Source organism: Acidovorax sp. Root267, from assembly GCF_001429215.1.
In the GTDB taxonomy this organism is placed as follows: Bacteria; Pseudomonadota; Gammaproteobacteria; order Burkholderiales; family Burkholderiaceae_C; genus Acidovorax; species Acidovorax radicis.
This window is the reverse complement of the sequence record NZ_LMJC01000029.1, coordinates 170,589-227,820: the sequence shown is the minus strand read 5'-3', so window position 1 is coordinate 227,820 and position 57,232 is coordinate 170,589. Positions and strand designations below refer to the sequence as shown.

The window sequence follows — 57,232 nt, the reverse complement described above, 5'->3', positions numbered from 1 at the left end:
ATGTAGAGCGCGCCATCTAGCCCGCACGTGGCCTGGGGGCCTAGCATCGGCGCGGGTTTCTGCTGAATTGGGGCGCCCAAGCCTTGGGCAAGAATGAAGATATCTCACAGGAGTTTTCCATGCAGTATTTCGTGACGGGGGCAACGGGGTTCATTGGCAAGCGGCTGGTCAAGAAGCTGCTGGAGCGCAAGGGGGCAGTGGTGCATTTCCTGATCCGCAAGGAAAGTGCGGACAAGGTGGCCGATCTGCGCAGCTTCTGGGGCGTGGGTGCCACGCGTGCCATTCCCGTGTTTGGCGACCTCACCGCGAAGAAGCTGGGAGTGGCTGCGGAAGACGTCAAAAAGCTCAAAGGCCAGATTGACCATTTTTACCACCTGGCGGCGGTGTACGACCTGGGTGCGGACGAGGAAACCCAGGTGGCCGTGAACATCGAGGGCACGCGCAACACCGTGGACCTGGCCAAGGCCATCGATGCCGGGCACTTCCACCATGTCTCGTCCATCGCGGCGGCCGGCCTGTATGAAGGTGTGTTCCGCGAGGACATGTTCGAGGAGGCCGAGGGCCTGGACCACCCGTACTTCCAGACCAAGCATGAGAGCGAAAAGATCGTGCGCCAGGACTGCAAGGTGCCCTGGACGGTGTACCGCCCGGCCATGGTGGTGGGCGACAGCACGACCGGCGAGATGGACAAGATCGACGGGCCCTACTACTTCTTCAAGCTGATCCAGCGCCTGCGCCAGCTGCTGCCGCCCTGGATGCCCACGGTGGGCTTGGAAGGCGGGCGCGTGAACATCGTTCCGGTGGACTTCGTGGTCAACGCGCTCAATGTGATCAGCCACCAGAAGGACATCGTCAAGAAGTGTTACCACTTGGTGGACCCGGTGGGCTACCGCGTGGGCGACGTCCTGGACATCTTCAGCCGCGCCGCCCATGCGCCGCGCATGAACCTGTTCATCAACGCAGCCTTGTTGGGCTTCATCCCCAAGGGTATCAAGAAGAGCCTGATGGCCATGGCGCCCGTGCGCCGCGTGCGCAACGCCGTGCTGAAGGACCTGGGCCTGCCCGAGGACATGCTGACCTTCGTGAACTACCCCACGCGCTTCGATTGCCGCGAGACCTTGGCGGCGCTCAAGGGCTCGGGCGTGACTTGCCCCAACCTCAAGGACTACGCCTGGCGCCTGTGGGATTACTGGGAGCGCAATCTCGACCCCGAGCTGTTCATCGACCGCACGCTCAAGGGTACGGTGGCCGGCAAGGTGGTGCTGATCACGGGCGGGTCGTCGGGCATCGGCCTGGCGGCGGCGCACAAGTTTGCCGAGGCGGGCGCCACCACCATCATCTGCGGGCGCGACCAGGACAAGCTCGACGAGGCCTGTGCCGAAGCCAAGGCCAAGGGTTATGCGTTCATCGCGTATTCGGCCGACATTGCCGACATGGCCGACTGCGACCGCTTTGTGCAGCTGCTCATCGACAACCACGGCGGCGTGGACTTTCTGGTCAACAACGCAGGCCGCTCCATCCGCCGCGCCATTGAGTCGAGCTACGACCGCTTCCACGACTATGAGCGCACCATGCAGCTCAACTACTTCGGTTGCCTGCGCGTGACCATGGGCTTTTTGCCCGGCATGGTGGAAAAGCGCAAGGGCCATGTGGTCAACATCAGCTCCATCGGGGTGCTGACGAATGCACCGCGCTTTTCGGCCTATGTGGCCAGCAAGGCGGCCCTGGACGCCTGGACTCGTTGCGCATCGAGCGAGTTCGCCGACCAGGGCATCACTTTCACCACCATCAACATGCCGCTGGTGCGCACGCCCATGATCGCGCCCACCAAGATCTACAACAACGTGCCGACGCTGAGCCCCGAGGAGGCTGCCGACATGATCGCCCAGGCCTGCATCTTCAAGCCGGTGCGCATCGCCACGCGCCTGGGCATCACCGGGCAGTTGCTGCATGCGCTGGTGCCACGTGTGGCGCAGATCACCATGAACACCAGCTTTCGCATGTTCCCGGATTCCACCGCCGCCAAGGGCAGCAAGGACGCCAAGCCGCAGCTGTCGGCCGAGGCGGTGGCGCTGCAGCAGATGATGCGGGGCATCCACTTCTAATGACCATCCGGCCCGCGCAGAAACCCCCGCGTTGAACTCTGTTACCCGGGGGCCGGGCAGGGTGGGATAATCGTGGGTTCTGCCGAGCTGGCATTTCACACAGCCCTCCCTATGATTCTGGTTACTGGCGGCGCGGGTTTCATCGGCGCCAACTTCGTTCTTGACTGGCTTGCTGCCTCCAGCGAGCCTGTGGTCAACCTCGACAAGCTCACCTACGCGGGCAACCTGCACAACCTGGACAGCATCCAGGGGGATGCGCGGCACCTCTTCGTGCAGGGCGATATCGGCGATACCGCCTTGATCGCTCGCCTGCTCGCCGAGCACAAGCCCCGCGCGGTGGTCAACTTTGCGGCCGAATCGCATGTGGACCGTTCCATCCATGGCCCTGAGGATTTCATCCAGACCAACATCGTCGGTTCCTTCCGACTGCTGGAAGCCGTGCGCGCCTACTGGGGCGCACTGCCCGGGGGTGAGCGCGAGGCATTCCGGTTCCTGCACGTCTCTACCGACGAGGTGTACGGGTCGCTCGCACCCACGGACCCGGCCTTCGCCGAAACGCGCGGTTTCGAGCCCAACAGCCCCTATAGCGCCAGCAAGGCCGCCAGCGACCACCTGGTGCGCGCCTGGCACCACACCTACGGCCTGCCGGTGCTGACCACCAACTGCAGCAACAACTACGGGCCGTACCATTTCCCTGAGAAGTTGATCCCGCTGATGATCGTCAACGCACTGGCCGGCAAGCCGCTGCCGGTGTATGGCGACGGCATGCAGGTGCGCGACTGGCTGTACGTGAAGGACCACTGCAGCGCCATCCGCCGCGTGCTGGAGGCCGGGGCTCCGGGTGAGACCTACAACGTCGGCGGCTGGAACGAGAAGCCCAACATCGAGATCGTGAACATGGTCTGCAGCCTGCTCGACGAGCTGCGTCCCCGCGCCGACGGCCAGAGTTACCGCACCCAGATCACCTACGTGAAGGACCGCCCGGGCCACGACCGCCGCTATGCGATCGACGCGCGCAAGATTGAGCGCGAGCTGGGTTGGAAGCCCGCCGAGACATTCGATACGGGAATCCGCAAGACCGTGCAGTGGTACCTGGAGCATGCCGACTGGGTGGCCAGCGTGCAGACCGGCGCCTACCGCGACTGGGTGCAAGCCCAGTATGCGCAGGAGCCCGCAGCCGTGGTGGGCGCCAGCGCATGAACATCCTGCTCTTTGGCAAGGGTGGTCAGGTGGGATGGGAGTTGCAACGCAGCCTGTCGGTGCTGGGCACAGTCACGGCACTGGACTTCGACACTACGGAACACTGCGGTGACTTTTCTAATCCGGCCGGCGTGGCCGAGACGGTGCGTGCGCTCCGTCCCGACGTCATCGTCAATGCCTCAGCCCATACTGCCGTGGACAAGGCCGAGAGCGAAAGTGACTTCGCCCGTACGTTGAACGCCACCACCCCCGGCGCGATTGCGCAGGAGGCTGCGAAGCTGGGTGCCTGGCTGGTGCACTACAGCACCGACTATGTGTTCGACGGCAGCGGCAACCGCCCCTGGGTGGAAACCGATGCGCCCGCGCCCCTGAGTGTGTATGGCCGCACCAAGCTCGAAGGCGAGCAGCTCATTGTCCAGTCGGGCGTCAAGCACCTCATCCTGCGCACCAGTTGGGTCTATGCCGCGCGCGGCGGTAATTTCGCCAAGACCATGCTGCGGTTGGCGCAAGAGCGTGAGCGCCTGACGGTGATTGATGACCAATGGGGTGCACCCACCGGCGCCGACCTGCTGGCCGATGTGACCGCCCACGCGCTGCGCCACCTGCAGCAGCGCCCGCAGGATGCCGGGCTGTACCACTGCGTGGCCGGTGGTGAGACCAACTGGAATGAGTACGCAAAATACGTGTTGGCGCAGGCCCATAAAGCGCAGCATGCTATCGAAATAAAAGCAAAAGAGGTGGCGCCTGTTCCTACGAGCGCGTTCCCGACACCTGCCGTGCGCCCCCAAAATTCGCGCTTGAACACCCACAAGCTGCAGTCCACTTTTGGCTTGCAGATGCCCCATTGGCAGACCGGTGTGGCGCGCATGCTCACGGAAATTCTCTGAACGGACCCCAGACCATGACGCAACGCAAAGGCATCATCCTCGCAGGAGGCTCCGGCACTCGGCTGCACCCGGCTACGTTGGCCATCAGCAAGCAGCTGCTGCCGGTCTACGACAAGCCCATGATCTATTACCCACTGAGCACGCTGATGCTCGCCGGCATCCGGGACATCCTCGTCATCAGCACTCCGCAGGACACGCCGCGTTTTGCACAGCTGCTGGGTGACGGCAGCCAATGGGGCTTGAACCTGCAATACGCCGTGCAGCCCAGCCCGGACGGGTTGGCGCAGGCGTTTGTGATCGGAGAGTCTTTTCTGGATGGAGCACCCAGTGCCTTGGTGCTTGGAGACAACATTTTCTATGGGCACGATTTCCATGAATTGCTGGGCAGTGCCCAGCAGCGCACGGCGGGTGCCAGCGTGTTTGCCTACCATGTGCACGATCCGGAGCGCTACGGTGTCGCCGAATTCGATGCCCAGGGCAAAGTGTTGTCGCTGGAGGAAAAACCTGCACAACCCAAGAGCAGCTATGCCGTTACCGGGCTGTACTTCTACGACAACCAGGTCGCAAAGATGACCAGGAGCCTTAAGCCATCGCCACGCGGCGAGCTCGAAATCACCGACCTGAACCGGCTGTACCTGGAGCAGGGGCAACTGAACGTCGAGATCATGGGCCGTGGCTATGCCTGGCTGGATACCGGCACCCACGAAAGCCTGCTGGAGGCCAGCCAGTTCATTGCGACGCTGGAGCATCGCCAGGGCCTCAAGATCGCCTGCCCCGAGGAAATTGCGTGGCGTTCCGGCTGGATTGACAGCGCCCAGCTGGAGCGCCTGGCACAGCCTCTTGCCAAGAACGGTTACGGCCAGTACCTCCAGCGCCTGCTGAACGACAAAGTCTATTGATCACCCCATGCACTCCATCCGGCAATCCATTCCAGACGTTGTCCTCATCGAACCCAAGGTGTTCGGCGACAGCCGTGGCTTTTTCTACGAAAGCTTCAATCAGCAGGCCTTTCGTGAGGCCACGGGTGTCGAGTGCGAATTTGTGCAGGACAACCACAGCCGCAGCAGCCAGGGCGTGCTGCGCGGCCTGCACTACCAGTTGCCCCCCAGGGCGCAGGGCAAGCTCGTGCGGGTGGTGCGCGGCGCTGCGTTTGACGTGGCGGTCGATATCCGCAAGGGTTCGCCTACCTTTGGCCAGTGGGTAGGGGCGCTACTGACCGAAGACAACCACCGGCAGCTTTGGGTGCCGCCGGGGCTTGCCCACGGTTTTTTGGTGTTGTCCGAATCGGCAGACTTCCTCTACAAGACCACCGACTACTACAGCCCGGAGCACGAGCGCTGCATTCGCTGGGACGATCCACAGCTTGCCATCGCCTGGCCTGCGGTGCAGGCCTCCATTCAGCTTTCGGCGAAGGATCAGGCGGGGCGCTGGTTCGCTGAGGCTGACCTTTGACGACGGCGTTGGGGCCTGTGACCGGTCCTTCGGGCGGTCCTGCCAAGCTGCGGATCGCCTTGTTGGGCGCCAGGGGCATTCCCGCAAGTTATGGTGGTTTCGAGACATTCGCCGAACAGCTTTCGACACGCCTGGTGGCGCGTGGCCACGAGGTCACTGTGTATGCAGAATCCAGCGAGTCGTCCGTCGCAGACACCTTCTACCAAGGTGTTCGCGTGTGCCACAAGCGCCGACCCCAGTGGGGGGCTGCCTCGGTCCTGGCCTACGATTGTGCCTGCCTGTGGGACGCCCGCCGGGGATACGATCTGGTTTACATGCTGGGTTATGGCGCTGCGTGGGCCTGCTGGTGGCCCCGGGTTTTTGGGGTTCCGGTCTGGATCAACGTAGACGGACTGGAATGGGCCCGCAGCAAATGGGGGCGGGGCGCGCGCATTTACCTGCGTTGCATGGAGTGGGTGGCCAGCCGGGTTGCCACACGCCTCATCGCAGATGCCGAGGCCATTGCACAGAGGTTCCGCCAGACCTATCCCAAGGGGGCGCCGTCGAGTTTCATTGCCTACGGTGCTGAATTGGTGCAAGACCAGGATGCAGACCCTTCCTTGCTGTCTGTGTGGGGGCTTCAGGCCCATCGGTACATGCTGGTCGTGGCGCGGCCAGAGCCAGAAAACCATATCCTTGAAATCATCCAGGGTTATGGGATGCATGGCGGTGATTGGCCGCTGGTCATCGTGGGAGACGTGTCTGGTGCCACGGCCTATCAGCAACAATTGCGGCAGCAGGCCAGTGAGCGTGTGCGTTTTGTTGGCGGCATCTACGATGCAGGGCAACTCGCGAGCCTGCGTGTGCATGCGGCCTGCTACCTGCACGGCCACTCGGTGGGCGGGACGAACCCTTCGCTTCTGGAGGCGCTGGCCTGTGGAAACTGGGTCATTGCGCATGACAACCCGTTCAATCGCGAAGTGGCACGCGATGCGGCCGACTACTTCGAGACCCCCGAGCAACTCGCTCGCTGCTTGGACCTTGTGGTGGATCGGTCGGAAGCCGTGCGGCCGCAGCGAAGCCAGCGTGCCCGCGACATCGTGGCAGAGCACTACACATGGGATGGAATCACAGATGCGTATGAAGCACTGATGCATTCTGAATGCCAGCCTCATCGCACGGCGACAACAGGTACAGGCGTAGTGTGATTGCCCCGAGGGATGGATCAGCCTTGCACAGCGGGTTGGCCGGGGCTGTCCCGTCCGCACAGCCCCTGGTGGATGTGCTGCTGGCGACATACAACGGGTCGAAATATCTCCATGCCCAGCTCGATTCCCTACTGGTCCAGACGCACCAGAATTTTCGCGTCTTGGTCAGTGATGATGGATCTTCGGATGCGACGCTTGAGATTTTGGAGAACTATCGGGCGCGCTTCGAGGGGCGTTTGGTGGTAGTGCCCAATCCCCATTGCGGGCAAGGAGTGGTCCGGAACTTTGAGAACCTCATGGTGGCCAGCCTGCAAGACGGGCAGGCGGGATGGGTTGCTTTCTCGGACCAGGACGATGTCTGGCTTCCTCAAAAAATTGAGCGATGCTTGAACGAAATGGTGCGGATGGAGGAAGAGGGGGGTGAAGGGTTGCCCTGCCTGGTGCATTCCGACCTGACGGTCGTCGATGAGAGTCTGAATGTCATCTCGGACTCCTTCGCCAGATACCAGCGCATGGATCCACGGCAGTGTTCGCCGCTTTCACTTCTCAGTGTGAATCAGGTGACGGGATGCACGATGATGGTGAATCGCACCCTGTTGCAAATCGCCTTGCCCTTGCCGCGCGAGACCATCATGCATGACTGGTGGTGCGGCTTGGTGAGCGGGAGTGGCCGTCGCCGTTTCGTGCCAGCGCCACTGATCCTGTACCGTCAGCATGGTGCCAACCAGGTGGGCGCCAAAGACCGCAGCCTGAAGACACGCTTGCTGCGTCTATTGACGAATGGCGCAGGGATCGTTGGGCGCGTCAGGGTGCTCGGAGGCGCCACCTACTTGCAGGCGCAGGCGCTGCAACTGCGCTTGCGAGCCGTGGGGTTGGATGGGGGCTACGTGTCAGAATACCTTGCGTGGAGAGGCCGGCCCTTCTGGGTGAGGATGGTGGGATATCGACAATATTATGTGGGCCCCGAACTGGATCGAATAAGCCGCTGTTTGTTGTGGTTCAAGTGATTCGATTCTTTGGGTGATATGCATCGTCCCCGGCTATTTGGTGGTTGGAAGAATGTTCAAAGGCGTTAGTAATGAAGCTCTCGGCTGAAGTTGGTGAAGTGGAAAGCGTTGACCTCGCTGCGCCCAGGCTCGGGGAGATGCTCCTTGCGGACCAGAAATTGTCACGCAATGACCTGGAGAGGGCGCTGGAGGTTCAGCGTTCCATGGGCGGGCGTCTGGGGCGTCTGCTTATCAGCTTGGGGCTGGTGTCTGAGATTGACGTGTACTCTGCATTGTCCCGGCAGGCAGGGTTGCCCTTGGTGCGCCAGGACGCCTTTCCGAAGGAAAAACCGGATACATCGCGGTTGAACACCAGTTTTTTGCTGGCCAACAATCTGCTTCCCTTGGGAAACGCGGAGGATGCCGAGTCCACGCCTGATTTCGCGTCGGTAGATCCGAAAAGCGCCGCATTGCGCGATGCATTGCGCCTGGTCTTTGGGGCTGCTCCCAAGGTCTTTTTTGGTCTTGAGTCCGAAATATCCAATCAGCTCAACGCCTGGTACGTCCAGGAGTCGGAGCCAGACGGAGAGGTCGTTGCGGACCAGTTCGAGGCTTCGGAGTTCATTGAGCACCTGAGGGATATGGCCTCGGAGGCGCCCATTATCCAGCGCGTGAGCCATATTCTGTCCCAGGCCGTGGCGGCGCAGGCCTCTGACATTCACATCGAAACCTACGAAGAAAAATCGGTGGTGCGCATACGGGTGGATGGGGAGTTGTATCCCATAGACGAGATTGACAACAAGGATGCGCCAGCCGTCGTGTCCCGTATCAAGATACTTTCGCAGCTCGATATCGCGGAACGCCGCATGCCTCAGGACGGGCGTACCAAGCTGCGTGTGCATGGCAAGGAAATGGACTCTCGCGTGTCCACCATTCCCACCATGTTTGGCGAATCGGTCGTCATGCGCTTGCTGGAAAAGAACTTTGACCTGCTCTCGCTGGAAAGCCTGCACTTCACGCCGCCCACGCTCAAAACCATGCGCCAGTTGCTCAGTGTGCCCCACGGCATCTTTCTGGTGACAGGCCCCACGGGTTCCGGGAAATCCACCACGCTGTATGCCTCGATGCAGGAGCTGGAGGGTGAGAACCTCAAGATCCTGACGGTGGAAGATCCGGTCGAATACCGGCTGCAGTGGCTCAATCAGGTGCAGGTTCAGCCTCAGATCGGACTCACCTTTGCCAAGGTACTTCGCTCCTTTCTCCGCCAGGATCCTGATGTCATCATGATCGGCGAAATGCGCGATGGGGAAACCGCTGAGATTGCGGTCCAGGCGGCGTTGACGGGTCATTTGGTCATGTCCACGCTGCATACCAATAGCGCGCTCGGGGCCATTGTGCGGCTCATCAACATGGGCGTGGAGCCCTATCTGATCACGGCGTCTGTGATCGGCGTGTTGGCCCAGCGCCTGGTGCGCAAGCTGTGCGAGGAATGCAAGGCGCCTCTGTTGCCAGACCAGGCACAAGCCGCCGCAGCGTCCCTGGGTGTGGCCATGGAAGAGGGGCAGGCCATTTATCGGTCCGTCGGTTGTCCTGCCTGTCGGGGCACCGGCTACCGGGGGCGTTTGGCGGTTCATGAGTTGCTGGTCATGACGGAAGACGTGAAGAAGGTGGTTCTCGAAAGAGGTTCTTCCCTTGGGGGCGGAGACGGCGCCTATGCTGGGGGGAACTTGTTGCAGGATGGCGCCACCAAGGTCTTCAAGGGTCTGACAACCGCAGAAGAAGTCCTGCGCGTCGCGCGTCAAAATGATTGAATTTCAATACGATGGAATCACGTCCGATGGCAAGGCTTGCCAAGGGACGATTCGCGCGCTGAACGTGGAGACAGCGCGGCTGCGGCTCATCGGGCAGGGCGTAACGCCGGTTCGTATTGCGGACGAGTCAGCTGCCGTCGCCCAAGATGAACAGCAAAGCCGGGGCGGCAAGCTCAAGCGCGGCGAGATACTTTTGTTCAGCCGCGAGATGGCGCACCTCAAGCAGGCCAACATGCCGCTCGACAAGGCGCTGGTCATGCTTAAAGAGACCGCAAACACGGAGCGGCTCAAAGCCTTCATTGCCAAGGTGGAGGAAGGGGTACGGGGCGGCAAGTCCTTGTACCAGTCGCTGCTACCGTTTGAGCGGGATCTAGGGCGCCAATACCTCGTCTTGATCCGGGCGGGGGAAACCTCAGGTTCGTTGGCGGTGGTCCTCAAAGAACTCACGGTGCAGCTGGAGGCGGAAGACAAGTTGCGCAACTACGTCATTTCTTCCATGACGTACCCAGTGATCCTGTTGGTGGTTGCTGTGATGTCTGTCGTGCTTCTGCTGGCGTTTGTGGTTCCCCAGTTTCGAGAGATTTTTGACTCCATGGGTGACAAGCTGCCTTACTCCACCCGGTTGGTGGTCGATCTCAGTGATCTGATCCGCTCGCATTGGATGGCAATCCTGTTAGGCTTAACGGTTGTCCTGTTCCTGGGCTCGCGTTGGAGTGCCACGCCCGCAGGGCGTTTGCGTGTGGATAGCGTGCTGTTGGACCTTCCGCTGTTCGGAAAGGTGTTGCGAAATCTGCAGTTCGCTATCTATTTCCGGACGTTCGGTATCCTGCTGCAGCGGGGTGTACCGATGGTGGATGCCTTGCGAATTGCGGTGGACACGTTGACCAATACCGCATTGCGCAAGGATATTGAACCCCTGGTCGGTATTGTGAAAACCGGCAAGCGGCTTTCCACGGGGTTTGTGTCTCCATACTTCGCTAAATCCAGCACTCCGCAGCTTATTCGTGTTGCGGAGGAAACCGGTCAACTCGATATCACCCTGCTGGGGCTGGCTGATCGTTACGAGGATGAAGGTCGGCGCACCATGGGGCGTGTTTTGGCGGCCATGGAACCCTTGATCATTATTGTTTTGGGGGCCTTGGTTGCATTCATCATTATTGCAATTTTGGGCGGTGTCTTGTCTATTAACGACACGATTTGATTGTGAATTGTTTGAGAGATTTTGATATGAATGTAGAGAATTCTGGCCGCAAAGTAATGGCACGAGCGCAACGCTCTTCGGGCTTCACGCTGATTGAACTGCTGGTGGTTCTGGTGATCTTGACGCTGCTTGCAGGGCTGGTGGGGCCCAAAGTGCTCGATCAGCTCGGCGGCGCCAAGTCCAAGACAGCCCGTATTCAAATCTCGGAAATTGAGCAGAGCCTGGACCTTTTTAAATTGGATGTGGGCCGTTATCCCAATGACGCCGAAGGGTTGCGCGCTCTGGCGGACCGGCCCGCAACGGCCCAGGGATGGAATGGCCCATATCTGAAGAAGGGCCTGCCTTCCGATCCTTGGGGCGCTGCCTACCTGTACAAGAACCCGGGGCGCAATGGTGGGCCGGACGTGTTCTCTTTGGGGGCAGATGCCAAGCCGGGTGGTGACGGTGAGAGCGCGGACGTTTTCAACTGACCGTCCTCTCGCGTTTTTCACCTTGCAGTGCTGTCCAGTAACTTGCCTCGCATGAGACGCTGTTTGTCGGCGCCAGCCTTCCGCTCCCGTGGTTTCACCCTGCTGGAGCTGCTGGTTGTACTGGTGCTGGCTGCTATTACCGTTTCGGTGGTGGGAGCTGGAGGACAGGCATTCATGGAGCGGTCGCGCTACAACCAGACGGTACGGGATGTGTCTAGTCAACTCAACAAGGCGCGCGCACTCAGCGTCCAGGAGGGGCGGTCGGTGACCGTGACCTACCAGCCAGGAATTCGCAAGTTGGTGGTGGATGGTCGGGAGTCTCTGGGGGTGCCGGAATCACTGGTGGTCCAGTGGGAGGCCATCGAGCGCAACCCTCGGTCTGGCAAGGGTGCGGCGGCAGCCGGGGAGCCAATTTTTGTGTTCAATTCTGACGGTGGAGCTCGCGGTGGGCGGCTTGCAGTGCTGCGAGGTGGGCAGGGTGTCACCTTTCGTGTGAACTGGCTGCTTGGAACCGTGGAGCAAGGCATGGCCGTGCCTCAGTCATGACCGTGACGTGCCGTTTGACGCCTCTGTTTGATCTGCCTCTCCCGTCATTTAGGCGAGTGCCTCGGAAGCAGTGGGGTTTTAGTTTGTTGGAGGCCCTGGTGGCCATGGCAATCGCTTCCATCGCGCTGGCAAGCCTTTATCGAAGCGTGGGGCAAGGCTCCAAGAATGTGGTGGACGTAGAGGCTCGCGTGGAGGCATCCCTGGTGGCCCGGTCGGCGTTGGCCGCTGGAACCTTTGCCGAAGATTTGATGCGGCAGGACTCCGGTCAGTCGGGCGTTTGGCATTGGCGCATTCAGGTGACGCCTGAACAGGTTCCGCTGATGGAAGAGAGTGGCCGTCCGGCGCAGGCGGCGCCTTTGCGTGCCGCGAGGGTCACCGTGGAGGTCAGCAAAGACGGAGTGACAGCGGTCACGTGGACCACGTGGAAGCCCTACAGGTCCGCACCATGATCCACGGCTCTCGAAAATCCTCCCGGGGTTTTACCTTGCTGGAGTTGCTGATTGCATTGGCCGTCACGTCTGCCGTGGTTGCATTGATGTTCGCGGGCGTGGGGGTGATCGGGCGTTCTCAAGAGCGCAACCAACGTGTCATTGAGCGCTCTGAACGCATGCTGGTGGTCAGTCAGTGGCTCGGTCGCAAGTTCGATACCCTCCGCTTGTTGAGCCGGCGCGACGAAAACATCTTTGTGAATTTTTTCAGCGGCAATGCGGCAGGTGCGATCTGGGTGGCGCCTTTGCCGGAGCGTGGGGATGCGGGGGGGCTCTATGTATTCCGTACGACCCCCCTGCGCCATGGGGATGGGCGAGTCGATCTGTCGGTAGAGGCCGTTCCTTATGACGGCGCGCTGATGGCGTTAGATTGGAGTCGGGCCTTGCGCGAGACGCTTTTGACAGACGTGCGGACCCTTCAATGGCATTACCAAGACGGTCAAACGGGCCAGTGGACTCAGCAATGGGACTCCGCCAAAGCTTATTACCCAGCCCGGATTCGGGTTGAAATTGCCGATGCGCGGGGCGATTGGCCTTCACTGGTGTTCCCTCTGGTGAGGGCAAGATGATGGTCAGGTGGGCACGGGGCAGCCGGGGCGCTGCGCTGATTCTGGTGCTGTGGTTGGTGGCATCCCTGTCATTGGTGGTGATGGCGAGCGCGCGTGGGGTTCGCCAGCAGACGCAGCGCGCGGCCCTGGATCTGGAGCGTTTGCGCGTAGAGTCCGTGCTGGATGCGGCCATCCAGCTAACAGCGCAGCGAATGATGGCCGAGAAGACAGCAGACAGCTGGTACCGTATTCAGCGCTTACCCATGGGGTCGAATGACATCTGGGTGGAGATCACGCCATCTGGAGGGCTGGTGGATGTCAATGTCGCCAGCGAAGCCTTGATGCAGGCGTTGTTTCAGAGAGCCGGGCGTCTTTCGTCGGGGGAGGCAGCCATTCTGACGTCACGTGTGCGGGACTTTCTCGACCCTGACGACACGCCAGGCGGCGTGGGTGGGGCTGAGTCTGCTCAGTACCGCGCGGCTGGCTGGCCCTCCATGCCCCGAAACGGAGCCCTGGACGATCTTTCCGAGCTGAGGTCGGTTCTGGGAATGACGTCTGAGCTCTATGAGATAATCGCGCCCCACTTGGGTATCAACGGGCAGCAACGCATCGAAATCGATTCAGCCCCCCCTGCCCTGATCGATGTCCTGACGGGACAGCCAGGTTTAGGGGCGCGCATTCACAACTCCCCACCGGAAACGCGGGCTGGCGTGCTCTTGACCGGAGCCGCCGCAGATTTCTTCGCGCCTGCCAGGGCGGGAGGGGGACTAACGGTGCGCCTCAAGGCGTTGGTGCGAGCCGAAGGCGATCGCTGGTGGCAGCGTGAAGCATGGGTCGATCTCAGCGAGCGCCCGGGCGGATTGACCCCCTGGACAACGCTCTCGTTGGAGCCAACACGCCGCTTAAACAAGCCGGAACAGGAATTCAAGCCATGACAGGTTGGGGGCAGCTATCTCTTCGTGCGCAAACAGCGCTGGACCGAATGGCCTGGGGTTTCGGCGATCTCAAACGCGTTCTCATGGAGCATCGCGCCTGGCCCGCGGTTGCGAGTGCGGCGATGGCGTCCGATGGTGGGAGGTGGACTGTCACAGCAACCCACGTGCGCAAGCGATCCAACAACCGAAAGGCTTCCAGCTTGCTGGTGCCGGAGTCGGATTGCCTGTGGGGCACAGTGCAGTTGCCGAACATGCCGAGGAGCTCTTTGGCGGGGGGGGTTGAAGAAGCTCTTTGGCGGGTTTCTCCGATGCCTCCGGAGCAGATTGTGGCTGCCTGGCGGGCAGAGCCCCAAGCCCAAGGTGGATGGGTGGTGGAGTGGGGTATGTGCCGGCGCACCACCTTGACCCAACAAATGGCGAACCACGGTTTTGCAGAGAATGCGCCTGTCTATCTGATGCGCCAGGGGCGAGCCCTCCCTGTCCGCAGCGCTGCATGGCGCAAGCAGGACCGCCACCAGCGTTGGATGGATTGGGGGGGGGGCATATTGCTGCTGGTATTGCTCGCAGTGCTGTCGTTGCCCGCGCTCATGCCACTGGTCTTGAAGCGCCAGGCGGTGGTGCGTGCCGTTGAGCATGTCAGCATGCTGGAGCCCAAGGCGGCGCCTTTGCGCCAGAAGATGGATGAGTTGCGTCGCCAGGCCGAACTGGCGGACGAACTTCGCAAGAACATTAGTACGGATCTACCTCTCGCCAGTGTCATTGACGCGCTGTCGGCAGCCATTCCTGCCGACACGTGGCTGGACCGCATTGAGGTCAATGGCAGCGAGATCAAGATTACGGGTTTGACGGCGAACGCCACGGAACTCATTGGACACCTGGGGCGCCAGCCTGGTTTGGTCGATGTGCGTGCTACGGGGGCCAACGTGCGCGATGGCACCCTGAACAAGGAGCGCTTTACCTTTGAGATGCGCTGGCGAGGTGAGGGAGCAAAGCCATGAAAATGAATGTGTGGCGTCGCCGTTCGGTGGTTTTTCTGCTGCTGCTGTTTGTTGGTGCGCTGGCTTGCGCCGCATTGATCTATAGAACCCTCTGGGTTCGCTACGACAACGCTCTGCAGCAGTTGGAGCCTCGCAGCGAACGTCTCGAAGGGGTTGTGAATGCCGGTTCCGAAATCGAAACGCTGCTTGGTTCTGCGAGCAGCACTGTGGCGCCCTTGTTGCACCCCGCGGGTGAAACTTCGCAAAACGATATCCAGCAAAAGCTTCGCCAAATGATCATGGCTTCTGGCAGCACGCTGGTTTCATCCCAGGTTGCGCTGGAGCCTGGAGTGGATGGCAAGCTGGCGCGCATACGACTTACTGCGACCGTCAGCGGCGAATGGGTCAAACTGGTGAGTTTCATGGAAAGTCTCCAGACGCACCGCCCTCCTTTCTGGGTGCGCACTGCCAACATCACGCGTGAAGGGGCCAGTTCTGGCGCTGGTCCGCAAAATGCGCGCCTGTCTTTGCAACTGGAAGCCCCCTTGGCGCCAGAGAAGGCCAAGCCATGATCAAACCTTGGTACCTTGGCCCCGTTTTGGGTGCCGTAGCTTTGGCTGCGAGCGTCTACTGGTGGCATGCCGAAAAAGAACGCTGGGTCCCCCCAGCGGCACGTAGACCTGATCTGCCGAAGGTCGAGCCTATGCCGCAAGCGATAAAGGTCCGTGCGAAGCAGGCGGTCGAGCAGCCTTTGTTGTGGATGTCTCGGCGTCCGGTGGCGGTGGATGTGAAAAAGAGCAGTCTGGTCACAGAGTTGATGCAGTCACGCCTCACCGCCGTGCTGGAGTCTGGCAGCGACCGGGTCGCCATCTTGCAGCGCCCAGATGGCAGCACCCTCAAGATCACCGGGGAAACCAAACCCTGGCGAGTTGAATCCTTTGATGGCCGCAAGGCATTCTTTGTGTCTGCAGATGACCAACGCGTGGAACGCCCACTGGAAGCCGGAAGTGCTGCGACCGTGAAGGCCGGGCCGATCGGTGATCGCCTGCGCAGGCCTGCAACAAATCAGTAAGCCCCTGTGGCATACCCCAATATTGGAGCTATCTCTATGAACATTCGGCCTTCCATCCTCTTGCTCGCGTTGCTGGCGGCAGGCTGTGCCAGTACGCAGGGTGGTCCTGCGGCGTCCAGCGCGGCAGAGTCCAAGGTCACGGTTGCAGGGACCTCGGGTCCATCGCAAGCTGCCGCTACTGTGGCGCCTACGCCGGTGGCGCCAAACGCCGTACAGGCAGCATCGTCGGCCGGGGCGCAAGCGCAAAAGAGTGCATCTTCCAGTACGAAGCTTTATCCCGGCAACGACCAGTTCTTCAAGCGCGACAAGGCGCCTGTCGTTGATCCAGTCCTTGCCAAGGGCGACAAGGTAGCGCTCAATTTCGAAAATGTCACTGTCAGCAACTTGGCGGTGGCGTTGCTGGGCGATCTGCTCAAACTCAACTACACCATCGATGCAGGCGGAGACACGGTGGTGAGTCTGCATACGCGCCAACCGCTGGCGCGCAATCAGGTGCTGGATGTGTTGGATGCAGTGCTGTTGCCCCACGACCTTGCCATCGTTCGCGACAACGCGGGGGTCTACCACGTGACCAAACGCACAGTCACCCTGGGCGCGCGTCCGGTGGTCGGGGCGTCTAAATTCAAGGACCTCTCGGGTGCCGGGACGGTCATCGTTCCCTTGAATCACATTGCAGCGGCCGAAATGGCCAAGATTCTGGCGCCCATCGCACCGCGTGAGGCCATCGTCTACGTGGACTCCATTCGTAACTTGCTGGTGCTGCAGGGCAGCAAGGCCCAGTTGGGTGGCTGGCTGGAAATGGTAGAAGCGTTCGACGTGGACTTTCTCTCAGGCATGTCGCTCGGGGTGTTCGTACTGGAAAACGCCAACGTCAATGTGGTGCGTGATGCCCTGCAGGCGATGCTAGGCTCCGACAAATCCTCCGATCCCTACGGTGGTGGTAGTGCCGCTCCTGCAGGGGGTGCGCCCAACACCGCAGGTGGCGCGGCCGCAGGTGGCAGCGCCAGCGGTGCCGGCGCCCAGATGGCGACCCCACTGGGTGGCTTGATTCGCGTCTTTCCAGTTGAACGCCTGAATGCTCTGGTCGTGGTCACGCCGCGCAGCCACCTGTTGGCACAGGTGGAAACCTGGATTCGCCGCCTGGACCGCCCTACCGACACTCTGGAAGCCAGCCTGTTTGTGTATCCGGTGCAAAACGGTTCAGCTTTGCAGTTGGCGGAGATGCTCAATGGTTTGTTCGGTGGCCAGTCCGGGCAAGCCAAGTCGGGAGGCGTGGCAGCAGGGTCGGCGCCCACGCAGTTCTCCCAGGGGGCCGGGATGGGGGGCTCCGGCTTGGGTACAGGCAATACGGGTAGTTCCAGCAGTCTCTATGGCAATACCGGCAGTGCTGGGACGGGCGGCAGTCCCATGGGCGCTGCACTTGGGGCCGGTGGGAACAGGGCATCTTCCAACAACACGTCCCTCACATCGACGAGCCAATTGGACGGCAATGTTCGTGTGGTTGCGGATGAGAAGCGCAACGCCCTGCTGATTCGCGCGCCGCGCACCGAATACCGCCGCATCGAGCAGGCGCTGCGCGAATTGGACAGGGCTCCAATGCAGGTGTTGATCGAGGCCAGCATTGTGGAGGTGAGCCTCACGGGCAACCTCGAATACGGCGTGGAATGGTATCTGCAGAACGGTCTGAGCAGGGGCCGCCAAGGCGAGGCGTTGTTGGACCTCGGCACCAGCGGTATAGGCCCTAAAGTTCCTGGTTTTTCGTACTCCATCAGCAAGGCGGATGTGGTTCGCGCCACGCTGAACGCCGTTGCCACCAAATCACAAGTGCGGTTGTTGTCCAGTCCGTCGATCTTGGTTCTGAACAACCACACTGCCAACATTCAGGTCGGACAGCAACAGCCCATTCTGAGTTCAACTGCGGCCGCTACTGGCGGTAATTTCATCACTCAGTCCATTACATACAAAGACACTGGGGTGCTGCTCTCCGTCACGCCATCCGTCAATGCGGGGGGATTGATTTCCATGGATATTTCGCAGCAAGTCACCGATGTGGGCGAGGAGGACGATGTGACAAAACAGCGGTCCTTTCAGACCCGGCAAATACAAACGCGTGTCGCAGTGCGTTCCGGCGAGTCCATTGTTCTCGGGGGGTTGATCCGTGAAAATGACAGCAACACTCGTAGCGGTTTGCCGGGGCTTGCAGACGTCCCATTGTTGGGAGCCCTGTTCTCCAATACGTCAAACCTGCGTAACCGCACGGAGCTGCTGGTGCTGATGACGCCCCGCGCCCTGGAGGACGATGACCAATTGCGTTCGGCCAGTGCAGAGATGCGCGAACGTATGCGTTCCTTATCCTTGCAGGCCCAACCAATGAGTTTCCGCCCGCCAGATACCCCGTTGCAACCCTCGCGCTGACTGCGCCTGGCTGCTATGGGCCTAGCCAACGTTACACACCCCTAATATAGATAGTCAATCAGGAGATTCTTCACATGACAAAGCCCGTTACCCGTCGTCATCTCGTTGTGACCATGGCAGCGCCTGCGGTTCTGGCGGTGCTGGTGGGCTGTGCTGCCACTGGTGGCGCAGTGGTGCCGGCCGAAGATGATCAGGTAGCTTTGCTAAAGCGGGCCCAAGCTTATTGGGCACTCATTCGCAGCAATGACCGTGTGGGGGCATGGGCTTACGAAGAACTCTCCAAGGATTCAAGCGCTACGCTGGAAGCCTATTTAAAGCGAGGAGGGGTCACGTACGATGCGGTGGAAGTCCGTGGCGTGCGCAGCATTGACGGAGATCGCGCTATCGTCAACGTGTGGATGCGCTACTCCCTACCGTTGCTGCGTGTAAAAAAACAGGAATCTGTTCTGGAAGATGAATGGCGCCGGATTGATGGTGTGTGGCACCATGTGCAGCGCCGTAGTGTCATGTTCCCAACACCGTCGTGATGGTTCGTTGTTTGGGTGCAACAAACTGCTGTGCAGTGGTTTTCTGGCTGAAATAGGTTGAAAAAATCGAAGGTATCAGTATAAGATTGCATCAACCCAAACGGAGTACGGATGGGTTGCAGATCCCGCACAGGGTGGGAAAGCTTCCTTCAATTATCTAAGGACTGAGAAGATGAAAAAATTTGCAATGGCAGCCGTTGCAGCCGCTGCGCTGAGTGCAGGTGTGGCGCAGGCGTACACCGTGGGTACGTACAGCAATGGTTTCGTGGTTCCTAACGTGATCCACAACGGCGACGCCGATACCACCGCAGTGGGTATCGTCAACCAAACCGGCAACGTTGTGCCTGTGTTCTGGACGTTCTTCGATGCGAACTCCAACCACGTCACCGACGGTTGCTTCCCCATGACCAACAAGGACTTCGAGCCCTTCATCTGGTCGCAACAATCCGGTACCGGTCTGGCTGGCACGCGTGGTTACTTGGTGTTCGCCGTGGGCGCTAACACTGCCTCCACCACCGTTGCTGGCGCTTGCAATGTTGCAAACGCCGCTGCTGGCATGGGTGTTGGCCAAATCGGCGCTAGCGCTTTCCATGTGAGCACCGCTACGCAAGACGTGGCTTATGTTCCAGTGATCGATGGTCCTCTGACCTTGGCTACTGGTACTGACCTGACGACCATGGGCCCTCTGAGCCTGTTGGCCGTTGGTGGTGCACGCGCTGTGACGGGTAATACTCCTTCGGTTGTGCCTGCTTTCAGCATGCGCTACGCCGTGGACAGCACCCTGAACGCTGGCCTGGAAACCCGCATTGTGGTCTGGTCCACTGGTGACCACCGTGGTACCCACACGGTCAACATGTACGATGCGGCTCAAAACCGTAAGTCGGTGAACTTCGCTCTGGCCGAAGCTGAGCTGTCGTTCTTCAACCCAGAAACCATTCCTGGCCGTCCTGCAAACTTCACCGATGGCTTCATCGAGTGGTCGCCTATGGCTGCTGAGCCTTCGGACTACCCAGGTACTTCTGGTCAGTCGCTGTTCTCCTTGGGTGGTTCTGTGTTCACGTACAGCGTGATCAGCATTCCTGCCTTCGGCGCTGTGCAGTCCATCCTTGGCACGCACAACTAATTTTTCTTGAAACACACGGTGCTTGCACTGTGTGTAAAAAGAAAAATATGCGGCCCCATTGGGGCTGCTCTAAAAAATGGCGCCTTTCGGCGCCATTTTTTTTGCATGTCTGGGGTCTTTATGAAATTGTCTTGCTCTGTTCCTTTTCGACTTCTCGCGGTGCTGGGTGTTTGGGGTCTAGTGGGTTGCCAGATGCAGCCTGTATCTGTTGAAGGGGTGGGGGTTCCACCTCCTGCCAAGGCGCCGGTAACTCAAGGGGCTTCTGATCGAATTGTCATTGAAGCTCCCATGGTCTGGGGGGGGGAGGTACGTTGTTTCGCCAAGGGCGAGTGCCGCTTCGTGTTGGTCGAACATGAAGAGGGAAAGGTGGTGCTGCACCAACTCAATGGAAGAACTTCTCGACAGCTGGACCGCCAACCAGTGGCTTATCATCCGGATTCTGCGGTGTGGTTGTCGGACACTCTGGTGGCTGCCGCTGTTGAGGCTACGGGCAGTCTCGATATCTTCCGGGTGGAGGGGGGGCGCCTGGTGCGGGTTCATCAAGCGCCCGTAGGCTTTGCGCCACGTGATGTCATCTTGGTCAGTGCGTCGCAAGGCCAATACAAGATGTTGGCCACACCTTACAGCGGAAAGGAGGTGGCCTGGATCGATTGGCACGAAGACAACCGTCAGGCGGCTGCATCAAAAAAGGTACGATGGTGTGAGGCCCCGTGGCATCCTACGCGCGTAAATAAAATACCCGGCACTCAAAGCGGTGGGTTTGCTGTAGCGTGCCTTGACGACCGCAAGGTGGTTGCCGTTTCGGATTCAGACCTCTTGGCTACCCCCAGGGTGCTTGCTACTTTTGGTGCCATCGCTCGCCATGCCCGCCCTTCGCCTTCCGGTCAATGGTTGTATGTAGCTTTGGAAACGGGGGCGCGCAATGCCCGTATCAACATGCAAAGCGGGGAACTCCAATACATACAGTCACCTCTGACGGGCAGTGTTGCTGTTGCTCCACTGTCTGACGATTTGGTGGTGTGGGCTGAAGATGGAAAGATGTACCTTCAGCGCCTTGATGCTGATGCCAAAGTGCTGGAAACGCGCTGGATAAAGACCAGTGGGTTCTCTACGGGTTTGCAGCTCATCGATTTAGACGGAGATGGCGAGCGAGATCTGGTAGTGCTGAATTCCGTCGATGCCGTCGTGGATGTGATCTACGGCCCCATTTGGGATCGTGCTGCCGAACGCCTGTGAGTTATTTTTTGGATATTTCTATGACCCCTTCTTTGTGCAATCTGGGCTGGACTCGAGTCTTTGTAATGTGTGTTGCGGTCGCTACTGCCTCGCTGGCAAATGCGTCGGAGACGTTGGTTCGTTTATCCAATGGTGAAACGATTAGTCAAGATGACTTTTCGGCCTATGTGGAGAAGCGGGTAGATCTGCGTGCGTCCAGTCGCAATGTTTGGGGTGTACAAACCGTATTGCGGGAAATGGCCGCGGTACGAGTGCTATCCCTGGAGGGCGCGCGGATGGGGGAGCCGCGCCCAGAGGGAAAGGAGGGGCAGCGTTTTGATGATGTCTATGCACAAGCTGTCTATTCCAAATTGGTTCCTGCATGTGCACCTCCTGCCGACGAGAAGGCATCGCGTCAGTTTTTCAATGACCATCCTCAGGCATTCCGGGTGCCGCCGATGGCTCGGCTGAGTCGTGTGATTCTTCCTGCATCCGAGACCCTGGAGGGTGAGCCTGCTGCAGCTTGGCTTATGAAAGAGGCGGAAGCTGTTGCCTCTGGGAAGAAGTCGTTTGATGATCTGGTCAAGCAAGCAGAGGCTGTGTACAAGCTGGATACTCAAGGCGATTTGGGGTGGATTACCCTCTTTGACGAAGATGCCAGCGTGTTGCGTGTTTTGGCTACGACAAAACAAGGGGAGATGGTGGGGCCATTGCGTGAAGGGGATTTTGCCTATCTTTTCAAGGTGAATGAAAAACGTGAGGGACGTCAGTTGGCTTGGGCGGAGGTTGCGGTGTCTGTGCCCGCCCGTGCCATGTCCTTCTGTCGCCAGGAGGGGGTTAAGAAAGTTCGAAGCGACTTGTTTGCGAAATACGGTGTTGAACTGGATAACGTTGCGATCAGAGCGCTGTTCTTTAAGCAGCCTGCAGCCAAATAGTCGCTGTCAATGTCAGCAGCCGGGGTGTGGTGGTCGAGCTTGGTTTGGAGGGGCACAGTACAATGATCGGTTTTGCGAATTGCTGGGGCCTTGTTGCCGAAAATGTGCAATTTGACGATCAGGCGCGTGGCGCCACCTTCCTAGTGAGATCCCTGCAACTCTGCCAATGACTGAAATACGCGCCTCCGTGTTGATCCCCGTCAAGAACGGAGGGCCCTTGCTGGGTGAAGTGCTGGATGCTGTTCTCTCCCAGCAGGCCCCTTGGCCGTTCGAGGTCATCGTGGTCGATTCCGGGTCATCCGATGATTCTGTGGAATGTGCTCGTCAGCGTGGTATCCATGTAGAGAGCATTCCAGCTTCGGAGTTTGGCCATGGGCGTACCCGCAATTTGATGGCTTCCATGGCAAAGGGACAGTTTCTTGTGTTCATCACACAAGACGCGCGGCCGGCCAGCCCGCAATGGCTTGCCAACATGGTGCAAGGCTGCGATATTGATCCGAGTGTGGCGGGGGCTTTTGGCCCTCATCGGGCGCATCCCCAGGCTCGGCACGTCACCCATTGCGAACTGAACCAACATTTTGCAGGTTTCGGGGATAAGCTTTCAGTGGTCCGTCTCGAAGACCGCGCCCGATTTGCCAACGACCCTGGCTATCGCCAGTGGCTGCATTTTTTTTCCAGCAACAACTCCTGTATCCGCCGCTCCGTGTGGGAGCAACTGCCGTTGCCCGAGGTCGCGTTTGCTGAGGACCAGACATGGGCGCTGCGCGCCATTGAGGCTGGGCACGCGAAGGCCTTTGTGCCAGACGCGGTGGTCTATCACTCACATGATTTTGGTGTCTGGGAAACGCTGCAGCGCAATTTCGACGAAGCGCGTTCGTTTAATCTCTATTTTGGCTACCGCATCCAGGGCAGTCTCTTGCAGGCCTTGAGGTCTGGTGTGTACTTGGCGAAGCGAGACCTCGGCTGGTTGCGCAACGGTGGTTTGCGCGGCTGGCGCCTCTTCAAGAATGCCGTCTACATGGGTTTTATTGAAATGGCCCGGGTTGCAGGCCAATATCTGGGTACGCGGCACGACCGTCTGCCCACATGGCTATTGCGCTCTGTGTCGCGCGATGAGCAATTGCAGCGCGCAGGAGCCGTGTGACCATGGCGCTGAATCTGTCAAAAAAGATATGGCGTGTGAAAGAAATGGCGCGCAAAGAAGGCGTCTTTGCCGCTCTTCGCGCGGTGGTACGTCGCCTCCGCCAAGGGCCAGGGCGGTATGTGGATGTCTTTCGACACTACGACTTTGCCCTCCCCTATGTTCTGCCTGCCCAGCCCGGTGAGGCCAAGCGGGGAACTCTGCTGTGGTTCATTCCTGATTTCAACGTCGGGTCCGGTGGACATCTGAACATCTTTCGCACCATCTGGCATCTGGAGCAGATGGGCTACGCCTCAAGCATCGTGATTGGCAAGCCCGTCATGCACCACGATGCGCAGGAGGCTCGAGAGTCCATCCGAAAAAATTTTTTCCCGCTGCAGGCGCAGATTCTGTTGGGTCTGGACGATCTGCCGCCGTGCGAGTTTGCTCTTGCCACTGGCTGGGACACGGCATATGCAGTACGTGCCTTCACGGGCGCCATGCACAAGCTGTATTTTGTGCAGGATTACGAGCCACATTTCTATCCCGTGGGGTCCGAGTCGGTGCTGGCACAGAACACTTACCACTTCGGATTTTTCGGTATCACGGCGGGTGGCTGGCTGGCCAGCAAGCTGGCGAACGACTATGGCATGGCCACTCACTCTGTAGGTTTTGGCGTGGAGCTCGAGCGCTATCGACGCCTGCCGCGCAGGGAACCGGAGATTCGTCGGGTATTTTTCTACGCGCGCCCCCCCACGCCCCGCAGGGCGTTTGAAATAGGCCTCCTGGTGCTGAACGCGGTGTGGGAGCGCATGCCTGAGGTGCAGTTTGTGCTGGCAGGCTGGGACACTGCCGGCTATCACATTCCGTTTCCGCACCTGGGCTGTGGCACGGTGGCGCTGGATGACCTGCCGGATCTTTACAGCCAGTGTGACGTGGCGCTGGTTCTATCGCTCACGAACGCATCCCTGTTGCCCCTGGAACTGATGGCCTCCGGTTGCGCCGTGGTTTCCAACCGAGGCCCTAATGTGGAGTGGCTGCTCAATGAGGAGGTGGCCGTTTTGGCAGAGTCTTCCCCTGAGGGGCTCGCGGATGCTGTTTGTGAGCTGCTGCGGGATGACGAACGGCGCCACGCACTGAGCGAACGTGCCGAGAGGTTCGCGCGGGCGCAGACGTGGGAAATGGTTGCAAAGGACTTTGAAGCGGCCCTGCTGCACGCGCGCGCCCAGGATCAGCGGGAGATTTTTTGATGCGTTGCGCGATTCTGGGAGGTGCTGGGTTTCTAGGCCGCCATATTGGACGTGCCATGGCGTCGGAAGGCGCTGAGGTGTGGTCGGTAGACCGTTCATTGCCGGCCGCGGGTAGTGCGCCTTGGCTAGCCGGTGAAGTACAGGCCGACTGCTTTGACCTCTCGTCTTGGTGGGATGTGGTGGGTGGTGCGGATGTGATTGTTCATCTGGCATCCTCCACCGTGCCGGCCACGGCCAGTGAGGATCCCATCCAGGACGTGCAGACCAATTTGGTAGGTACGTTGCGCCTACTTCAAGCACTGCGCAAAAAGGCTGCGCGGCCCAAGCTGCTGTTCGCGTCATCCGGCGGGGCTGTGTACGGACGGCCGCAATCTGTGCCTTTGTGCGAGTCTCACCCTACGATGCCGATGGGCGCCTACGGGGCAACCAAATTGGCGATTGAGCACCACTTGCGCATAGAGGAGGCTCAGCATGGTCTGCCATGCAGGATTCTGCGTTTGAGCAATCCTTACGGCGAGTGGCAACAGCCCCATGGTGTCCAGGGTGTGATTGCTGTTTTTGCACACCGTGCGCTCCGTTCACAGCCGCTGGATGTATGGGGGGACGGGTCCGTGGTACGAGATTTCGTCTATGCCGCTGATGTGGGGCATGCATTTGCAGCTGCGGCGCGCCATGAGGGCGAGACCCGTATTTTCAACATTGGTGGCGGAGCCGGGCACAGTGTGAATGACATTGTCCGTACCCTGGAACAATTACTGGGGCGTACCGTAGAGCGGCGCGTGTTTTCGGCGCGACCCTTTGATCCACCGGTCAACGTGCTGGATATTCAGCGTGCCCAGAAAGAACTGCTCTGGAAACCAACGATGGCTTTCGAGGATGGGGTGGCCAAGTCGGTCGAATGGCTACGGACGGTAGCATGACGCGCCCAGCTTCCCACTCCACAGCGGTGTCATCGGCAGCGCCACGCAACCCGCGCCAGTTGTGGGTGCTTTGGCGATATTGGATGGTGCGCGAGTTCAAGACCCGCTACGCCGGTTCGGTGTTGGGTTTTGCTTGGGCTTTTGTCCAGCCTCTCGCCACGTTGGCAATTTTTTACGTTCTTTTCGGTCTGGTCTTGGCGGTGCGTGTGCCTGGGCTGGATGTCAGCAACGGCTATCTGCTGCACCTTTTGGCAGGGCTGGCCGTGTGGTTGCCCTTTACAGATGCCATCGGGCGAGGCGTGGGATCTTTGGCAGCATATGAGGACTTTTTGCGCAAACAGCCCATGCCTGCGGAGATTCTGCCCGCCGTGTCGGTAGGGGGCAGTCTATTGGTCCTGGGCATTGGGTATGGGTTGTTGCTCATTCTGTCCGTTTCGCAGGGCGTGGGGCCGTATGCGTCGCTGGCTTGGTTACCGGTGCTGGTGCTGGCCCAGATTGCCCTGACCTTTGGCCTCACGCTGTTGCTGAGCATGGCCCATTTCCTGTGGCGGGATGTGGGTTCCATGGTGGCCTTTGCGCTGCAGCTTTGGTTCTACCTGACGCCTGTTGTCTACCCGTTGTCCCAGGTGCCAGAGAAGTTCCACAATTGGTTTCTCCTCAATCCGGTGGCGTGCTTGGTGCTGATGGTGCAGAGCACTGTATTGCATATGCCGGTGCCATCGGGAACACCCCTCGCTCTGGTTGTGTGGGTGGTCTTGCTCGGTGGCGGCGGATGGTGGTTCTTTCGCTCGATGAAGTCTGCATTGGGCGAGGCCTTGTAAAGCCATGACGATACGCTTTGAGGGCATTGAAAAGACCTACATGGTTTACAGCCGTCCGCAGGACCGGCTGTGGGAGTGGGTGACACGCAAGCAGCGCCACCGCGTTCACGTAGCTTTGACGGGTGTGGATTTTGAAGTACAGGCGGGTGAAACGTTTGGCCTCATCGGCGAGAACGGCGCTGGCAAAAGCACCTTGTTGAAGATTGCCGCAGGCACTATCCGCCCCACCCGTGGGCAGGTGTCACAAGAAGGTCGCGTTGCCGCGTTGCTGGAGCTGGGCGCGGGCTTTCATCCTGAGGAGTCGGGCTACGACAACATCCGCTTCATGGCCGCGCTGCATGGCCTGGAGGGTTTGGCGATGGAGGACTTCATTGTCCGAGCTACGGCATTCTCGGAGCTGACCAAGGAAACGCTTGAACGGCCGGTAAAGACCTACTCCTCGGGTATGTTCATGCGCTTGGCTTTTGCCGCCGCGACCGCTATTGATCCGGATGTACTGATCGTAGACGAGGCCCTGTCGGTGGGTGACCTGCACTTTCAGAAGAAAAGCCTAAACCGCATTCTGGAGCTGCGCGAGCGGGGCGCGACGGTGCTTTTCTGCTCCCACAACCTGTACCAAGTGAGAAGCCTATGCCAGCGGGCCGCCTGGATTCATGGTGGCCACGTGCAGGCGATTGGTGCGACCGAGGATGTGGTGACTGCCTACGAATCCCATGAGCGGCGCAGGTATGCCCATCTGCGGGTTGAGGCCCATGAGGCTGAAAAGAAGGACGCCGCTGCACAGCCCACAGCCGTCGCGTCATCGGGCGCCCCTCTGGTAAAAATCGCGGGACTGACGATCGAGACCGGGGACGGCATCAATCCGGCACAGGTGGATTCGTTCCAGGATCTGTCGGTGGAGATTGAAATCGAGTCCTATGGGGATGCGCCGTTTCATGTACTGTTTGCGATCGTTCGCCCCGACAAGGACAACGTGTTTGGCACCAGCACGCAGTTCCGTGCTGATGGCACGCCGCTGCAAGGCATCGGCAGCCACCGTATTCGTGCCAGGTTTCCACGATTGCCACTGCTGTCGGGCGAATACCTGTGGAGTGTGTATGTCCTGGATGATTCAGGCATCCAGGTGCTGGACATGGCCGAGCTGATCCAGCCCTTTACCGTCCTGAATCAGAAGCACCGCGAGTTTGGTGTCGCTTGGTTGGAGCACGAGTGGGTGCTGGCGGAATGACCCGTGCCTGGTCCCTGGACCTGCTTTTCCCCTGCATTGCCCGACTGCCTACAACCTTGCCCTGGAGGCTGGCCGGGCGGGTGGGGCGTGGCGAGTCGGCGACCGAGCGCGAGCACCTGCTGCTCTGGCTTGAAAATCTGTTCGCGCGGGTGTTCCCCCAAGCGACGGCAGAGCAGCATGTGCAATGGGCGTGTGCCCATCTGGCGATGTTGGCGCAGGAGATGGTGGATGCCATGGCGTTCAGTCGCCTGGGCCGTCCCGGGGGACCGGCCATTGACCTGCAGGGTGCGGAATTCGCCAAGGAGTTGGTCCGCCAAGGCAAGGGATTTATCCTGGTTCTGAATCACTATGACCGGCTTTTGACTGCTCCGGTTGCCTTGGCAAGAGAGGGGATTGCCACCAATGTCCTGACCATGCCGGTCTTGGACAACCCGGAGCTTGCGGCGGCGCAGCGCCGATTTTTGCTGCGGAAAATTCAGGGCTATACCGAGGTGACCGGTGGAAAATGGCATACCACCAGTGAAGGGCTGCGCTCGGTGCATGAAAGCCTGCGGGCGGGGCAAGGGTGGGTCATTCTGGCGGATGCATGGCGGCCCGAGTTTGGCCGTCTGCGCGGTAGTCCTTTTCTGGGCGGGCGACTGAACCTGCCCACTGGCATTGAGCGCTTGGCGCAATCCACGGGCGTGCCGTTGCTGCATGCTGTGACTTATTCGCGGCGCCCTGACCACCTGGAGGTAGTCGTGGAACCATTGTCGGAAGATCCCAGGGAGGCGATGGATAAAGTCATTCAGCGGCTTGAACAGGATGTGCAGGCCCGACCCTGGGCTTGGTGGCAATGGGGGCTGTGGGATCAGATGTGGCAACCGGAACCGGGGCCAAAGGCGGAGGGAAATCCATGACCAATATTGAGCGATACGACTACGCATTCGACCCGGACGGCGAGGAATGGGCTGCCCGCTTGCTGCGCCGCGTACCGTCTGGCGGAGGCTCGGTGCTGGAGCTTGGGCCGGGGCCTGGCGCCATGACCCGGGTTTTGCTGGCGCGAGGCCATCGGGTCACGGTGGTGGAAAACGACCCCGAGGCACTGGAAGTGCTCAAGACATTGGATGTGGAGATCATCTCCGGAAACCTGGATGGGGCGGACTGGCTGGATGCGGTCAAGGGTCGGCAGTTTGATACGGTGATGGCCTGTGATGTGCTGGAGCACCTCAGAAAACCGGAAGACGTATTGCAACGGTTGAGCGAATTTGTCGCTCCCATGGGTTGTCTGCTGATTTCCGTCCCGAATATTGCCTATGCCGGGGTGCTGGCTGCAATGCGCAGCGGGATCTTCGACTATTCCGACAAAGGGCAGTTAGACAGAACCCATGTTCACTTTTTTACCAAACGCAGCATCGAAAAGGTGCTGCTGGACTGTGGGTGGGCTCCAAGAGTCTGGGAAGCCAACAGGGTGCCTGTCGAATGCAGTGAATTTGCGGGGCACTGGAGTGCGCTGTCTGGCGACCAGCGGCAGGCGTTGATGGCAGGGTGGCAGGACTTCGATGTCTACCAGTGGATGGTGATGGTCACTCCTTCTGTGGATGCCCCGACATGGGAGCTGAAAGAGGCCCGGGGAATGGTGGACAGCATGCGTGATGAGTTGCAGGCCCTCACGGTGCTGCACCAGCGCGAAAGAGCCTCGCTGCTGGAGCACCAGAAGGCCTTTGCGGAAGCCAAGGAAGTCATTGCGAAACTGCAGCAAGAGATCAACGCGTTGCGCACAGGTGGGGATTCGCTGCGTTCCGAAAAGGCTGCAGTGGAGTCGGAGCTAGCAAAGACGCGAATAGAGTTGCAGGCCAGGACGGCGGAGCTGACTGACCGTGCTTGGCGCAGCCGTTGGCGCAGGCTCATGGGTTCGCATCACAGCCATTGAGCGCGACGGACATGCTGCTGGGAATTCCAGATTTCGCTACGTCACACGCAGGTGTGGACCGAATGGGCGTCGATTGCCGGATCGACCCGTCCGTTTCCGTCATGCGGTTTGGGCAACGTGCCGATGTGTTGTGCTTGGCCGATGGCGTCAGCATCTACGCCCAGACACGGCTGGTGCTGGGGGATGTGGTGGCAGACCCCTGCGTGGGTATCCACATCGGCGCCCGCACCATCGTTAACGTGGGTGGGTACCTGTCTGGTGAGGGTGGTCTGGAGATTGGCGACGATGTCCTGATTGGTCCCCATGCCAAGCTGCTGTCTGCAGGCCACGCCATCGATGAAGGTGATTCTGTCATTGCGCGCAACCGTATCACCCGGGCAAAAATCGTTGTAGAAGATGGCGCCTGGATAGGTGCGGGTGCCATTGTCCTGGAGGGTGTCACCATTGGCCGGGGTGCCGTGGTGGCAGCGGGGGCGCTGGTACGGCAGGACGTGCCTGCGGGGATGGTGGCAGCAGGCATGCCCGCTCGGCTGATCCGTTCAAGGAAGGGGGGGGCATGGCCCGTAGCGGAGACTCCCACCTCCTGGTTTCAACGGGCCGGTGCTGAACTGAAACGTTTCTTTCGCCAAGAACGCGAGATCAAATGACAATAAAAAGTGTGTTTTGCCAGGGGGTTGAAAGGGCTGAGCGCCTGTTTCGTGAAGCGCCAAGCCTACGCAGCGCCGTGCTTTCGGTTTTCTTGCTGTTGGGACTGCTGCCGTCCTCTTGGGCCGACCAAGTGTGGGAGTTTGTGGATGGGGACGGCGTGACCCACATCGGCAATGTGCCCCCTTCCGCTGCATCGCGGGGCGTGATCTGGCTCAACCGTGTGCCACCTGCTTCGGCGATGAAGGGCAAGGATCGTGGTCCTTCTGCACTGCAGTTTTCGGGCTACGACGACGTCAAGCAGCACCTGGAAGCAGCGGCCGTGGCGCAGTCGCTGGACCCTGCGTTTGTGATTGCCGTTGCCGCTGCAGAGTCGGCTTTCAATGTGAAGGCTGTTTCGCGCAAAGGTGCACTGGGGTTGATGCAGGTCATGCCGGCAACGGCCGAACGCTATGGGGTTGCTGCGCGCCCATCCTCGGAAGGAGAGCATGCTGCGATGGAGCCCAAGGTGAATGCGCAGATTGGCACCCGCTACCTCGCCGATCTGCTGCGCATGTTTGATGGCGACAAGGAGCTGGCGCTGGCTGCTTACAACGCTGGTGAAGGTGCTGTGATCAAGCATGGCCGGCGAATCCCCCCGTATCCCGAAACACAGCAGTATGTGGAAAAGGTGATGCGTTTTTACCGTGGCATGCTTCGGTAGCGCGCCAGGTTTTTGACCACGTGAACCTTGCCATGGCCTGCTGGGAGCTGCCGAGGGTTGGACCGATCTCCGTCGCAGATCCTTGTGGCTTCTTTATGCAGGGTTCTTCGCACCAGATGGCAATATTTCACACCAAAGTGCCTAAGCACCCTGCGGGGGCGCGGCCGGCTAGCGCTTTCTTACAGGCGCCTTGTCCGAGTGCGGGTACCATCGGCCGCTCATGATCTGGTTATCTGTGGTGGCATTCATCGTGGCAGCGTTGGCGGCAGGGTTCATCGTGCGGTGGATGCACAGCCATGCTTCCGTCTATGGCAATGGCATGCCCCAGCGCTTTCATCTGGGGGACGTCCCCCGTCTGGGCGGTGCCGCGTTGCTGCTGGGCATTGGGTGCAGCTGGGGTCTCGGTGTCCTGCAATCCACCCATTGGGGGGACCCCGGCTCGCTCAAGCTCGGGGCTTGGGTGGGGGGCTGGCTGGTGGCGTTGCTGCCGGCCGCACTAGGGGGTATCGCGGAGGACATGACCCAGCGCCTGTCTGTGCGATACCGGTTAAGTCTGACGGGCGCATCCGGCGCTCTGGCGGTGATCCTGCTGGATCTGACTTTGCCGCGCATGGGGTGGCCCTGGCTGGATTCCCTGCTGGCCGCTGCCCCGTGGCTCGGCGTTGCGGTTGTTGTCCTGGCCGTTGCGGGGCTTCCTCATGCGTTCAACATCATTGATGGCTACAACGGCCTGGCTGGCATGGTGGCCCTCATCGTCTGCCTGGCTCTGGCCCACGTGGCCCTGCAAGTGGGAGACCGTGCACTGGCTGCCCTGTTGGTGTCCACCGCAGCGGCGACGGGCGGTTTTCTGGTCTGGAACTACCCGCGCGGCATGTTGTTCGCGGGGGATGGCGGTGCCTACGTGTGGGGTGGCGTGATTGCCCTGGCCAGCATTTCCCTGGTGCAGCGCAACGCGGATGTGTCGCCGTGGTTCCCGATGCTTTTGCTGATCTACCCCGTGTGGGAAACGATCTTCTCGATCTACCGCAAGACCGTGCGGGGGGTGTCTCCTGGCGTGGCCGATGCGTTGCACTTTCATCAGTTGATCTACCGCCGTATCGTGCGAGGCGTCTTCCATGACGACGAATCGCGCAGGGTACTGATGCGCAACAACCGCACCTCCCCCTACCTCTGGGGCTTTACCCTGCTGACTGTGGTCCCGGCGGTGCTGTTCTGGAGCAATACCCCGCTGCTGATGGCATTTTGCGGCCTGTTCGTCATCAGCTATGTGATGGCTTATCTGGCCATTGTGCGTTTCAAGGTGCCCAACTGGTTGCGCCACTGACGGCGGGCACGCTGGCAAACCCAGCGCGCCGCGCGAATGCGGCACAATTTGCGCCTTACCGTTTTCTCTGGATGGCCTGCCTCCATGACCGACCTTCTTTCGATTGCCCCACGCGACAAGGCTGAAATCCTGGCCCAGGCGCTGCCCTATATCCGCAAATTCCATGGCAAGACCATGGTCATCAAGTATGGCGGCAACGCCATGACCGACCCTGCGCTGCAGGCCGACTTTGCCGAAGACGTGGTGCTGCTCAAGCTCGTGGGCATGAACCCCGTGGTGGTGCATGGCGGCGGCCCGCAGATCGAGACGGCCCTGAACCGCCTGGGCAAGAAGGGCGAGTTCATCCAGGGCATGCGCGTCACAGATGCCGAGACCATGGAAGTGGTTGAGTGGGTGCTGGCTGGCGAGGTGCAGCAGGACATCGTGGGTCTGATCAACCAGGCCGGGGGCAAGGCCGTGGGCCTGACGGGGCGCGACGGCGGCATGATCCGCGCGCAAAAGCTCAAGATGGTGGACAACAAAAACCCATCCATTGAGCACGATGTGGGGCAGGTGGGGGATATCGTGTCCATCGACCCCAGCGTGGTCAAGGCGCTGCAGGACGACGCCTTCATTCCCGTCATCAGCCCCATCGGTTTTGGCGAGAACAACGAGAGCTACAACATCAACGCCGACGTAGTGGCCAGCAAGCTGGCCACGGTGCTGCAGGCTGAAAAACTGATGCTGTTGACCAACACGCCCGGCGTGCTGGACAAGGCGGGTAATCTGCTTACCGACCTGACCGCCCGCGAGATCGACGCGCTGTTTGCCGATGGCACCATCTCCGGCGGCATGTTGCCCAAGATTGCCGGTGCGCTGGATGCCGCCAGGGCGGGTGTGCAGGCGGTGCACATCATCGATGGCCGTGTGCCGCACGCCATGCTGCTCGAAATCCTGACGGACCAGGCCTACGGCACCATGATCCGCAGCCATTGAAATGCACCCCCTGAGCCGCGTCGCGTCTTCCCCCTCTCTCGTTTCTCGGGAGGGGGACGCCACCAGTGGCCTGGCAGAGCCAGTTCCACGGTGGCACTGGTCTTTGCCGCGCCAGTGCCGTTGGCTGTGGGCCTCACGCAACGCAGGAGGCCACTGACATGCGGCTGTTGCTGGTCGAAGACGACGTCATGGTGGCCAGTGGCATCAAGCTGGGGCTGACCGATGCGGGGTATGCCGTGGATTGGGTTGGAAGCGGTGAGCGTGCCGAAGAGGTGCTGCGTACCGAGTCGTTCGACGCTGCCATCATCGACATCGGCTTGCCGGCCATGGATGGGCTGGAGCTCACCCGGCGCCTGCGCCGCACCGACATGGCAACCCCGTCCCTGCCGGTGCTGATCCTCACTGCGCGCGACGCGTTGCACGACCGCGTGCAGGGACTGGACCTGGGGGCCGATGACTACATGGTCAAGCCCTTTGAGTTGCCTGAACTGCTGGCAAGGCTGCGCGCCCTGCTGCGCCGCTCGCAGGCTGCCACCACTGCGGTCCTGAGCTTTGGCCCGCTGGAGCTGGACACGGCCGGCCGCCGTGCAAGCATCCGCACCGGGGACGGGGAACAGGTCATCGAACTCGGCCCCCGTGAATGGACTGTGCTGGAGTACCTGCTCATCAATGCCCCCAAGCCAGCCAGCAAGGACAAGCTCCTGCAGGCCCTGACGGGCTGGGACAAGGAGATCACGCCCAACGCGGTGGAGGTGTATGTGTCCCGCCTGCGCGGCAAGCTGGAGCCCCACGGCGTGGCGCTCCGGTCGATTCGCGGGTTCGGCTATCGGCTTGAACTCCAGACTGCCTGAGCGGAATCGGTCAGGCTGAAACCCTTCGGTGAAGATGATGACGGCGCCGGATCGGACCACCCCCTCGCAACGGCCTCGCCTGCGCGCCATGACCTCCGATCTGCGCAACCGGCTGCTGCTTTTGCTGGTGCTGCCCTTGTGCGCGCTGGCCCTTGTGGGTGTGTGGCTGGACTACCGCTCCGCCGACGAGGCCGCCGGGCGGCATGACCAGCGCCTGCTGCGGCTATTGCCCGCGCTGGCCGATTCGGTGCTGGCCCCGTCGATCCGTGACAACGAGCCGCCCCTGTTGCTGCTGGCACCACCGGTGGAAGAGTTTCTGCGGCAGAACACTGGCTTTGCCGGATACAGCGTGCGCGATATCTCTGGCCGTCTGCTGCTGGGCGATGACTGGGTGCACGGGGCCGTGCCCACCACGCAAGCGCCGGAGTTCCACAGCGTCGAGTTTGGCGGCGTGACCTACCGGGTGGCCGTGCAGCGCGGCCGCACCGGGGCCGGCGAAATGGTGGTGGCGCTGGCCGATGGATCGGACCCGCGCCAGCAGTGGGCGCAGCAGCTCCTGCTGCGGGTGCTGCTGCCCAACCTGGTGCTGGTGGCCGCTGCCGCTCTGGCCATCCACTGGGCCGTGGGCCGGGCGTTCAAACCGCTGGTGGATTTGGCCGAAGCGGTGGAGCACCGCTCGCCGCGTGACCTGAGCCCCATCGACGAAGCCTCCTCGCCCGCCGAGGTGCGCCCGCTCGTGCATTCGCTCAACCGCCTGTTTGCGCTGGTCAATGCGCAGGCGGAAGGGCAGCGCCGCTTTGTGGCCGACGCGGCGCACCAGCTGCGCACCCCGCTGGCGGGCCTGCAGGCGCAGGTCGAAGCCTGGGCCATGATGGCCAAGGCGGCGGCGCCACCCCGGGTGTCGTTGCCAAGTTTTGATGGAAAAGTGCCGCTAGCGCATGATGGACATGCGAAAGGCGCTATTGTTTTAGGAGTTGATCAGATTGAGAAGCTGCGCAATGCCACGCGGCGCACCTCACAGCTCGCCCACCAGCTGCTGGCACTGTCGCGCGCCGATGCGCGCAGCCTGGACGCGCAGCCGCCCCAGCGCGTAGACCTCAAGGACCTGTGCGAAACCTTGCTGGAGACCTTTCTCGACCCGGCCACCGGCAAAGGACTGGACCTGGGCCTGGAAGTCCAGCCTGTACATGTCACCGGACATGGCTGGCTGCTGCGCGAATTGCTGTCCAACCTGGTGGACAACGCCATCAAGTACACCCCGGCGGGTGGCATTGTCACCATACGCTGCGGCATGCGCCAGTGGCGCGCGGGGCCTCCACGCGTGTTCATCGAGGTGGAAGACGACGGACCGGGTGTGCCCGATGCCGAACGGGGCCGTGTCATGCAACGGTTTTACCGGGTGCCAGGCACGGTGGGTGAGGGTACCGGGCTGGGGCTGGCCATTGCCGACGAAATTGCGCGCGTACACCGCGCCTCCCTCACGCTGGGCGCCGGTCCGCAGGGGCACGGCCTGCTGGTGACTGTGGTGTTTCCGCTGTAAAGCGGGGCTGCGGCGCCATCCCGGCCTGTGCCTGCACAGCCGGGTGCGGGGCCTGTGCGAGAATCATTTCCACACATGATTTACGCCCTGCCGCAGGCCTGTGCATGCCCATCCGGCATGTGAACCAGGTGCAGGGCGCCATTGGCCGTCTGGCCCTACCCGAGCCCCTGTTCCTGCATGTCCGAACTTTCGCCCCTTCCCGAGCCAGCCAGTACCGACGATGCCGGCGAAACGCCCGCTGCGCGCAAGCGGCCCAAGCCGGGCGAGCGGCGGGTGCAGATCCTGCAGGCACTGGCCGCCATGCTGGAACAGCCCGGGGCGGAGCGCATTACCACCGCCGCCTTGGCCGCGCGCCTGTCGGTCAGCGAGGCAGCTCTGTACCGCCACTTCGCCAGCAAGGCGCAGATGTTCGAGGGGCTGATCGAATTCATCGAGCAGACCGTGTTCACCCTGGTCCAGCAAATCACTGGCCGCGATGTGCCCGATCCGGATCAGCCTGCCGAGGTGGGTGCACGCCAAGCCGCGCGCATCGTGGCCTTGCTGTTGCAGTTTGGCGAGCGCAACCCGGGCATGGTGCGCGTGATGGTGGGCGATGCGCTGGTGTTCGAGCACGAGCGCCTTCAGCAGCGCATGAACCAGTTCTTTGAACGCATCGAGTCCACCTTGCGCCAGTGCCTGCGCCCGGCTGCAGCGGGCTCTGCAACGCCCACGGTCGATGCCCAGGTGGCGGCCAGCGTGCTCACGGCGTTTGCCCAGGGTCGACTGCAGCGCTACGCCCGCTCGGGCTTCAAGCGGCTGCCGACCGAGCATCTGGATGCCAGCCTGGCGCTGATGCTTTAAGGGCGCTCCAAAACGCTTCTGGCGTTGTTGCTGCGCCCTGCACCGAGCCCGAAAGCGCTCCGTGCGCTGAGGTTGCTTTGCGGCCTTCACTCATTGGCTGCAACGTGCAGGTCCGGGAACGCAGAGACGCGGTTGCGTTCCTGCAACGGGCGATTTGGGTGGGCCTCCCTATTTTTTCCGGGGGTTTTGGTCAGAGGGGTAATTTGCTGCAAAATAGAACGAACGTTCGTTTTTATTTGCCCGCATGTCCGCAACCTCTTCTTCCAGCCAGGTCACCCGCATCCCGCGCGCTCGCAGCGGTACCGGCCGTGCCCTGCAAAAAGGCCAGCAAACCAAGGCGGCCATTGTCGAGGCGGCCCTCGGGCTGGCCACGCACATCGGGCTGGAAGGCCTGTCCATTGGGGCATTGGCCGACGTCACGGGCATGAGCAAGTCGGGCGTGTTTGCCCATTTTGGCTCGCGCGAAGAGCTGCAGATCTCCGTGGTTCGTGAATACCACACGCGTTTCGAGCAGGAAGTGTTCTACCCCGCCATGTCCGCGCCGCGTGGCCTGGCCCGGCTCAGCGCCATGTTCGACAACTGGATGAAGCGCACCTCCATCGAAATCGATTCAGGCTGCATCTACATCAGCGGTGCGGTCGAATTTGACGACCGCACCGGCCCCGTGCGCGACGCGCTGGCCAGCTCGGTGCTGACATGGCATGCCGCCATGCGCCGCGCCATCGAGCAGTGCAAGGGCCTGGGCGAGCTGCGCGCGGACACCAATGCCGAGCAGATGCTGTTCGAGATCCACGGCCTCATCCTTGCGCTGCACTACGAAGCGCGCTTCCTGCAGACCCCTGGCTCCATGGGCCGGGCCGTGCAGGGCTTTCACAACATCCTGGCGCGCTACAGCAGTGCCCAGGCCACGACCCCGGCCGCCGCCGCGTCTGCAGCACCGCCTGCTGCCGCCAAGCGCCGCAAAGTTTCCAACCAAACCACCACCTCCAAGGAGTAAACCCCATGCCTATCTACACGCCGCCCCTGCGCGACATGCAATTCGTCATGCACGAAGTGCTCAAGGTCAGTGATGAATTCAAGGCAATGCCGCCCCATGCCGAGGTGGATGTGGACACCATCAACGCCGTGATCGAAGAAGCCGGCAAATTCGCGGCCGAAGTGACCTTCCCGCTGAACATCAGCGGCGACACCGAAGGCTGCGTGCTCGACAAGGCCACCCACGAAGTGAAGCCGCCCTCGGGCTTCAAGGACGCCTATGCCAAGTACGTCGAAGGCGGCTGGGCGGCGCTGTCGTGCGACCCCGCCTACGGCGGCCAGGGCCTGCCGTTCGTGCTGAATCAGTGCCTGTACGAAATGATGAACTCAGCCAACCAGGCCTGGACCATGTACCCCGGCCTGTCGCACGGCGCGTACGAAGCCCTGCACGCCCACGGCACCGAAGAGCAAAAGGCCCTGTACCTGCCCAAGCTGACCAGCGGCGAGTGGACCGGCACCATGTGCCTGACCGAACCCCACTGCGGTACCGACCTGGGCCTGCTGCGCACCAAGGCCGAGCCGCAGGCCGACGGCACCTACAAGATCACCGGCAACAAGATCTTCATCAGCGCCGGCGAGCACGACATGACCGCCAACATCGTGCACCTGGTGCTGGCCCGCCTGCCCGACGCGCCCAAGGGCAGCAAGGGCATCAGCCTGTTCGTCGTGCCCAAGTTCAATGTGAAGGCCGACGGCTCGCTGGGCGAGCGCAACCCCATCTACTGCACGGGCCTCGAGCACAAGATGGGCATCCACGGCAATGCCACCGCGCAGATCGCCATCGACGGCGCCATCGGCACCATGGTGGGCCAGCCCAACAAGGGCCTGGCCGCCATGTTCGTGATGATGAATGCCGCGCGCTTGGGCGTAGGCAACCAGTCGCTGGGCCTGACCGAAGTGGCCTACCAGAACGCGCTGGCCTACGCCAAGGACCGCATCCAGATGCGCTCCTTGAGCGGCACCAAGGCCAAGGACAAGGACGCCGACCCGATCATCGTGCACCCCGACGTGCGCAAGATGCTGCTGACCGCCAAGGCCTATGCCGAAGGTGGCCGCGCGCTGCAGATCTTCTGCACGCTACTGCTGGACAAGGTGCACAGCCACCCCGATGAAAAGGTGCGCAAGGACTCCGAAGAACTCGTCGCCCTGCTCACGCCCATCGTCAAGGCCTTCATCACCGACAACGGCCACATCAGCACCAATGCGTGCATGCAGGTCTTCGGCGGCCATGGCTTCATCAAGGAATGGGGCATGGAGCAGTACGTGCGCGACAACCGCATCAACATGATCTATGAAGGCACCAACACCATCCAGTCGCTGGACCTGCTGGGCCGCAAGGTGCTGGGCAACAACGGCGCGACGCTCAAGAAGCTGGGCAGGCTGATCGGCAAGCTGGTGGACGAAGAAGGCGTGAACGAGAAGATGGCCGAGTTCATCAACCCCGTCGCCATGCTGGGCGACCAGATGACCAAGTTCACCACCGAGATCGGCTTCAAGGGCATGCAGAACCCCGACGAAGTGGGCGCCGCCGCAGTGGACTACCTGCGCGTGGCCGGCCACCTGGTGTTCGGCTACCTGTTCGCCCGCATGGCCCAGGTCGCGCTGCGCGAGATTGCCGCGGGCAACACCGACCCGTTCTACGGCGCCAAGCTGCAGACCGCACGCTTCTACTTCGCCAAGCTGTTCCCTGAAACGGCCACGCTGATGCGCACGGCGCGCGCCGGCAGCAAGGTGCTGATGGACACCGATCTGGCCCTGGCCTGATCGATGCGTGGGTCGGTGGATGGATCGGATTTCAAGCCTTTTTGCGGGGTAGCGCTTATGTTTAAAGCGGTAGTAGCTATTGTTTTGGTAGCAGGCGCGTTGCCAGCCTGGGCGCAGGCAACGCCCGAGGGCCTGTGGCGCAACATCGACGACAAGACCGGCGAGGCCAAGGCAGAGATCCGCATCCGCGACACCGGCGGCGGCGTGCTGAACGGGGCGCTGGAAAAGCGCCTGTCCAAGGACGCCAAGGCCGATGACGTGTGCGACGAGTGCTCGGACGACCGCAAGGGCAAGCCGATCCTGGGGCTCGAGATTATCCGTGGCGCCAAGAAGGCCGAGGGCAAGGACGTGTGGGAGGGCGGCAAGATTCTCGACCCCGAGAACGGCCGCAACTACACCCTGCGCATGACGCCCATCGACGGCGGCAAGAAGCTGGAAGTGCGCGGTTCCATCGGCCCCTTTGGCCGCACGCAGACCTGGATCCGGGTGCAATAAAGACGACAACACCGTGCGCGCCGCGCCCAGGCACGGCGTGCACAACAACGAGGGCAGGGCGCCCACCGCGGCCGCCCTTCTGGAGAAATACCGATGTCAAGATTCCAAGTGAAAAAAGTCGCCGTGCTCGGCGCAGGCGTGATGGGCGCGCAGATCGCCGCCCACCTCGTCAACGTGAAGGTGCCCGTGGTGCTGTTCGACCTGCCCGCCAAGGAAGGACCCAAGAACGGCATCGTCACCAAGGCCGTGGAAGGCCTTAAGAAGCTCAAGCCCTCGCCCCTGGGCGTGGCCGAGGATGCGGCACTGATCCAGCAGGCCAACTACGAAGAGCACATGCACCTGCTCAAGGACTGCGACCTCGTGATCGAGGCCATTGCCGAGCGCATGGACTGGAAGCTCGACCTCTACACCAAGATCGCGCCCCATGTGGCCAAGCACGCCATCCTGGCGTCCAACACCTCGGGGCTGTCGATCACCAAGCTGTCTGAAGTGCTGCCCGAGAGCATCAAGCCGCGTTTTTGCGGCATCCACTTCTTCAACCCCCCGCGCTACATGACGCTGGTGGAGCTGATCAACACCCCCACCACGCAGCCTGAAGTGCTCGACCAGCTCGAAGCCTTCGTCACCAGCGGCCTGGGCAAGGGCGTGGTGCGCGCGCACGACACCCCTAACTTCGTGGCCAACCGCGTCGGCATCGCCGGCATGCTGGCGACCATGAAAGAGGTCGAGAACTTCGGCCTCTCCTTCGACGTGGTGGACGACCTCACGGGCAAGAAGCTCGGCCGCGCATCCAGCGGCACCTTCCGCACCGCCGACGTGGTGGGCCTGGACACCATGGCGCACGTGATCAAGACGCTGCAGGACAACCTGAGCATCGAGACAGATCCGTTTTACGAAAGCTTTGGCACGCCCGCCGTGCTCAAGAAGCTGCTGGAGCTGGGCAATCTGGGCCAGAAGACCAAGGCCGGCTTTTTCAAAAAGGTCGGCCGCGACGTGATGCGCTTCGAGCTGGACAGCGAAGAGTACGTGCCCGCCGGCCAGAAGGCCGACGAGGTGTACGCCCGCATGCTCAAGAAGCCCGCCGCCGAACGCCTGAAGCTGCTGCGCAACGCTGAAGGCGCGCCCGGCCAGTTCCTGTGGGCCATCTTGCGCAACGGCTTCCACTACGCCGCCGTGCACCTGGCCACCATTGCGGACAACGCGCGCGACGTGGACCAGGCCATGCGCTGGGGCTTTGGCATGAAGCAGGGCCCCTTCGAGCTGTGGCAAGAAGCCGGCTGGCTCGAAGTGGCGAAGATGATTCAGGAAGACATCGACGCTGGCAAGGCGCTGTGCAAGGCGCCGCTGCCCGAGTGGGTCTTCAAGGACCCCGTGGCCGAAGCCGGTGGCGTGCACACCGCACAAGGCTCGTGGAGCGCATCGCAAGGCAAGTTCGTGCCGCGCCGCCAGCTGCCCGTGTACGAGCGGCAGATCTTCCCCGAATCGCTGCTGGGCGAGTCCAACCTGCCCGACTGGCGCACGGCCGGCACGACCATTGCAGAGTCGAACGCCCTGCGCACCTGGACGCTCGACGGCCAAGTGCTCATCGCCAGCATCAAGAACAAGATGCACGCCATCAGCCCCGAGGTGATGGAAGCGCTGATGGAAGCCTTGGAGCTGGCCGAGGCCGAATACCAGGGCATGGTGATCTGGTCCGGCGACGCACCTTTCAGCGTGGGTGCCGACCTGGAAGCCACGATGCCGGCCTTTGTGGTGGGCGGTGCAGACGCCGTCGAAAGCATCGAGAAGGAACTGCAGAACCTGATGATGCGCATCCGCTACGCCCAGGTGCCCGTCGTCGCTGCCATCCATGGCATGGCGCTGGGCGGCGGCTGCGAGCTGGCTGTGTATTCGGCCAAGCGTGTGGCCCATATGGAAAGCTACATCGGCCTGGTGGAAGTGGGCGTGGGCCTGGTGCCTGGCGCCGGCGGCCTGACCTACATCGCACGCCGCGCTGCCGAGAACATGGCGGCGTCTACCGGCAAGGACATCCTGCCCTTCCTGACCGAGGGCTTCACCGCCGCCGCGATGGCCAAGGTGGGCACCAGCGCCATCGAGTCGCGCAAGCTGGGCTTCCTGCTGGAGTCCGACATCATCGTTCCGCACAAGGACGAGTTGCTGTTTGTGGCCATCAACGAAGCCAAGTCCATGGCCGCCAGCGGCTGGCGCGCGCCGCACAAGCGCCTGTTCCCCGTGGCGGGCCGCAGCGGCCTGGCCACCATCAAGGCACAGCTCGTGAACATGCGCGACGGCGGCTTCATCAGCGCCTACGATTTCAAGGTCAGCACCATGATCGCCGAGGTGGTGTGTGGGGGTGATGTGGACGCTGGCGCGCTGGTGAGCGAGGAATACCTGCTCACGCTGGAGCGCAAGGCGTTCTGCCACCTGATCGCCCAGCCCAAGACGCACGAGCGCATCCTGGGCATGCTCTCGACAGGTAAGCCTGTTCGCAACTGACCGCCATCACCATGACGGACCACGCCCCCAACAAACTCCAGCGCTCGCTGATGCGCCTGGACGAGGCGCCCGCCTTCATGCGTGGCTTCGTGCAGAACATCATCCTGCGCCGGGCTGTGCCCTTTACCGGCACGGCCGGGGTGAAGTTCGTCTCGCTCACGCCCGAGCGCGTCGAGGTGCACCTGGCCAATGAGCACCGCGTGCAGAACCACATCGGCGGCGTGCACGCCTCGGCCATGAACCTGCTGGCCGAGACGGCCACGGGCATGGTGGTGGGCATGAACGTGCGCGACGACTGCATCCCGCTGGCCAAGGAGCTGTCCATGGCGTTCAAAAAGCGCGCCACCGGCGGCCTTAAAGCCGTGGCCATGCTGACCGCCGAGCAGCGCGCCGCCATGTTGGCCAGCGACAAGGGCGAGGTGCAGGTTGCGGTCACCGTGACCGACGAAGCCGGTGTAGAGCCGGTCGAATGTGTATTTACGTGGGCCTGGATTCCTTCCAGCCGCCCCGCCAAGAATTGAAGGAGTTTCAACACCATGGCTCAAAAACAAGTCCAGGACGCTTACATCGTTGCTGCCACGCGCACGCCCATCGGGCGTTCGGGCCGCGGCTATTTCAAGAACACCCGTCCCGACGACCTGCTGGTCGCCGCCATCAAGAGCGCGATGCTGCAGGTCCCCACGCTGGACCCCAAGGCGATCGAGGACGCCATCATCGGCTGCTCCTTCCCCGAGGGTGAGCAGGGCATGAACATGGCGCGCATTGCCGTGGGCCTTGCGTTCGACCACCCCGTGGGCGGCGTGACGGTCAACCGCTTCTGCGCATCCGGCATCACCGCGCTGCAGATGGCGGCCGATCGCATCCGCGTGGGCGAGGCGGACGTGCTGATCGCCGGTGGCGCCGAGTCCATGAGCCTGGTGCCTATGGGCGGCAACAAGACCTCGTTCAACGCCGAGATTTTTGCCAAGGACGAAAACGTGGGCATCGCCTACGGCATGGGCCTGACTGCCGAAAAGGTGGCCCAGCAGTGGAAGGTGAGCCGCGAAGCGCAAGACGCGTTCGCCCTCGAATCCCACCTGCGTGCCATCACGGCGCAAAAGGCCGGTGAGTTCACCGACGAAATCACGCCCTACGAAATCGTGGAGCGTTCGCCCAACCTCGCTACCGGCGAAGTGGTGGAAAAGCGCCGTACCGTGAGCCTTGACGAAGGCCCCCGCCCTGATACTTCCCTTGAAGGCCTGGCCAAGCTCAAGCCCGTGTTTGCTGCACGCGGCAGCGTCACGGCGGGCAACAGCTCGCAGACCAGTGATGGCGCCGGTGCACTGATCGTGGCCAGCGAGAAGGCCGTGAAGCAGTTTGGACTGACGCCCTTGGCCCGCTTCGTCAGCTACGCCGCCCGCGGCGTGCCGCCAGAGATCATGGGCATTGGGCCTATCGAGGCGATTCCTGCGGCCCTGCGTTATGCAGGCCTCAAGAGTGACGACATTGGTTGGTACGAGTTGAACGAGGCCTTCGCGGCCCAGTCGCTGGCGGTCATCAACACGCTGGGGCTGAACCCTGCGAACGTGAACCCGATGGGGGGCGCGATTGCGTTGGGGCATCCGCTGGGGGCCACCGGAGCCATCCGTGCGGCGACGGTGGTGCATGCGCTGCGTCGGCACAAGCTGAAGTACGGGATGGTCACGATGTGTGTAGGCACAGGACAAGGCGCCGCCGGCATCATCGAGGCGCTGTAACTGGCTACAGCGCGGCTTTCATGCGTCGTTGGGCGGTGCTCGCAATCCTCACGTACCGCAAGTACGTTCCGGTTGCTGCGCTCCGTCCGCCTAGCCTGAAAGCCGCTCGCTACGCCCTTGAGGGCGGGGTGTGAAGGCAGGGGAAGTGCACTGCCTGTTTTTCTTTTCCATTCAAGCTGGCGCAGATCGGCATTGAACCAAGGAGACAGACATGAACAAGCAAACCTTGCAGGTAAACGGGGCGGTGTCTTTGGCGCTGCGTGTCTACGAACCGGAGGGCGCTCCGCGCGCCAGCGTTGTCATCGGCGGCGCGATGGGGGTGCGGCAGTCGTTCTACGAGGCTTTTGCGCTGTGGATGGCGCAGCAGGGGTTTCGGGTCACCACGTTCGACTACCGAGGCCATGGCGATTCGCTGCAGGGAGCGATGCGCGATGTGAAGGCGGATCTGTTTGATTGGGCGCAGGACTATGAGGCGGTGATCTCCGGCGCCAAGGCCGCGTTGCCTGCGCAGCCGCTGTACTTGCTGGGCCACAGTCTGGGCGCGCAGTTGCCCGGTCTCTTGAAGAAGCCCGAGCAGGTTGATGGCCTGCTCAGCGTGGCCGCAGGTAGCGGCTACTGGCGCGACAACGCGCCTCAGCTCAAGCGCATCGTTCCGTATTTCTGGTGGGTGCTGGTGCCGCTGACCACGCGGCTGTGCGGGTACTTTCCGGGGCGCACGCTCAAGAAGGTGGGCGACCTGCCTGCGGGGGTGATCCTGCAGTGGCGCCGCTGGTGTCTGCATCCAGCCTACATGGTGGGCGCCGAGGGGCCTGCGGTGGCGCAGAGTTATGGCGCGGTGCGTTTCCCTGTGGTGGCGCTGTCGATGGCCGACGATGAGCTGATGACCTTGCGCGGCACGCACAACCTGGTGAATCTGTACGCCAACACCGAGCGCCGCGTGGAGAGCATCACGCCGGCCGATCTGCAGGTGCGTCGCATCGGGCACTTCGGTTTCTTTCGCGACCAGTTTCGCCAGAGCCTGTGGCCGCGCGCGGCGACTGCGCTGGCCGCCCTGGGTGGCGGCGTGCACCACGGCGAAGTCTCCGGTACGACGGCCTGAGCGGTCGTTTCGCGGCACACTCGCAGCATGACTTCCTCTTCATCCACTTCTTCGTCTTCGTCCTCCGCAGCCCACCCGCTGGACGAGGCGCTGCAACTGACGGCCTCGTCCGCTCCGACCGGCCAGTACGAAGGGCAGACCCACCCCGGCTACTGGAACATGGTGGGCCCGTTTGGTGGCATCACCGCCGCCACACTGCTACAGGCCATCCTGCAGCACCCTGACCGGCTCGGCGACCCGTTGTCGCTCACCGTCAACTACGCGGGCGCACTGACAGCCGGTGCGTTCACCGTGCAGGCAACGCCCGTGCGCACCAACCGCTCTACCCAGCACTGGACGCTGTCGATCCTGCAGGCCGGTGCCGACGGCGCGCAGGTGGTCACCACCACGGCCACCGCCGTCACGGCCGTGCGCCGCGAGACCTGGAGCGTGGGCGATGTGCCCATGCCGCAGGTGCCACCCCCCGCAGAGCAAAAAGCCATCGTTGCCCCCTTGGGCGCTGTGGAATGGCTCAATCGCTACGAGATGCGCCCCATCGCTGGCTTCATCCCGCGCACCTGGGATGGCAGCGGCGACCACAGCCTGACGCAGCTGTGGATGCGCGACACACCACCGCGGCCGATCGACTTCGTGGCGCTGTCCGCATTGGCTGATGTGTTCTTCCCCCGCGTGTGGCTGCGCCGTGCGCGCCAGGTGCCTGCGGGCACGGTGTCGATCACCGTGTACTTCCACGCCACGACAGAGCAGCTGCAGGCCACGGGCACGGGCTTCCTGCTCGGCCAGGCGCGCGGGCAGGAGTTCCGCAACGGTTTCTTTGACCAGACCGTGCAGCTGTGGAATGAGGCTGGCACCATGCTGGCCACCAGCCACCAGATCGTTTACTACAAGGAATAGGAAGTCGGCCCGTTGCTCTGCACGTGCACTCTTTCCTCCATCCATCAGCCCCCGGAACCCTTACCACCATGACCGAAGCCACCCAAGACATCCTTGCTCACACCGAAGCGGGCGTGACCACCATCACCTTCAACCGCGTGGACAAGAAGAACTCCATCACGCGCGACATGTACGCCGCCATGGCCGATGCGCTCGATGCCGCCAAGGCAGATGCCAGCGTGCGCGTGGTGGTGTTCCAGGGCGATGTGGCGATCTTCAGTGCGGGCAATGACATCGGCGACTTTTTGCAGCAGCCGCCCGCCACGCAGGATTCGCCCGTGTTCCGTTTTCTGCGCGGCATCGCCACCTTCCCCAAGCCCGTGATCGCCTCGGTCTGCGGCCCGGCCGTGGGCATCGGCACAACCATGCTGTTCCATTGCGACCTGGTCTATGCGGGCGACAACGCGGCGTTCTCTATGCCCTTCGTCAATCTGGGCCTGTGCCCCGAGGCCGCATCGAGCCTGTTGGTGCCGCAGATGCTGGGGTACCACCGCGCTGCGGAAGCGCTGCTGCTGGGCGAGCCGTTCATGGCCGAAGCCGCGTTGGAAGTGGGGCTGGTCAACCGCGTGGTGCCGCCGACCGAGTGCAATGGCGTCGCACAGGCGCAGGCCAAGAAGCTGGCGGCCAAGCCGTTGTCGTCGCTCATCGAAACCAAGCGGTTGATGAAGGGCGGGCAGACGGCGAAGGTGCTGGAGGTGATGGCGGAAGAGGGCGAGAGCTTTGGGCGCATGTTGCGCGAGCCTGCGGCGCGGGAGGCGTTCTCGGCGTTTATGGAAAAGAGAAAACCTGACTTCAGCGCAGTCTGAAGTTAGATCACCGCGTAGCGGCGCAGGGCTGCGGAGCAGAACGCTGGATCTTTCGGTAAAAGCGTAAGCCGGATTTCAGCGCGGTTTGAATCGTTGGTTCTAAGGCTTTTTTTGGCTGCCGGCGCTTATACATAAAGCGCTGGCAGCTATTGTTTTTATAGTTCACTCTCGCCCCATTCGTTCGGGTTGAGCCTGTCGAAGCTTTTGTGCGGTGGCTACTGCATGCCCGTGTTGAGTGCGGGAGCCGGGAGTTGCCCGGCATGCGAGTAACTTTCTTTTGCTTCGCCAAAAGAAAGTCACCAAAGAAAAGGCGACCCCCAGTCTGCGACCCCTTCGCTTCGCTATGGGGCAAACCTGCGTCGGGGCGGTTGCGGGGTGCGCCGCAGAACTCACTGCGCGCCTGCGGCGCTCCGCTCGGACAACTGCGGCGAGTCAGAGCACGAAGCACGGGCGCTTCGACGCCCATGCCACCCCACAACCGCCCCGCCGCAGGCGCAGCCAGCAGGGGGGGCAGCCCAACATCCAACAGCCGAACATCCAAACAGCCACACGGGCCTTTGCTTCGCTCGGCCGTGCTTGCGCAGCGCGCGGCGCTTGCGCCCGCGAGATGGGGCCGAGCGCAGCGACGGCCCGAATGGATGTCCGGCTGCTGCGGGTTCCCTTCTGGATGCGCCTGGGGCGCGCAGGGCGCGGGGTGGCATGTGTGCCGAAGGACACACGTGCTTCGTGAACTAACTTACCGCAGTTGTCCGAGCGGAGCGCCAATGGCGCGCAGCGAGGCAGCGCAGCGAAGGGGTCGCAGACAGCAGGGTCGCCTTCTCTTTGGTGACTTTCTCTTGGCGACCCAAGAGAAAGTTACTGCGCCGCCGGGCGCACACCCCGGCCTCCGCCCTCTGCAAAGACACTCAGGCAACCATAGAAACAATAGCTTCCAACGCTTTATGGATGGACGGAAGACGCCAAAATGCATCCAAGAATTCAGCCGCCAAAATCGTTACCTAATTCGAGAGTCTATTTTTACAAAGCACTTGCTTGCTAAAAATAAACAGTTTTGCTATCGTGCCTGCATGGACTCACCCGTGCCGCGCACCCGCGCCATCGCCCCCACTCTCAAGAAGCCCCCGGCCCGCCCCCGCAGCAAGGCCGTAGCGCCCCTCAGCGCCAACTCGGCAACCACAACACAATCCCCCACCGAAGAAACCACCCGCCGCCCCCGCGGCCGCCCCCGCAAGACCGCCGAAGAACTGGACGACGGCAACCGCCGTCGCAAGCTCATGGACGGCGCGGCCAAGCTCTTCCGCACCCAGGGCTTTGCCGCCACCAGCACGCGCGACATTGCGGCGGCCGCAGGCATGCACAGCGGCTCGCCCTTCTACCACTTCGAAAGCAAAAGCGCGCTGCTCTACGCCGTGATGAGCGAGGGCATGACCATGGCCACACAAAGCCAGCAGCAGGCACTCAATGCACTGCCCGCCACGGCCACACCGTGCGAGCAGTTGCACACGCTCATTCGCCACCACTTCGAGATCCTGCTCGGGCCCCGCAGCAGCTTCATCCCGGTGATGCTGTACGAATGGCGCTCGCTCACGCCCGCGCAGCGCAAGGGCATTGCCCGTATCAAGGACAGCTACGAGGCCACCTGGATGCCTGTGCTGGAAGCGCTGGCAAAGCAGGGTGCGCTGCAGGCCGAGCCCGGTGTGGCGCGGCTGTTCATCTTTGGGGCGCTCAACTGGGCGGTGCAATGGTTCTCGCCCAAGAAGGGCAAGTCGCTCGACGCGCTCACCGACGAGGCACTCGCCTTGTTTATCCGTTCATAACAACCCCATCAAGGCAGAGTCACCATGGCCCCCACTGCGCGCAACGCCTACCAGTCTGTGTTTGCTCCGGGCCTGTTCCAGGGCCAGGTGGTGGTGGTCACCGGCGGTGGCTCGGGCATTGGCCGGTGCACGGCACACGAACTGGCGCACCTGGGCGCGCATGTGGTGCTGGTGGGGCGCAAGCCAGAAAAGCTGCTGGCCGTGGCCGAAGAGATCACCGCTGATGGCGGCCGTGTGTCCTGCGAGGTGTGCGACATCCGCTCTGAAGAAGCCGTGGTCGCGCTGGTGCAGCAAGTCCTTGCTGCGCAGGGCCGCATCGATGCGCTGGTCAACAACGCGGGCGGGCAGTTCATGTCGCCGCTCGAATCCATCAGCGCCAAGGGCTGGGAGGCCGTGCTGCACACCAACCTCACGGGCGGCTTTTTGATGGCGCGTGAGTGTTATCGGCAGTGGATGGCGCAGCACGGCGGCTCCATCGTCAACATCGTGGCCGACATGTGGGGCTCCATGCCGGGCATGGGGCACAGCGGGGCTGCGCGCGCGGGCATGGTCAGCTTGACGGAAACGGCAGCGCTGGAATGGGCGCACAGCGGTGTGCGCGTGAACGCCGTGGCGCCGGGTTACATCGCCTCCAGCGGCATGGACAACTACCCGCCCGAGGCGGCAGACATGCTGCGTGCCATGCCGCGCACGGTGCCGCTTGGGCGCTTTGGCAATGAGGCCGAGGTGTCGGCGGCCATCACCTTTTTGCTCAGCCCGGCAGCCAGCTTCATCAGCGGCACCACGTTGCGGGTTGACGGCGCGCGGCCCCAGGTGCGCATGGGCTGGCCGCAGCGCCCGCCTGGTGCCACTGCCGCAGCACACCCGGCCGTGCGGCCGTTTGACGGCTTTCACCGCGCGCAGGTGCCGCAGGTGTTTGCACCTTCCCACACCCCCAAGACCGAGGCCGCATGACCGCCGTCTTCACTTCCCGATTCAACCCAGGCAGCGCCGAGGCCACCCAACGCCGCGCGGCGCTGCAGGCCCGCCTTCATGCCCTGCGCGCGCTGGAAGACCGCGCCGCCGCCGCCTCGTCCCGGTCGCTGCCCCAGTTTGAAAAACGCGGCCAGCTGCTGCCGCGCCAGCGCGTGGCACTGCTGCTGGATGCGGGTGCGCCCTGGCTGCCGCTGTGCACGCTGGCGGGCTACCTGCAGGACGTGAAAGACCCCGAGAAGTCCGTGCCCGGTGGCGGCATGGTCGCGGGCATCGGCTTTGTCGGTGGCGTGCGCTGCATGGTGGTGGCCAGCGATTCGGGCATCGAGGCCGGCGCCATCCAGCCCATGGGCCTGGAAAAGATCTTGCGCGTGCAGGAAATCGCGCTGCAAAACCGCTTGCCGTTCATCCACCTGGTGGAGAGCGCAGGCGCCAACCTCATGCGCTACCGGGTAGAAGGTTTTGTGCACGGCGGCACGCTGTTCCGCAACCTCGCGCGGCTGTCGGCGGCGGGCATTCCGGTCATCACCGTGCAGCACGGCTCGGGCACCGCAGGCGGCGCCTACATGCCGGGCTTGTCGGATGTGGTGATCATGGTGCAGGGCCGCTCGCGCGCCTTTCTGGCTGGGCCCCCGCTGCTCATGGCCGCGACGGGTGAGATTGCGACCGAAGAAGAACTGGGCGGCGCCGAGATGCACACGTCCGTCTCGGGCCTGGGCGAATACCTGGCCCAGGACGACCGCGAGGCGATCGGCCTGGCGCGCGATGTGGTCGCGCAGCTGGGCTGGAATATGCCCCGGCGACCGAGCGCGCCTGTACCTCTGTTGCCGGCAGACGACCTGCTGTCCCTGATGTCTGCCGACCTGCGCCAACCCGTGGACATGCGCGAGGTGATGGCGCGGTTGGTGGATGGCTCGGAGCTGCTCGAATTCAAGGCCCGCTACGGCATGGCCACTTTGTGCGCGCAGGGCCACATCCAGGGTCATGCGGTGGGCTTCATCAGCAACAACGGGCCTATCGACGTGGCGGGCGCCAACAAGGCCACACACTTCATCCACTGGATGTGCCAGCTGGGCCACCCCATCATCTACCTGCAGAACACCACGGGCTACATGGTGGGCAAGGACAGCGAGCAGGGCGGCATGATCAAGCACGGCAGCAAGATGATCCAGGCTGTGACCAACGCCTCCGTGCCGCAGATCACCATCCAGTGCGGCGCCAGCTTTGGTGCGGGCAACTACGGCATGTGCGGGCGCGGTTATGCGCCGCGCTTCCTGTTCAGCTGGCCCGGTGCCAAGACGGCAGTGATGGGCGGCGAGCAGGCTGCGCGCACCATGCAGATCGTGACCGAGGCGGCGCTGGCGCGCAAAGGCATCACGCCCGACCCGGCCGAATCGCAGGCCCAGTTCGACAAGATCGTCGCCATGTTCGAGGCCCAGGCCGATGCGTTCTACACCAGCGGCCTGCTGCTGGACGACGGCGTGATCGACCCGCGCGACACGCGCGCCGTGCTGGCGTTTTGCCTGGACACCTGCGCAGAGGCCCAGGCGCGCACGCTGCGGCCCCTGAGCTTTGGCGTGGCGCGGATGTAAGCGCTGAGCACGCAATCTCCCCGATGGCCGAGCCTCTCAAATACCTGCTCAACGACACCGTGCCGCCGCGCATTGCGGCCATGGTGCAGCGCGCGTGGCGCAAGTTCGATACCACTGCGTTTCTGCAGCAGGTAGAGCCCGGCTACGAATCGCTGGAGCTAATGGCGCGCGGCCAGCGCATTGCGCAGGCCCTGCAGGCCCACCTGCCGCAAGACGTGCCGCGCGCGCTGGGTGTGCTGGTCGATTCGATGGACCCGCCCATGGGCCTCGACGCCGCCGGAGAGCCCCATGCGGGTGACCGTCCCTACAGCGCCTTCCTGTACCTGCCCCACAGCCTGTATATCGGATCGCAGGGCCTGGTGCATTTCGAGGCGGCCATGGCTGCCCAGCATGCCTTGACCCAGCGTTTTACGGCCGAGTTCTGCATCCGCCCCTACCTGCTGCACCACCAGGGCGCCACGCTAGCGCGGCTGCGGGACTGGGCGCAGGACGACAACGCCCATGTGCGCCGTCTGGTGAGCGAAGGCACGCGGCCCCGCTTGCCCTGGGCGCCGCGTTTGCCTGCATTCCAGAACAACCCGCAGCTGGCCCTGCCGTTGCTCGATGCGCTCAAGGACGACCCATCGTCTTATGTGCGCCGCTCGGTCGCCAACCACCTGGGCGATATCGCCAAGGACCACCCCGATCTGGCCGTAGGCACCGCGCGCACATGGCTGCAGGGCGCGCCCGCGCCGCGTGCAGCCCTGGTGCGCCACGGCCTGCGTTTTCTCATCAAACGCGGCGACGCTGGCGCGCTCGATGCCCTGGGCGTGGGCCATGCCGTGGCGCTGGACGTGCGGGCCGCACGCGTGGTGCCCGCCTGCGCGCGCATCGGCGACAAGGTGCGCATCGAGGCCGAACTGCACAACCCCACACCCCAGCCCCAGCGCGTGCTTGCGGACCTGAAGGTGCACTACGTCAAGGCCCACGGCGGTGCGGCGCCCAAGGTGTTCAAGCTGCAGACGCTGGACATACCGCCCGGCGCCACCGTGGCGGTGGGCAAGACGCTGTCGCTGCAGCAGATGACCACACGCACCCACTACCCCGGCGCGCACCAGGTGGAGCTGGTGCTCAACGGGCGGCCACAGCCGCTGGGGCAATTTCAGCTTTCGTGATCGAGGTTTGCAGGCAGACAAACATACAAACGCAACAGCAGGAGACAAGCACCATGCAGTTCACACACGAGCACCGCGAGATCCAGAAGACCCTCAAGCGTTTCATCGACGAGGAGATCAACCCCCATGTGGACGAGTGGGAGGCCGCAGAGATCTTCCCCGCGCACGAGGTCTTCAAGAAGATGGGCAGCCTGGGCCTGCTGGGCTTGTGCAAGCCCGAGGAATATGGCGGCGCAGGGCTGGACTACTCCTACAGCCTGGCCATGGCTGAGGCGCTGGGCCACATCCACTGCGGCGGCGTGCCCATGGCCATCGGCGTGCAGACCGACATGTGCACCCCGGCGCTGGCGCGCTATGGCAGCGAAGAACTCAAGCGCAACTTTCTGGCCCCTGCGATTGCGGGCGACATGGTGGGCTGCATCGGCGTGAGCGAGCCTGCGGCGGGCAGCGATGTGTCGGGCATCAAGAGCGTGGCGCGCAAGGACGGCGACGACTACGTGATCACCGGCCAGAAGATGTGGATCACCAACAGCCTGCAGGCCGACTGGATGTGCATGCTGGTGAACACGGGCGAAGGCCCTGTGCACAAGAACAAGAGCCTGGTGATGGTGCCCATGCGCGACGGGCCCGGCGGCAAGCTCACCAAGGGCATCGAGGTGGCACAGAAGATCCGCAAGATCGGCATGCACAGCAGCGACACGGGCCTGATCTATTTTGACGAAGTGCGCGTGCCGCAGCGCTACCGCATCGGTGCCGAAGGGCAGGGCTTTATCTACCAGATGCAGCAGTTCCAGGAAGAGCGCTTGTGGTGCGCCGCCAGCACGCTCGAATCGCTGAACCACTGCATCCAGTGGACCATCGACTACGCGCAGGAGCGCAAGCTGTTTGGCGCCACGCTGGCCGACCAGCAGTGGGTGCAGTTCAAGCTGGCCGAACTCAAGACCGAGGTCGAAGCGCTGCGCGCACTCACCTACCGAGCCTGCGACCTGTACGTGAACGGGCAGGACGTGCTGGAGCTGGCCAGCATGGCCAAGCTCAAGGCCGGCCGCCTGAACCGCGAGGTGCCCGACACCTGCCTGCAGTTCTGGGGCGGCATGGGCTTCACGCTGGAGAACAAGGTCTCGCGCATGTACCGCGACGGGCGGCTGGCGTCCATCGGCGGGGGGGCCGACGAGGTGATGCTGGGCATCCTGTCCAAGCTCATGGGCATCGCCAAGCGGCCCGTGCACTGACATGGCCGATAAGCTGCTGATCGACCGCATGCCGCTGGCCAGCGGCAGCGTGGAAACCTGGACGCTCAACGACCCGGCCAGCCGCAATGCGCTGTCCGAGGCGATGGTGGACGGTTTGATAGCCGCGTGTGAGCGGGCTGCAACCGATGCCGACCTGCGCGGCGTGGTGCTGCGCGGCGCGGGTGGTCACTTTTGCGCGGGGGGCAGCCTGGGCGGCTTTGCCAAGACCATTGGCCAGCCCCTGGCCGCCGGCGAAGCCGACCCGCTGGTGCCTCTGAACCGCCGCTTTGGCGCGCTGCTGCAGGCGCTGTGCGCTCTGCCGCAGTGGCTCATTGTGGCGGTGGAGGGCGCGGCCATGGGCGGCGGCTTTGGCCTGGTGTGCTGCGCCGATCAGGTGTTGGCCCATACCAGCGCGCAGTTCGCCACGCCCGAGGTCACGCTGGGCATCGTGCCTGCGCAGATCGCGCCCTTTGTGGTGCGGCGCCTTGGCCCGTCTGCTGCGCGGCGGTGTTTGCTGACCGGCGAGCGCTGGGATGCTGCTGCCGCCCAGCGCTTGGGCTTGGTCGATGACGTGGTGGAGGGCGACATGGATGCGGCTGTACGGGCTGCCATCGCACGCCACGCCGCCGCCGCACCCCAAGCTGTAGCCGCCACCAAACGTTTGTTGCTGGCCCAAGCCGAAACGCCGTTGCCCGCACTGCTGGACGAAGCGGCAATTGCTTTTTCGCAGGCGTTGCGCGGGCCCGAGGCGCCTCAAGGGCTGGCGGCGTTCGCTGCGCGCGAGGCGCCGCCCTGGAGTGCGACGCCATGAAAAAGATACTGATCGCCAATCGCGGCGAGATCACTCGCCGGGTGATTCACATCGTCCACCGCATGGGCATCGAAACGGTCGCGGTCTATTCCGACCCCGATGCCAACGCCCTGCACGTGCGCGAAGCCACCCAGGCCGTGGCGCTGAGTGGCGCGGCCAGCGCCGACACCTACCTGCGCATCGACAAGCTGCTGGCCGCCGCCCGTGCCACCGGCGCAGATGCCGTGCACCCCGGCTACGGCTTCCTCAGCGAGAACGCCGACTTCGCCCAGGCCGTGGTCGATGCGGGCCTGACCTGGATCGGCCCGCCGCCCGCAGCCATCCGCGCGCTGGGCAGCAAGGCCGGGGCCAAGGCGTTGGCCCAGACGCAGAGCGTGCCCTGCCTGCCCGGCTATGCGGGCGACGACCAGAGCGACGAGCGCTTTGCCACCGAGGCTGCGCGCATCGGCACGCCCCTCATGGTCAAGGCCGTGGCGGGTGGGGGAGGGCGCGGCATGCGCCTGGTCACCGACCTGGCGCAGTTGCCTGCTGCCCTGGCCAGTGCGCGGTCGGAGGCGCTGGCGGGCTTTGGCTGTGGCGACCTGCTCATCGAACGCGCACTGCTTCAGCCGCGCCATGTGGAGGTGCAGATCTTTGCCGACGCTCACGGCGCGTGCATCCACCTGGGCGAGCGCGATTGCTCCGTGCAGCGCCGCCACCAGAAGATCATCGAAGAGTCCCCCAGCCCCGCCGTGGACGCAGCGCTGCGCGAGCGCATGGGTGCCTGCGCCGTGGCGCTGGCACAGGCCGCTGGGTATGTGGGTGCGGGCACGGTGGAATTCCTTCTGGACGGGGCTGAATTCTTCTTGATGGAGATGAACACCCGCCTGCAGGTGGAGCACCCGGTGACCGAAGCGCTCACGGGGCTGGACCTGGTGGAGTGGCAGATCCGAGTGGCACGTGGCGAGCCGCTGCCGCTCGCGCAAGATCAGGTGCATCTGCAAGGCCACGCCATCGAAGTGCGCCTGTGTGCCGAAGACGCGCACTTCCGTCCCCACACCGGCCGCGTGCTGCACTTCAGCGCGCCGCCTGCCACCGCGTTTGAGCGGGCCGCGCCGGGCGCGCTGCGCTTTGACCACGCGCTGGAGGAGGGGGCAGAGGTTACGCCTCACTACGACGCCATGCTGGGCAAGCTCATCGTGCACGCCCCCACGCGGGCCGAGGCCATCGCCGCCCTGGTGCGTGCGCTACAGGGCACCCGTGTGCTGGGCCTGCCCACCAACCGCGCGTTTCTGGCGGCGTGTCTGCAGCACCCGGTGTTTGGCGCGGGGCATGCCCTGGTGCCGTTTCTCGCAGAGCACGCCTCGCAGCTGCAAGATTTGCTATCAAATGAAGAGCTTGAAGTGCTTATTCAGAGCGCGGTAACGACCATTTTTGCTTCAAACTCTTCGGGTGCCGCATCTCCGCAACTACCCTGCGCGCTGGCCCGGCCGCTGCGCCTGCGCCACCAGGGCCAGGTGGTTCCGCTGGCCGTGCGCGAGCTGGGCGCGGGGCGGCTGTTGGTGGAGCATGCGGGCGGCACCACCCATCTGCAGCTGGCGCCGCAGGCTGCGGGCATGGTGCGCATCACCACCACGCAGACCGGCGCGGAGGGTGATGTGCGCCATGCCGACCACACCGTGCGCGCCGTTCCGGTGGGCTCACTGCGCTGGCACTGGCAAACCGGCGGCGTGGACGGCTGGGTGGAAGACGCATCGTGGGAACCCGTTGCGCGCGCGGGTGCGGCGGGCGGTGCGACGGAGCTGCGCGCCCCCTTCAACGGCAAGGTGGTTGCGCTGCCTGTGGCCGCAGGCCAGGCGCTGGCGGCGGGCGACACCGTGGTGGTCATCGAATCCATGAAGCTTGAACACAGCCTGGCCAGCTCCGCAGCCGCCACCGTGGCCGAACTGCTCGTGGCCCCCGGCCAGCAGGTGTCGCCCGGCCAGGTGCTGGCCCGCTTTGCACCCGCCACGCAAGGAGCGCCCGCATGACCGCCACGTCCGATGCAAGTTCTGTGAGCGACGAAGACCGTACCGCCCTCACCGACACCGTCACCCGCTTTGCCCGCACCGAGATCGCGCCGCATGTGGACGCGTGGGATGCCGCCGGTGAATTCCCTCTCAGCCTGTACCGCCGCGCAGCCGACCTGGGCCTGCTGGGCCTGGGCTACCCAGAGCAGTACGGCGGCACGCCAGCCAGCTACGCTTTGCGCCTGCCGCTGTGGCGCGCGCTCAGCCGCCACGGCGCCAGCGGCGGCGTGCTGGCCAGCCTGCTGTCGCACAACATCGGCCTGCCGCCCGTGTTGGCCCATGGCAGCGATGCGGTGCGTGCCGAGGTTATTCCGCCCGTGCTGGCAGGCGAGCAGATCGCGGCACTGGCGATTACTGAGCCCGGTGGCGGGTCGGACGTGGCCCAGCTCAAGACCACCGCGCGGCGTCAGGGCGATGAGTACATCGTCAACGGCGAAAAGGTGTTCATCACCTCCGGCATGCGCGCGGACTGGATCACCGTGGCTGTGAGGACCGGGGAGGCCGGAAGCAAAGGCAGTGCAGGCATCTCTATGCTGCTCATCCCCGGCCACAGCGCAGGCCTGTCGCGCAGCAAGCTCGACAAGATGGGCTGGCTGTGCTCCGACACCGCTCACCTGCGCTTTGACAACGTGCGCGTGCCCGCCCGTTACCTGCTGGGTGAAGAGGGCGCGGGCTTTCGCATCATCATGGCCAACTTCAACGGCGAGCGTTTTGGTCTGGCCGCATCGGCCCTGGGCTTTGCCGAGGCCTGCTACGACGAAGCCCTGGCCTGGGCGCGCCAGCGCAAGACCTTTGGCGCTGCGCTGGTCGAGCACCAGGTCATCCGCCACAAGCTGGTGGACATGCAGATGCGCATCCAGTCCACCGCCGCGTGGTGCGAGTCCGTGGCCGCGCAGGCCGACGCAGGCCGCACCGGCCCCGAGTGGGTGGCCAATGTCTGCATGCTGAAGAACCACGCCACCCAAACCATGCAGTTTTGCGCCGACCAGGCCGTGCAGATCCTGGGCGGCATGGGCTTCATGCGCGGCACCGT

The 57,232-nt window shown here is 62.7% G+C and carries 53 protein-coding genes (1 of these 53 running past the window's edge); all 53 read left to right on the top strand.

The window, feature by feature from the left end; all coding sequences use genetic code 11:
* Positions 1-119 precede the first annotated feature (119 nt).
* Positions 120-2,105: an SDR family oxidoreductase gene (locus tag ASE39_RS17405; protein ID WP_057272121.1), complete on the top strand. Its 1,986-nt coding sequence runs from the start codon at positions 120-122 to the stop codon at positions 2,103-2,105.
* A gap of 111 nt (positions 2,106-2,216) precedes the next feature.
* On the top strand, positions 2,217-3,305 hold the full coding sequence (rfbB, locus tag ASE39_RS17400; RefSeq protein ID WP_010462608.1) for a dTDP-glucose 4,6-dehydratase: 1,089 nt from the start codon (positions 2,217-2,219) through the stop codon (positions 3,303-3,305).
* Positions 3,302-4,192 (top strand): dTDP-4-dehydrorhamnose reductase, encoded by an 891-nt coding sequence (gene rfbD / locus ASE39_RS17395; protein WP_057271956.1) that lies wholly within the window; start codon positions 3,302-3,304, stop codon positions 4,190-4,192. The genes rfbB and rfbD overlap by 4 nt, the downstream gene beginning before the upstream one ends.
* Before the next feature lie 14 nt (positions 4,193-4,206).
* On the top strand, positions 4,207-5,091 hold the full coding sequence (gene rfbA, locus ASE39_RS17390; RefSeq protein WP_057271955.1) for a glucose-1-phosphate thymidylyltransferase RfbA: 885 nt from the start codon (positions 4,207-4,209) through the stop codon (positions 5,089-5,091).
* Positions 5,092-5,098: 7 nt separating this feature from the next.
* A complete protein-coding gene (rfbC, locus tag ASE39_RS17385; RefSeq protein ID WP_057271954.1) occupies positions 5,099-5,644 on the top strand; it encodes a dTDP-4-dehydrorhamnose 3,5-epimerase in 546 nt (181 codons plus the stop codon).
* Positions 5,641-6,831, top strand: coding sequence for a DUF1972 domain-containing protein (locus ASE39_RS17380; RefSeq protein ID WP_057271953.1), 1,191 nt, complete (start codon positions 5,641-5,643; stop codon positions 6,829-6,831). The genes rfbC and ASE39_RS17380 overlap by 4 nt, the downstream gene beginning before the upstream one ends.
* A gap of 68 nt (positions 6,832-6,899) precedes the next feature.
* Positions 6,900-7,838, top strand: coding sequence for a glycosyltransferase family 2 protein (locus ASE39_RS17375; RefSeq protein ID WP_241777079.1), 939 nt, complete (start codon positions 6,900-6,902; stop codon positions 7,836-7,838).
* 71 nt (positions 7,839-7,909) lie between these two features.
* Positions 7,910-9,628 (top strand): ATPase, T2SS/T4P/T4SS family, encoded by a 1,719-nt coding sequence (locus tag ASE39_RS17370; RefSeq protein ID WP_199864300.1) that lies wholly within the window; start codon positions 7,910-7,912, stop codon positions 9,626-9,628.
* The gene (locus ASE39_RS17365; RefSeq protein WP_057229239.1) at positions 9,621-10,829 is read left to right on the top strand and encodes a type II secretion system F family protein; all 1,209 of its coding nucleotides are present in this window, start codon (positions 9,621-9,623) and stop codon (positions 10,827-10,829) included. Before ASE39_RS17370 ends, ASE39_RS17365 begins: the two co-directional genes overlap by 8 nt.
* Before the next feature lie 26 nt (positions 10,830-10,855).
* On the top strand, positions 10,856-11,299 hold the full coding sequence (gspG, locus tag ASE39_RS17360) for a type II secretion system major pseudopilin GspG (protein ID WP_035196999.1): 444 nt from the start codon (positions 10,856-10,858) through the stop codon (positions 11,297-11,299).
* Positions 11,300-11,350: 51 nt separating this feature from the next.
* Complete coding sequence (locus tag ASE39_RS17355; protein ID WP_057271952.1) at positions 11,351-11,845, top strand: GspH/FimT family pseudopilin; 495 nt, start codon at positions 11,351-11,353, stop codon at positions 11,843-11,845.
* Positions 11,846-11,901: 56 nt separating this feature from the next.
* On the top strand, positions 11,902-12,294 hold the full coding sequence (locus tag ASE39_RS17350) for a prepilin-type N-terminal cleavage/methylation domain-containing protein (RefSeq protein WP_242421490.1): 393 nt from the start codon (positions 11,902-11,904) through the stop codon (positions 12,292-12,294).
* Positions 12,291-12,902, top strand: coding sequence for a prepilin-type N-terminal cleavage/methylation domain-containing protein (locus tag ASE39_RS17345; RefSeq protein WP_057271951.1), 612 nt, complete (start codon positions 12,291-12,293; stop codon positions 12,900-12,902). The genes ASE39_RS17350 and ASE39_RS17345 overlap by 4 nt, the downstream gene beginning before the upstream one ends.
* Positions 12,899-13,816, top strand: a complete 918-nt coding sequence (locus tag ASE39_RS17340; RefSeq protein WP_140426822.1) for a type II secretion system protein GspK — start codon at positions 12,899-12,901, stop codon at positions 13,814-13,816. The genes ASE39_RS17345 and ASE39_RS17340 overlap by 4 nt, the downstream gene beginning before the upstream one ends.
* A gap of 383 nt (positions 13,817-14,199) precedes the next feature.
* Positions 14,200-14,814, top strand: a complete 615-nt coding sequence (locus ASE39_RS27175; protein WP_242421478.1) for a PilN domain-containing protein — start codon at positions 14,200-14,202, stop codon at positions 14,812-14,814.
* Positions 14,811-15,365 carry a GspMb/PilO family protein gene (locus ASE39_RS17330; protein WP_192430051.1) on the top strand — a complete coding sequence of 185 codons (555 nt, stop codon included), beginning with the start codon at positions 14,811-14,813 and terminating at the stop codon, positions 15,363-15,365. The genes ASE39_RS27175 and ASE39_RS17330 overlap by 4 nt, the downstream gene beginning before the upstream one ends.
* Complete coding sequence (locus ASE39_RS27170; protein ID WP_242421476.1) at positions 15,362-15,865, top strand: hypothetical protein; 504 nt, start codon at positions 15,362-15,364, stop codon at positions 15,863-15,865. The genes ASE39_RS17330 and ASE39_RS27170 overlap by 4 nt, the downstream gene beginning before the upstream one ends.
* A gap of 36 nt (positions 15,866-15,901) precedes the next feature.
* Positions 15,902-18,280: a type II secretion system secretin GspD gene (gspD, locus tag ASE39_RS17320; RefSeq protein ID WP_057271950.1), complete on the top strand. Its 2,379-nt coding sequence runs from the start codon at positions 15,902-15,904 to the stop codon at positions 18,278-18,280.
* 74 nt (positions 18,281-18,354) lie between these two features.
* A complete protein-coding gene (locus ASE39_RS26035) occupies positions 18,355-18,807 on the top strand; it encodes a hypothetical protein (RefSeq protein ID WP_082615492.1) in 453 nt (150 codons plus the stop codon).
* 172 nt (positions 18,808-18,979) lie between these two features.
* On the top strand, positions 18,980-19,930 hold the full coding sequence (locus ASE39_RS17315) for a hypothetical protein (protein ID WP_057271949.1): 951 nt from the start codon (positions 18,980-18,982) through the stop codon (positions 19,928-19,930).
* 6 nt (positions 19,931-19,936) lie between these two features.
* Positions 19,937-21,166: a VCBS repeat-containing protein gene (locus ASE39_RS26585; protein WP_140426821.1), complete on the top strand. Its 1,230-nt coding sequence runs from the start codon at positions 19,937-19,939 to the stop codon at positions 21,164-21,166.
* Between the two features lie 20 nt (positions 21,167-21,186).
* On the top strand, positions 21,187-22,080 hold the full coding sequence (locus tag ASE39_RS17300; protein WP_241777076.1) for a peptidylprolyl isomerase: 894 nt from the start codon (positions 21,187-21,189) through the stop codon (positions 22,078-22,080).
* 166 nt (positions 22,081-22,246) lie between these two features.
* Entirely contained in the window at positions 22,247-23,224 is a 978-nt protein-coding gene (locus ASE39_RS17295) for a glycosyltransferase family 2 protein (protein WP_082606985.1), read from the top strand.
* Positions 23,225-23,226: 2 nt separating this feature from the next.
* The gene (locus tag ASE39_RS17290) at positions 23,227-24,450 is read left to right on the top strand and encodes a glycosyltransferase family 4 protein (protein WP_198928147.1); all 1,224 of its coding nucleotides are present in this window, start codon (positions 23,227-23,229) and stop codon (positions 24,448-24,450) included.
* A complete protein-coding gene (locus ASE39_RS17285; protein WP_010462561.1) occupies positions 24,450-25,370 on the top strand; it encodes an NAD-dependent epimerase/dehydratase family protein in 921 nt (306 codons plus the stop codon). Before ASE39_RS17290 ends, ASE39_RS17285 begins: the two co-directional genes overlap by 1 nt.
* Before the next feature lie 83 nt (positions 25,371-25,453).
* Positions 25,454-26,191: an ABC transporter permease gene (locus ASE39_RS17280; RefSeq protein WP_010462559.1), complete on the top strand. Its 738-nt coding sequence runs from the start codon at positions 25,454-25,456 to the stop codon at positions 26,189-26,191.
* Positions 26,192-26,195: 4 nt separating this feature from the next.
* Entirely contained in the window at positions 26,196-27,419 is a 1,224-nt protein-coding gene (locus ASE39_RS17275) for an ABC transporter ATP-binding protein (RefSeq protein WP_057271947.1), read from the top strand.
* Positions 27,416-28,318 carry a hypothetical protein gene (locus ASE39_RS17270; RefSeq protein ID WP_199864299.1) on the top strand — a complete coding sequence of 301 codons (903 nt, stop codon included), beginning with the start codon at positions 27,416-27,418 and terminating at the stop codon, positions 28,316-28,318. Before ASE39_RS17275 ends, ASE39_RS17270 begins: the two co-directional genes overlap by 4 nt.
* Positions 28,315-29,331: a class I SAM-dependent methyltransferase gene (locus ASE39_RS17265; protein ID WP_057271945.1), complete on the top strand. Its 1,017-nt coding sequence runs from the start codon at positions 28,315-28,317 to the stop codon at positions 29,329-29,331. The genes ASE39_RS17270 and ASE39_RS17265 overlap by 4 nt, the downstream gene beginning before the upstream one ends.
* 62 nt (positions 29,332-29,393) lie before the next feature.
* On the top strand, positions 29,394-29,978 hold the full coding sequence (locus ASE39_RS17260) for an acyltransferase (protein ID WP_057271944.1): 585 nt from the start codon (positions 29,394-29,396) through the stop codon (positions 29,976-29,978).
* Positions 29,975-30,679: a lytic transglycosylase domain-containing protein gene (locus ASE39_RS17255; protein WP_199864298.1), complete on the top strand. Its 705-nt coding sequence runs from the start codon at positions 29,975-29,977 to the stop codon at positions 30,677-30,679. The genes ASE39_RS17260 and ASE39_RS17255 overlap by 4 nt, the downstream gene beginning before the upstream one ends.
* A gap of 220 nt (positions 30,680-30,899) precedes the next feature.
* Positions 30,900-32,003: a glycosyltransferase gene (locus tag ASE39_RS17250; protein WP_029413975.1), complete on the top strand. Its 1,104-nt coding sequence runs from the start codon at positions 30,900-30,902 to the stop codon at positions 32,001-32,003.
* An 84-nt stretch (positions 32,004-32,087) separates the two neighbouring features.
* Positions 32,088-32,978: an acetylglutamate kinase gene (gene argB, locus ASE39_RS17245; RefSeq protein ID WP_010462547.1), complete on the top strand. Its 891-nt coding sequence runs from the start codon at positions 32,088-32,090 to the stop codon at positions 32,976-32,978.
* A gap of 158 nt (positions 32,979-33,136) precedes the next feature.
* Complete coding sequence (locus tag ASE39_RS17240) at positions 33,137-33,829, top strand: response regulator transcription factor (RefSeq protein WP_010462544.1); 693 nt, start codon at positions 33,137-33,139, stop codon at positions 33,827-33,829.
* Positions 33,830-33,917: 88 nt separating this feature from the next.
* A complete protein-coding gene (locus ASE39_RS17235) occupies positions 33,918-35,369 on the top strand; it encodes a sensor histidine kinase (RefSeq protein WP_010462542.1) in 1,452 nt (483 codons plus the stop codon).
* 177 nt (positions 35,370-35,546) lie between these two features.
* Entirely contained in the window at positions 35,547-36,209 is a 663-nt protein-coding gene (gene slmA, locus ASE39_RS17230; RefSeq protein ID WP_010462540.1) for a nucleoid occlusion factor SlmA, read from the top strand.
* Between the two features lie 244 nt (positions 36,210-36,453).
* A complete protein-coding gene (locus ASE39_RS17225) occupies positions 36,454-37,206 on the top strand; it encodes a TetR/AcrR family transcriptional regulator (protein ID WP_010462538.1) in 753 nt (250 codons plus the stop codon).
* 5 nt (positions 37,207-37,211) lie between these two features.
* Positions 37,212-39,008 (top strand): acyl-CoA dehydrogenase C-terminal domain-containing protein, encoded by a 1,797-nt coding sequence (locus tag ASE39_RS17220; protein ID WP_057271943.1) that lies wholly within the window; start codon positions 37,212-37,214, stop codon positions 39,006-39,008.
* Positions 39,009-39,065: 57 nt separating this feature from the next.
* Positions 39,066-39,503 carry a DUF2147 domain-containing protein gene (locus tag ASE39_RS17215; protein ID WP_057229201.1) on the top strand — a complete coding sequence of 146 codons (438 nt, stop codon included), beginning with the start codon at positions 39,066-39,068 and terminating at the stop codon, positions 39,501-39,503.
* Positions 39,504-39,596: 93 nt separating this feature from the next.
* On the top strand, positions 39,597-41,999 hold the full coding sequence (locus tag ASE39_RS17210) for a 3-hydroxyacyl-CoA dehydrogenase/enoyl-CoA hydratase family protein (RefSeq protein WP_057271942.1): 2,403 nt from the start codon (positions 39,597-39,599) through the stop codon (positions 41,997-41,999).
* Between the two features lie 11 nt (positions 42,000-42,010).
* Positions 42,011-42,520 carry a DUF4442 domain-containing protein gene (locus ASE39_RS17205; protein ID WP_057229197.1) on the top strand — a complete coding sequence of 170 codons (510 nt, stop codon included), beginning with the start codon at positions 42,011-42,013 and terminating at the stop codon, positions 42,518-42,520.
* Between the two features lie 15 nt (positions 42,521-42,535).
* The gene (locus tag ASE39_RS17200; protein ID WP_057271941.1) at positions 42,536-43,735 is read left to right on the top strand and encodes an acetyl-CoA C-acyltransferase; all 1,200 of its coding nucleotides are present in this window, start codon (positions 42,536-42,538) and stop codon (positions 43,733-43,735) included.
* A 211-nt stretch (positions 43,736-43,946) separates the two neighbouring features.
* The gene (locus ASE39_RS17195; protein WP_057271940.1) at positions 43,947-44,834 is read left to right on the top strand and encodes an alpha/beta fold hydrolase; all 888 of its coding nucleotides are present in this window, start codon (positions 43,947-43,949) and stop codon (positions 44,832-44,834) included.
* A gap of 27 nt (positions 44,835-44,861) precedes the next feature.
* Positions 44,862-45,728, top strand: a complete 867-nt coding sequence (locus ASE39_RS17190; RefSeq protein WP_082615490.1) for a thioesterase family protein — start codon at positions 44,862-44,864, stop codon at positions 45,726-45,728.
* A gap of 68 nt (positions 45,729-45,796) precedes the next feature.
* Complete coding sequence (locus ASE39_RS17185) at positions 45,797-46,573, top strand: enoyl-CoA hydratase (protein ID WP_010462523.1); 777 nt, start codon at positions 45,797-45,799, stop codon at positions 46,571-46,573.
* A gap of 1,067 nt (positions 46,574-47,640) precedes the next feature.
* On the top strand, positions 47,641-48,390 hold the full coding sequence (locus tag ASE39_RS17180; protein WP_057271939.1) for a TetR/AcrR family transcriptional regulator: 750 nt from the start codon (positions 47,641-47,643) through the stop codon (positions 48,388-48,390).
* A 24-nt stretch (positions 48,391-48,414) separates the two neighbouring features.
* Positions 48,415-49,344 carry an SDR family oxidoreductase gene (locus ASE39_RS17175; protein WP_010462520.1) on the top strand — a complete coding sequence of 310 codons (930 nt, stop codon included), beginning with the start codon at positions 48,415-48,417 and terminating at the stop codon, positions 49,342-49,344.
* Complete coding sequence (locus ASE39_RS17170) at positions 49,341-50,954, top strand: carboxyl transferase domain-containing protein (RefSeq protein WP_010462518.1); 1,614 nt, start codon at positions 49,341-49,343, stop codon at positions 50,952-50,954. The genes ASE39_RS17175 and ASE39_RS17170 overlap by 4 nt, the downstream gene beginning before the upstream one ends.
* A 23-nt stretch (positions 50,955-50,977) precedes the next feature.
* Positions 50,978-52,108, top strand: a complete 1,131-nt coding sequence (locus tag ASE39_RS17165) for a hypothetical protein (RefSeq protein ID WP_057271938.1) — start codon at positions 50,978-50,980, stop codon at positions 52,106-52,108.
* Positions 52,109-52,161: 53 nt separating this feature from the next.
* A complete protein-coding gene (locus ASE39_RS17160; protein ID WP_057271937.1) occupies positions 52,162-53,340 on the top strand; it encodes an acyl-CoA dehydrogenase family protein in 1,179 nt (392 codons plus the stop codon).
* Between the two features lies 1 nt (position 53,341).
* Positions 53,342-54,151 (top strand): enoyl-CoA hydratase/isomerase family protein, encoded by an 810-nt coding sequence (locus ASE39_RS17155; RefSeq protein WP_057271936.1) that lies wholly within the window; start codon positions 53,342-53,344, stop codon positions 54,149-54,151.
* Positions 54,148-56,160 (top strand): biotin carboxylase N-terminal domain-containing protein, encoded by a 2,013-nt coding sequence (locus tag ASE39_RS17150; RefSeq protein ID WP_057271935.1) that lies wholly within the window; start codon positions 54,148-54,150, stop codon positions 56,158-56,160. The genes ASE39_RS17155 and ASE39_RS17150 overlap by 4 nt, the downstream gene beginning before the upstream one ends.
* Positions 56,157-57,232, top strand: partial view of an acyl-CoA dehydrogenase family protein gene (locus ASE39_RS17145; RefSeq protein ID WP_057271934.1) — the 5' portion only. It continues 97 nt past the right edge of the window; the window shows 1,076 of its 1,173 coding nt (coding positions 1-1,076); its start codon is at positions 56,157-56,159; its stop codon lies off the right edge, out of view. Before ASE39_RS17150 ends, ASE39_RS17145 begins: the two co-directional genes overlap by 4 nt.

Coding starts and splice junctions, on each gene's coding strand:
- ASE39_RS17405 (WP_057272121.1), top strand. CDS start 120: ATGCAGTATTTCGTGACGGGGGCAACGGGGTTCATTGGCAAGCGGCTG.
- rfbB (WP_010462608.1), top strand. CDS start 2,217: ATGATTCTGGTTACTGGCGGCGCGGGTTTCATCGGCGCCAACTTCGTT.
- rfbD (WP_057271956.1), top strand. CDS start 3,302: ATGAACATCCTGCTCTTTGGCAAGGGTGGTCAGGTGGGATGGGAGTTG.
- rfbA (WP_057271955.1), top strand. CDS start 4,207: ATGACGCAACGCAAAGGCATCATCCTCGCAGGAGGCTCCGGCACTCGG.
- rfbC (WP_057271954.1), top strand. CDS start 5,099: ATGCACTCCATCCGGCAATCCATTCCAGACGTTGTCCTCATCGAACCC.
- ASE39_RS17370 (WP_199864300.1), top strand. CDS start 7,910: ATGAAGCTCTCGGCTGAAGTTGGTGAAGTGGAAAGCGTTGACCTCGCT.
- ASE39_RS17365 (WP_057229239.1), top strand. CDS start 9,621: ATGATTGAATTTCAATACGATGGAATCACGTCCGATGGCAAGGCTTGC.
- gspG (WP_035196999.1), top strand. CDS start 10,856: ATGAATGTAGAGAATTCTGGCCGCAAAGTAATGGCACGAGCGCAACGC.
- ASE39_RS17355 (WP_057271952.1), top strand. CDS start 11,351: ATGAGACGCTGTTTGTCGGCGCCAGCCTTCCGCTCCCGTGGTTTCACC.
- ASE39_RS17345 (WP_057271951.1), top strand. CDS start 12,291: ATGATCCACGGCTCTCGAAAATCCTCCCGGGGTTTTACCTTGCTGGAG.
- ASE39_RS17340 (WP_140426822.1), top strand. CDS start 12,899: ATGATGGTCAGGTGGGCACGGGGCAGCCGGGGCGCTGCGCTGATTCTG.
- ASE39_RS27175 (WP_242421478.1), top strand. CDS start 14,200: ATGTGCCGGCGCACCACCTTGACCCAACAAATGGCGAACCACGGTTTT.
- ASE39_RS17330 (WP_192430051.1), top strand. CDS start 14,811: ATGAAAATGAATGTGTGGCGTCGCCGTTCGGTGGTTTTTCTGCTGCTG.
- ASE39_RS27170 (WP_242421476.1), top strand. CDS start 15,362: ATGATCAAACCTTGGTACCTTGGCCCCGTTTTGGGTGCCGTAGCTTTG.
- gspD (WP_057271950.1), top strand. CDS start 15,902: ATGAACATTCGGCCTTCCATCCTCTTGCTCGCGTTGCTGGCGGCAGGC.
- ASE39_RS26035 (WP_082615492.1), top strand. CDS start 18,355: ATGACAAAGCCCGTTACCCGTCGTCATCTCGTTGTGACCATGGCAGCG.
- ASE39_RS17315 (WP_057271949.1), top strand. CDS start 18,980: ATGAAAAAATTTGCAATGGCAGCCGTTGCAGCCGCTGCGCTGAGTGCA.
- ASE39_RS17300 (WP_241777076.1), top strand. CDS start 21,187: ATGACCCCTTCTTTGTGCAATCTGGGCTGGACTCGAGTCTTTGTAATG.
- ASE39_RS17295 (WP_082606985.1), top strand. CDS start 22,247: ATGACTGAAATACGCGCCTCCGTGTTGATCCCCGTCAAGAACGGAGGG.
- ASE39_RS17290 (WP_198928147.1), top strand. CDS start 23,227: ATGGCGCTGAATCTGTCAAAAAAGATATGGCGTGTGAAAGAAATGGCG.
- ASE39_RS17285 (WP_010462561.1), top strand. CDS start 24,450: ATGCGTTGCGCGATTCTGGGAGGTGCTGGGTTTCTAGGCCGCCATATT.
- ASE39_RS17280 (WP_010462559.1), top strand. CDS start 25,454: ATGGTGCGCGAGTTCAAGACCCGCTACGCCGGTTCGGTGTTGGGTTTT.
- ASE39_RS17275 (WP_057271947.1), top strand. CDS start 26,196: ATGACGATACGCTTTGAGGGCATTGAAAAGACCTACATGGTTTACAGC.
- ASE39_RS17270 (WP_199864299.1), top strand. CDS start 27,416: ATGACCCGTGCCTGGTCCCTGGACCTGCTTTTCCCCTGCATTGCCCGA.
- ASE39_RS17265 (WP_057271945.1), top strand. CDS start 28,315: ATGACCAATATTGAGCGATACGACTACGCATTCGACCCGGACGGCGAG.
- ASE39_RS17260 (WP_057271944.1), top strand. CDS start 29,394: ATGGGCGTCGATTGCCGGATCGACCCGTCCGTTTCCGTCATGCGGTTT.
- ASE39_RS17255 (WP_199864298.1), top strand. CDS start 29,975: ATGACAATAAAAAGTGTGTTTTGCCAGGGGGTTGAAAGGGCTGAGCGC.
- ASE39_RS17250 (WP_029413975.1), top strand. CDS start 30,900: ATGATCTGGTTATCTGTGGTGGCATTCATCGTGGCAGCGTTGGCGGCA.
- argB (WP_010462547.1), top strand. CDS start 32,088: ATGACCGACCTTCTTTCGATTGCCCCACGCGACAAGGCTGAAATCCTG.
- ASE39_RS17240 (WP_010462544.1), top strand. CDS start 33,137: ATGCGGCTGTTGCTGGTCGAAGACGACGTCATGGTGGCCAGTGGCATC.
- ASE39_RS17235 (WP_010462542.1), top strand. CDS start 33,918: ATGACCTCCGATCTGCGCAACCGGCTGCTGCTTTTGCTGGTGCTGCCC.
- slmA (WP_010462540.1), top strand. CDS start 35,547: ATGTCCGAACTTTCGCCCCTTCCCGAGCCAGCCAGTACCGACGATGCC.
- ASE39_RS17225 (WP_010462538.1), top strand. CDS start 36,454: ATGTCCGCAACCTCTTCTTCCAGCCAGGTCACCCGCATCCCGCGCGCT.
- ASE39_RS17220 (WP_057271943.1), top strand. CDS start 37,212: ATGCCTATCTACACGCCGCCCCTGCGCGACATGCAATTCGTCATGCAC.
- ASE39_RS17215 (WP_057229201.1), top strand. CDS start 39,066: ATGTTTAAAGCGGTAGTAGCTATTGTTTTGGTAGCAGGCGCGTTGCCA.
- ASE39_RS17210 (WP_057271942.1), top strand. CDS start 39,597: ATGTCAAGATTCCAAGTGAAAAAAGTCGCCGTGCTCGGCGCAGGCGTG.
- ASE39_RS17205 (WP_057229197.1), top strand. CDS start 42,011: ATGACGGACCACGCCCCCAACAAACTCCAGCGCTCGCTGATGCGCCTG.
- ASE39_RS17200 (WP_057271941.1), top strand. CDS start 42,536: ATGGCTCAAAAACAAGTCCAGGACGCTTACATCGTTGCTGCCACGCGC.
- ASE39_RS17195 (WP_057271940.1), top strand. CDS start 43,947: ATGAACAAGCAAACCTTGCAGGTAAACGGGGCGGTGTCTTTGGCGCTG.
- ASE39_RS17190 (WP_082615490.1), top strand. CDS start 44,862: ATGACTTCCTCTTCATCCACTTCTTCGTCTTCGTCCTCCGCAGCCCAC.
- ASE39_RS17185 (WP_010462523.1), top strand. CDS start 45,797: ATGACCGAAGCCACCCAAGACATCCTTGCTCACACCGAAGCGGGCGTG.
- ASE39_RS17180 (WP_057271939.1), top strand. CDS start 47,641: ATGGACTCACCCGTGCCGCGCACCCGCGCCATCGCCCCCACTCTCAAG.
- ASE39_RS17175 (WP_010462520.1), top strand. CDS start 48,415: ATGGCCCCCACTGCGCGCAACGCCTACCAGTCTGTGTTTGCTCCGGGC.
- ASE39_RS17170 (WP_010462518.1), top strand. CDS start 49,341: ATGACCGCCGTCTTCACTTCCCGATTCAACCCAGGCAGCGCCGAGGCC.
- ASE39_RS17165 (WP_057271938.1), top strand. CDS start 50,978: ATGGCCGAGCCTCTCAAATACCTGCTCAACGACACCGTGCCGCCGCGC.
- ASE39_RS17160 (WP_057271937.1), top strand. CDS start 52,162: ATGCAGTTCACACACGAGCACCGCGAGATCCAGAAGACCCTCAAGCGT.
- ASE39_RS17155 (WP_057271936.1), top strand. CDS start 53,342: ATGGCCGATAAGCTGCTGATCGACCGCATGCCGCTGGCCAGCGGCAGC.
- ASE39_RS17150 (WP_057271935.1), top strand. CDS start 54,148: ATGAAAAAGATACTGATCGCCAATCGCGGCGAGATCACTCGCCGGGTG.